Source organism: Janibacter limosus NBRC 16128 (assembly GCF_001570985.1).
GTDB lineage: Bacteria > Actinomycetota > Actinomycetes > Actinomycetales > Dermatophilaceae > Janibacter > Janibacter limosus.
This window is the reverse complement of the sequence record NZ_BCSS01000026.1, coordinates 1-48,923: the sequence shown is the minus strand read 5'-3', so window position 1 is coordinate 48,923 and position 48,923 is coordinate 1. Positions and strand designations below refer to the sequence as shown.

Below are 48,923 nucleotides of genomic sequence, written 5' to 3'. Positions count from 1 at the left end.
CCTGCTCCCCCGCGAGGTCGGTCTGCTCGTGCGGGGCGGGCGGATCCTCGACCCTCTCGACGAGTCCCCCGAGAGCGCCCGCACCCTGGATCTCGACGACGTCGACCGCGCCGCGACCGCCAGCGCCACCGAGGTCGTCGCGCTCGTCGACGAGCTGCTCGACCGGGTCGAGGACCTGCGCCCGCGCGTCCTGCGCAGCGGCGGCCTGGCCGTCCGCGACCTGCGCGCCCTCGCCGGTCGCGTCGACCTCGACGAGGCGAGCGCCGCCTTCCTCCTCGAGCTGGCCCTGGGCGCCGGCCTCCTCGACGACGACCACGCACTCGAGCCGACCTGGCGACTCACGACGGTCCTCGACGAGTGGCGCTCCCTGCCCCCTGCCGGCCGGTGGGCCGGCCTGACCGGCCCCTGGCTGCGGTCCCTGCGTGCCAGCGCGGTCCCGGCACCCGAGGACGGGGGCCGGGTCAACGCCCTGTCCGAGGGCATGGTGTGGCCGCCCGTGCGGGCGCTGCGTCGCGAGCTGCTCGACATCCTCGCGGCCCTGCCCGAGGGCACCTCCCCCGATGCCGCTGACGTGCTGGAGCGGCTGCGGCACCGGCGCCCCCGGCGCATGCCCCACGGCGCCGACGAGGCCGTCACCGCCCTGCTCAAGGAGGGCGAGCAGCTCGGGGTCACCGGACGCGGCGCCCTCGGCTCGGTCGGCCGGCTGCTGCTGACCGACGAGGTGGCGGCGAGCCACCTGCTCGAGACCTTCGTCCCCGAGCCGGTCGACCGACTGCTGCTGCAGGCCGATCTCACCGCGGTCGTGCCCGGCACCCCCGTCCCGGAGCTGGCGGCCCTCCTGCGCCGCAGCGCCCGGCTCGAGTCCCGCGGTGGCGCCAGCGTGCACCGCTTCACCGAGACCTCGCTGCGCTCGGCCCTGGACTCGGGGTGGAGCGCCGACGAGCTGCTCGAGTCACTCGCCCGCTTCAGCGCCAGCCCCGTCCCGCAGCCGCTCGACTACCTCGTGCGCGATGTCGCCCGACGCCACGGCCAGCTGCGCGTGGGCACCGCGGGCAGCTACCTGCGCAGCGACGACTCGACACACCTCGAGGCCCTGCTCACCCACCGCGACCTGAGCCACCTGCAGCTGCGTCAGCTCGCGCCGACCGTGCTCATCTCGCCCGTCGGGCCCACGGTGCTGCTGGAGTCCCTGCGCGAGGTCGGCGCCGCGCCGGCCCTCGAGGGATCCGGTGGCGTCGTCGCGACCAAGCCCGCTGCACCGCGCATCACGCCCCGCCGCGAGCGCCCGGTCACCGAGGTCGCGCCGGAGCCGTCGGCCGAGGTGCTCATCCGGCTGCGCGAGGGCGAGGCCCGCGCGGAGCTGCAGCGCAATGCCCCTGACGACGGTGCTCCGACGATCCCGGCACTGGACCCGGCGAGCAGCTCGGCGCTGCTGCGTGAGGCCGCCGCCGACCGGCTCCCCGTCTGGCTCGGGGTGACGGACGCCGTCGGTTCGACCCGGCGGGTGATCTTCCACCCGATGACGCTCGACGGCGGTCGGGTGATCGGCGAGGTCGACGGGCAGCCGCAGGTCTTCTCGCTGCACCGGATCACCGGCGTCGTCGTCGAGGGCTGAGGCTCCCCCCTTCGCCCCGTCAGGCCCCGGCGAGCGCCTTGACCACCCGGGACGGCGAGGGCTTGCCGAGCTGCTCGGCCATCCACACGCTCGTCTCGACGAGGGCGTCGAGGTCGACGCCGGTCTCCACGCCGGCGCCGTCGAGCATCCAGACGAGGTCCTCGGTCGCGAGGTTGCCGGTGGCCGACTTGGCATAGGGGCAGCCGCCCAGCCCCCCGGTGGAGGCGTCGACGACGCTCACCCCGGCACGCAGCGCGGTCAGGGTGTTGGCCAAGGCCTGCCCATAGGTGTCGTGGAAGTGCACACCGATCCGCTCCACGCCGATGTCACGCGTGCCGAGCTCGGTGAGCAGCGCCTCGACGTGCCCCGCGGTGCCCGTACCGATGGTGTCGCCGATCGACAGCTGGTCGCAGCCCAGGTCCATCAGCTCCGCGCACGCGTCGGCGACCTGACCCACGGGCACCGGCCCCTCCCACGGGTCGCCGAAGCACATCGAGACATAGGCGCGCACCCACAGGCCCGCGTCCTGTGCCCGCTTGACGACGGGCTTGAACATCTCGACGGACTCCTCGCGGGAGCGTCCGAGGTTCTTCTGCGCAAAGGTCTGCGTGGCGCTGCCGAAGATCGCGACCGCCCCGACACCCGCCTCGAGGGCCCGGTCCAGTCCACGCTCGTTGGGCACGAGCACGGGACGAAGGGGGCCGCGCCCCACCTCGCCGAGATCGGCCAGCAGCTCGGTGGCATCGGCCAGCTGCGGCACCCAGCGCGGCGAGACGAAGGAGGTCGTCTCGACGGTCTGCAGGCCGGCAGCGAGCAGTCGTCGCACGAACTGCGCCTTGACCTCGGTGGGGACCACGGCCTTTTCGTTCTGCAGGCCGTCACGCGCTCCGACCTCGTAGATCGTCACCCGTGGGGGCAGGTCGGTCATCGGCTCGCTCTGCGGCAGTGCACGGCTCATACAGCCACTATCTCGCATCACGTACCGTTGTCACGGGCCTGCCGCAGCAGGCCAGGGAGGACAGCACCACATGAGCAACGACCCGTACCCCAACGATCGGCCGGACCCGCGAGACGGCGAGCCCTACTCGTCGGACCCGTACTCGTCGGATCCCTATGTCCAGGGTGGTGGCTCGGCCCGGCCGCAGCCGCCCGCCTACGAGCCCGGACGCTCCGCCCCTCTCCCGGCGCCGATCCTCCCGGGCGCGCCCATGCCGCCTCCGTACCACTACGCAGCGGGACCGCAGACGGAGCCCAACACCTCGGCGATCGTCCTGATCGTCCTGTCCTCACTCACGCTCCTCACCGGCTACTGCTGCTACATCGGCATTCCCGGACTCGTCCTGGGCATCCTCGGCATCGTCAAGCAGTCGACCGACCCGGAGGGCGCGGCGAAGCTGACCAAGATCGGGTGGGTCACCTTCGCCGTCCTCACCCTCGTCACGGTGATCGTCGTCGTCGGTGTGGTCATCGCCATCGTCCTCTCGGAGAGCTGACATGGCCCTCGACGGCGCGCTCATCGTCCAGAGCGACAAGACCCTCCTGCTCGAGGTCGACCACGAGCGGTCCGCCGACGCGCGTCGGGCCATCGCCCCCTTCGCCGAGCTGGAGCGGGCTCCCGAGCACATCCACACCTACCGGGTGACTCCCCTCGGTCTGTGGAATGCGCGCGCCGCGGGCCACGACGCCGAGCAGGTCGTCAATGCCCTCATCACGCACTCGCGCTACCCGGTGCCGCAGGCCCTGCTCGTCGACATCGCCGAGACCATGGACCGCTATGGCCGACTCGTGCTGGAGAAGGACGGCGACCAGCTCGTCCTGCGCACCACCGACCGGGCCGTGCTCACCGAGGTCATGAGGCACAAGAAGATCACGCCGCTGCTCGGCGAGATGCTCTCTCCCGACGAGGTCGTCGTCCACCCCTCGGAGCGGGGCACCCTCAAGCAGGAGCTGCTCAAGGTCGGGTGGCCGGCGGAGGACCGCGCCGGCTATGTCGACGGCGAGGCGCACCCGATCGAGCTGCTGGAGGACGGCTGGTCCCTGCGGCCCTACCAGCAGCAGGCTGTCGACGGCTTCTGGGACGGCGGCTCCGGCGTCGTCGTCCTGCCCTGCGGCGCCGGCAAGACGCTCGTCGGGGCCGGTGCGATGGCCGCCGCCAAGGCGACCACCCTCATCCTCGTGACCAACACGGTCAGCGCGCGGCAGTGGAAGCAGGAGCTGCTCGAGCGCACCACCCTCACCGAGGAGGAGATCGGCGAGTACTCCGGTGCCCGCAAGGAGATCCGCCCGGTCACCATCGCGACCTATCAAGTCCTCACGCTCAAGCGCAAGGGGATCTACCCGCACCTCGACCTGCTCGATGCCCGCGACTGGGGCCTGGTCGTCTATGACGAGGTGCACCTGCTGCCGGCGCCGATCTTCCGGATGACCGCGGACCTGCAGGCTCGTCGCCGCCTCGGGCTGACGGCGACCCTGGTGCGCGAGGACGGCCGCGAGGCCGATGTCTTCTCCCTCATCGGCCCCAAGCGCTTCGACGCACCGTGGAAGGACATCGAGGCGCAGGGCTACATCGCGCCGGCTGACTGCGTCGAGGTCCGGGTGACCCTCAGCGACGCCGAGCGGATGGCCTATGCCACCGCCGACGCCGAGGACCGTTACCGGTTGGCGTCGTGCTCGCCCGTCAAGCTCGGGGTCGTCCGCACGATCGTCGACCAGCACCGGGGCGAGCCGACGCTCGTCATCGGTCAGTACCTCGACCAGCTCCACGAGCTCGCCGAGCAGCTGGACGCCGACCTCATCACGGGCGAGACCCCCGTCAAGCAGCGCCAGGAGCTCTTCGCCGACTTCCGCGAAGGCAGGTCCAGCCTCCTCGTCGTGTCCAAGGTGGCCAACTTCTCCGTCGACCTGCCCGAGGCGAGCGTCGCGATCCAGGTCAGTGGCACCTTCGGCTCACGCCAGGAGGAGGCCCAGCGTCTGGGCCGGGTGCTGCGGCCCAAGGAGGACGGGCGCACCGCGCACTTCTACACCGTCGTCACGCGCGACACCGTCGATGCGGAGTTCGCCTCACACCGGCAGCGCTTCCTCGCGGAGCAGGGGTACGCCTACCGGATCCTCGACGCCGACGACCTGTAGCCGGATCCCTCGGGTCAGAGGATCGAGTCGAGGAACCTGCGCGTGCGCTCGTGCGAGGGGTTGCCAAGGATCTGGTCCGGCGGCCCCTGCTCGAGGACATGGCCCGCGTCGAACATCATCACCTTGTGCGAGACATCGCGGGCGAACTTCATCTCGTGCGTGACGATGAGCATCGAGATGTCGGTGGATTCGGCGACATCGCGCAGCACCGCGAGCACATCACCGACGAGCTCGGGGTCGAGCGCCGAGGTGACCTCGTCGAGCAGCAGGATCTTGGGGTCCATCGCCAGGGCCCGGGCGATCGCGACGCGCTGCTTCTGACCACCTGACAGCCGGCTCGGGTGCTCGTCGGCACGGTCCTTCAGCCCCACCTGGTCGAGCAGTGCGAGGGCGCGCTCGCGCGCCTCCTCCTTGCCTCGCCCCAGCACGTGCACCGGCGCCTCGGTGACGTTGTCGATGACCGACATGTTGGGGAAGAGGTTGAAGTGCTGGAAGACCATGCCGATCTGCTTGCGCGTCTCGGCGACCTCCTTCTGCTTCAGCTGGACCCGCTTGTCACCGCGCCGGTCGTGGGTCAACGGCTTGCCGTCGATCCAGATGTAGCCCTCGGTGAGGTGCTCGAGGGTCATCACCAGACGCAGGATCGTCGTCTTGCCGGACCCGCTGGGCCCGATGAGTGTGACCCGCTCCCCCTGCGCGACGTCGAAGTTGAGATCGGACAGCACCGTGTGGTCACCGAACCTCTTGACGACGTCCTCGAAGCGGATGACGGGCGGCACTGCGGTCGAAGGGGGTGTCCCCCCGGTCGTGTCAGTAGACAAGGGCTTTTTCCAATCTGCGCACGGCCACCGCGGTGACCAGGCTGGCGACGAGGAAGATCAGGCCGGCGATCGTGAAGGCCTCGTTGTAGCGGAAGGTGTTGCCGCCGGCCTGCTGGGCGACGGTGACCATCTCCAGGACCGAGATCGCGAAGAGGTACGGGGTGTCCTTGAACATCGAGATCGCCCAGTTGCCGAGGGCCGGCAAGGTCGAGCGCAGGGCCTGCGGCAGGACGATGTCGCGCCACGTGCGTCCCTGCGGGAGGCTGAGCGCCCGGGCCGCCTCCCACTGCCCCTTGTCGACCGACCCGATGCCGGCGATGAAGGACTCGGCCATGTAGGTCGCGTAGTGGACGCCGATGACTGCCGTACCGACCCACAACATGCTCCAGTCGACCGGTACGAGGAACTTGGCGAAGACCAGCTGCACGATGAGGGGCGTCATCCGGATGACGTCCATGACCCACCGCACGGGTTTCGACAGGATCGCGGGAGCGACCTGGGTGAGGACGGCCAGGATCAAGCCCATGACCACGGCGACGATCGTGCCGACGACGGTGATGAGCAAGGTGGCCTTGACGAAGGCCTCGATGATCTCGGGCGCGAGGTCGCGAGCGGCCTCCCAGCTCCAGAACTCGTCGAAGGTGATGGCGGGCATCATCAGAGCGCCACCCCCGCACTCTCGTGGGTGCTGCCGGCGCCCAGTCCGAGCCGTCGACGGGCACGCTTCTCGAGCTGTCTGAGCCCGGAGGAGAAGACGAGCGCGAAGAGGTAGTAGACGATCAGGCCGACGCCGTAGGCGAAGATCGTCGTCGTGTCGAGACGTAGCTCATCGATCTCGTAGGCCAGGTCCTGCAGCCCGATGAAGAGCGCCACTGCAGTCCCCTTGATGAGCATGATCAGCAGGTTGTTGTAGCCGGAGAGCATGAGCACCCACGCCTGCGGCCAGATGATCCGGCGCATGCGCATCAGCGGTGACATGTTGAGCGCCGTGGCGCCCTCCCACTGCCCCTTGTCCACCGCGTTGATCGAGCCGCGCACGATCTCCGCACCGTAGGCGCCGTAGTTGAGTCCGAGCGCGAGGACCCCGGTCAGGACCGCGTCCATGCTCACCCCGAAGAGCGGCATGACGTAGTAGAGCCAGAAGAGCTGGACGACGAGCGAGGTCCCGCGGAAGAACTCGACGACGATCGTCGCCAGCCAGCGCAGCGGCGCCACCGGGCTGATGCTCAGCAGTCCGAGGACCACCGAGACGAGGAAGGCCACGAGGGCCCCGCCGAGGGTGAGCTGGAGCGTGACGAGCACGCCCTCGCCCAACCTCGGCAGGGCATCACGTAGTGCCTCGAGATTTTCGGTCACTTGGCGTCCGGGAGCTCACCCTTGCAGAGCTGCTCGGTCGTCAGGTCACCCTTGGGCCGCTCGGCGTCGGTGAAGCCGAACTCGCCGATGACGTCCGTGTAGGCCTTCTCGTCACCGGTGATCTTGGCGAGCTCCTTGTTGTAGGCATCGCGCAGGGTGTCGTCACCCTTCTTGAAGACCGTCGCGCCGGCCCCGACCTGCTCCTTGCCGTCGACGACCGCGACGAAGGAGTCGGTCACCTCGACCTTGACGTCGGGGTTGTTCTCGTCCATCGTCCGCAGCGAGATACCGGTGAGGGCGAAGACATCGCTGCTGCCGCGGGCGACCCCGTCCATGCCGTCCTGCGGCGACTTGACCTGGGTGGCCTTGATGTCGAGCGACTTCGCGTAGTCGGTCTCGATGGCGCCACTCATCGTCGAGAGCTTGGCGCCGGACTTCTTGACGTCGGCGAGGGTCTTGAGGTTCTTGGGGTTGCCCTCGGGAACCATGAGCGCCGTCGTGTAGAGGATCTCCGGGTCACCGAAGGAGGCCTCCTTGCAGCGGTCGGGCAGGATCGACATCCCCGCCGAGATGACGTCGAAGCGGCCAGCCTTCAACCCCGGGATGAGTGCATTCCACTCGGTCTTGACGCCCTTGACCTCGTCGATCCCCATCTCCTTGAAGATCTTCTTGTGCAAGGCGATCGTCGCGCCCGTGAGCTCGCCGTCCTTCTCGAAGGAATAGGGCTCCTCACCGGCGAACGCGACGGTGATCGTCCCCTTGTCCTTGAGCTCGGCGAGCTTGTCACCCGAGGCGTCGTCCGAGCCCGAGTCCCCACAGGCCGCCAGTGTCAGGGCCAGGGTCAGTGCAGCGGTACCGGCCAGAGTTCGCGTGTGTCGCACGGCAGTTCCTCCCAGCGGAGGATCTTCCCGGGGCGTTCCCAGTCCTCCGAATCACCCCCACCCGACCAAACACGAGGGGCCAAGGGGGCCAAGCGGACGGGCGATCCGCCCTTCGTTGTCACTCCGTGACCCAACGCGGAGACTCTCCTGACCCCGCAAACGTTCAGCAGACATCCAGACAACGGGCGCACACTCGATCGGGTGAGCACTCATGCAACCCCTACCGAGGCGAGCCCCTACCTCCTCGTCGTCGAGGACGAGCCCAACATCCGCGAGCTGCTGGCCACCTCCCTGCGCTTCGCGGGCTTCCAGGTCGAGGTGGCCGGCGACGGCGCCACGGCGCTCGACATCGTCCACCGTCTCGAGCCCGACCTCATCGTCCTGGACGTCATGCTCCCCGACATCGACGGCTTCGAGGTGGCCTCCACGCTGCGAGCGTCCGAGCGGCACCAGCCGATCCTCTTCCTCACGGCGCGGGACTCCCTCGACGACAAGATCAAGGGCCTGACCGTCGGTGGCGACGACTACGTGACCAAGCCCTTCTCCCTCGAGGAGGTCATCGCCCGCATCCGCGTCATCCTGCGCCGCACGCAGGATGTCCCCTCCGCGGAGGCAACCTTGCGCTTCGCCGACCTCGAGCTCGACGACGATGCGCACGAGGTCCGCCGGGCGGGCCGCTCGATCGACGTCTCGCCCACGGAGTTCAAGCTCCTGCGCTACCTCATGCTCAACCCCAACCGAGTGCTGTCCAAGGCGCAGATCCTCGACCACGTCTGGGACTACGACTTCCGCGGCGAGATGGGCATCGTCGAGTCCTACATCTCCTACCTGCGGCGCAAGATCGACACCGAGGGCCTCCCGACGCTGATCCACACCAAGCGCGGCTTCGGCTACGTGTTGCGCCTGCCCCCGGAATGAGCCGGCCATGAGCATGGAGCGGGTGACCACGCCCGTCGTCCGCAAGCTCGAGGCGATGCCGCTCACCTGGCGGCTCATCGTCATCCTGCTCACCCTCCTGCTCGCGGCCCTCATGGCCACCTCCCTGACGACGGCCTGGCTCGTCCAGCGTGACCTCAAGGCCAATGTCGACGACCAGCTGCGGGCGGTGGCCATCCCGATCGCCGAGGACGACTCGGCGGTGACCGTCGGCGGCGACAACGGCGACATCTACAGCCATGAGACGCGCGCAGACCCGACCAACTACTTCTTCGTGCGGCAGCCATCCGACGGGACCGCCTGGCAGTACCGCTTCCCCACCGGCGAGACCACCCGGCCCGATGTCCCTGTCCTGACGCTCGACGATCCCCGCGTCCGCAGCGGCCAGCCCTTCACCGTGGAGTCCCTCGACGGCCGGACCCGGTGGCGCTTCATCGCTGGCCACTACACGACACCGGACAACTCCACCTTCGCCGTCGGCATGCCGATGACCGGGGTCAACAAGATCGTCAAGCGCTTCGCGATCGTCACCACGGTGGTCGGGCTGACCGCCCTGGTCACCTGTGGGGTGCTGGGGTGGTTCGCGACCCGGCGAGCCTTCCGACCCCTTCGCCGCATCGAGGACACCGCCGCCGGCATCGCGGCGGGAGACCTCAGCCGTCGCGTCCCGGTCCGCTACAGCCACGACGAGGTCGCGAGCCTCAGCGACTCGCTCAACGCCATGCTCGGCCAGGTCGAGCGCAGCTTCGCCCTCCAAGAAGCCTCCGAGACCAAGATGCGCCAGTTCGTCGCGGACGCCAGCCACGAGCTGCGCACCCCACTGGCGACCGTGCGCGGGTACGCCGAGCTCTACCGGCAGGGGGCCGTGCAGGGACCGGACCAGACCGCCCAGGCCATGGACCGGATCGAGGGTGAGGCCTCTCGCATGGGCGTGCTCGTCGACGACCTGCTGCTGCTCGCCCGGCTCGACGACCAGCGGCCGCTCGAGCTCGCCGAGGTCGACCTGGTGGTGATCGCCGCAGAGACGGTGCACGACGCTCGGGCCCGTGCCCCCCACCGTCACATCCAGCTCGTCGGGCTCGATGCCGAGCTCGCCCCCGTGGTCCTGCTCGGCGATGACAGCCGCCTGCGCCAGGTCCTCAGCAACCTCATCGGCAATGCCCTCATGCACACCGCTGACGACGTGCTCGTGGAGGTGCGCACGGGGCAGGTCGGCGACCGCGCCGTCATCGAGGTCCGTGACCACGGCGCGGGGATCGCCCCTGACGTGGCCGAGCGGGTCTTCGAGCGCTTCTACCGCGTGGACAAGGCGCGCTCGCGCGCCCGTGGCGGCAGCGGGCTCGGCCTGGCGATCGTCACGGCCATCGTCGCCCAGCACCACGGCGAGGTCCGCGTGCTCGACACCCCCGGCGGTGGCGCGACCTTCCGGGTGGAGCTGCCCGGATCGGTCCCCGTGCGACCCGACCGGGTCTGAGCCGGGCACAGCGAACCCACAGGCAAAACCAAGCCGGGGCCGAAGTTGCAGGAGCAGGGTGGATCCAACAGCCTCGACAAGGAGCCTTCTGATGGACCACCCCACCGCACCGATCCCACCGCACGCACCACGTGGCGAGGGCGGTCCGACCCCGACGACCTCCTACGCCGAGGCACTCACCGCTCCGCCACCGCCCAGGCTGCACCGCCACCGTGGTCGCCGCGTCGGCGAGCTGGCCGCGGTCGGCATCCTCTCCGCAGCCCTGGCCACCGGCGGCACCTGGGGTGTCATCTCCCTCACCGACCAGGGCCCCGGTGAGACACCGCCGGTAGCCACCGGTTCGTCCGTCGGCGGTGACGGCGTCGCGAGCGTCGTCCCGGTGAGCAGCGCCTCCAAGACCAACCCCGACTGGAACGCCGTGACCGCAGCCGTCTCCCCGAGCGTCGTCGCGATCACGGTCAAGAGCGGCAGCTCCGGTGGAGAGGGCTCAGGCGTCATCATCGACGGCTCAGGCCATGTCCTCACCAACCACCACGTCGTGAGCGGCGCCGGCGACGACGCACAGATCACCGTCACCCTCGCTGACGGGTCGACCTACGCGGCCACGGTTGCCGGCGAGGACGCATCGACCGACCTCGCGGTCGTCACGATCACCGACCCGCCGCAGGGCCTGCGGCCAATCACCATGGGCTCCTCCCAGGGACTCACGGTGGGTGATCCCGTCATGGCCGTCGGCAACCCGCTCGGTCTGGCAGGCACGGTCACGACGGGCATCGTCAGTGCGCTCAACCGCCCGGTGACGACGAGCGCCAGCGAGAGCGGCGGCCAGGACCCCTTCGCCCAGCAGCAGGCCTCGCCCGTCGTCACCTCCGCCATCCAGACCTCGGCCGCGGTCAACCCCGGCAACTCCGGAGGGGCACTCGTCGACGCGGCGGGACGTCTCGTGGGGATCAACTCCTCGATCGCGACGCTCGGCGGCTCCGGTGGCCAGTCCGGGAGCATCGGCATCGGCTTCGCCATCCCCGTCGACGAGGCCCAGTGGATCGCTGAACAGCTGATCGAGGACGGCAGCGCGGAGCACGCCCTGCTCGGGGTGACGCCGGTCGACGGCAGCGCCAAGGTGGGGTCGGCGACCCGCTCTGGCGCCCAGGTCCGCTCCGTCTCCGACGGGAGCGCCGCTGACAAGGCCGGACTGCGCGAGGGCGACCTCATCGTGGGAGTCGACGACACCGGCATCAACTCGGCCGAGTCCCTGGTGGGCATGATCCACGCCCAGCGCATCGGGTCGACCGTCTCGTTGTCCGTCATCCGTGATGGTCAGGAGCAGACGATCAAGGCCACCCTCGGCACCGCGCCGTCCGCCCAGGGCTGACCAACGTCGGGCGGGCTCAGGAGACTCACAGGTCGATGCCAGCAGGGTCCAAGTCTGGTGGTGCAGGATCTACATCAGGAGCACAGGACAAGGAAGCAACGGTCGCTCGATCGTCTCCTCCCCGACGCAGGCACCGACTTCCTCTGGCTCCCACAGGGGTGCTACCCCCGCCTTTGGGTGTGGCGTCTGAAGGCGGCGCTGAGTAGCCGAACTCATGCCCCCGGTGTGCTGACACAGCACACTGGGGGCATGAGCATGTCAGACCCCACCCTCGCGAGGTTGCGCGCCATCGAAGACGACTTCGCCGACGCCATGTCGCGCATGTACGGCGTCGGCAACGAGCTGGCACGCCTGCGGGCCCACCTGGCCACAGAGTCCACCGAAGCGGAGCAGTTGCTCGAGGCCGGTCCCGAGCACTGGACTCCCGTGGCACCGCCGGTGGTCGCGCCCGTCGCCGGCGCTCCCGGGCCCTCATCGGACCAGCCCTCCCCGCCTCCGACCGCCCCGGGCCATGTCATGCCCCCACCGGCGCCCGCCACGATGGCGCCCACCTCCCCTCCGCCCACCACGCCGGTGGCACCGTTGCCACCCAGCGAGCCGTGGTGGCAACGCGACGGGCTCGTCGCCAAGGTGCTGGCCGTCGTCGGCACCGCGATCACCCTCATCGGCGTCGCCTTCCTCCTCGCCCTGGCCATCCAGATGGGCTTCTTCGGCCCCTTGGCCCGTGTCGTGAGCGGAGCGCTGCTCGCCCTCGGCCTCGTCGGTGCCGCGGTCATCGTCCACCGTCGCCCCTCCGGCACCATCGGTGCTCTCGGCCTGGCCGCCACCGGCATCGCGACCGGCTACCTCGACGTCCTGGCCGTGACCCGCATCTACGAGTGGGTGCCGCTGGCCGTCGGCATGGTCCTCGCCGGGCTCATCGCCCTCGGCGGTGTCCTCCTCGCCCGGGCCTGGGACAGTCAGCTCCTCGCGGTCATCGCCGTCCTCGGTGTGGCCTTCCTGGCCCCCTTCGTCGGTCTCGAGCACGGCCTGCTGACCGGAGGCTTCCTCCTCGTCCTCGCCGCCGCCACCTGGCCGGCGCAGATCGACCGACAGTGGTGGGTGCTGGAGCTGGCACGCGTCGTGCCCACGGCCCTCTTCCTCGCAGGTCTCTCCATCGCCCACGAGCGCACGGGCATCGCTGCACTGCTCGGCGTGCTCTTCGCGATCCTCGTGCTCGGCACCAGCCTCGCCGGCGCCCGGGTCGCCCGCCTGCCCCAGCAGCTCGGCATCCTCGTCCCGGTCGCGGTCCTCCCGGTCGGGCTCGCGGCGCTCGCCGTCGATGATCGCTGGAGCGGCGTCGGCCTCCTCGTGGTGATGACCTGCTTGCTCGTGCTCGTCGCAGGTCTGGCCGACCAGACGGCCGACACCCCGCTGCAGCACCGGCTCACCGAGATCTCTCTCGCGAGCGCCGGTCTCGCCTCCCTGTGCGCCGCCCTGCGGGCCGGCGACGGCCAGGACTGGACCCCGGTCCTGGGTGTGGGCCTCTGCCTCGTGTGGGCCCTGGCTGCCCTGGCCCTGCAGCACCGCACCACACTCGTGGTGGCGCTGGGCCTGGGCGTCCTCGGCACGCTCGGCGGGATGACACTGCTGCCGCACGTCCTCCTGCGCAGCCTCTCCGACGATGTCGCGGCTCGCCACCTCCTCGCGGCGCTCGGCCTGGCCGTGCTCTACCTCGTCCTCGCCCGAGCGGTCACGACGACGCTCCCCGCCCTGGTCCCCGTCCTGCCTCGTGCCCTCACCTCACTCAGCGTGCTCTGGGTCGGTGGCAGCGTCGTCCTGCTCATCACGCTCGTCGGGCAGCTCGTCGACGACCCACGCGGCGGCTTCACCGCCGGTCAGGCCGGCGCGACCGTCGTGTGGATGGCGATCGCCGCCGTCCTCCTGCTGCGGGGTCTGCGCGGCTCCTCCTTCGCCGTGCCCGCGGGTCTCGCCCTGGCTGCCGTGAGCGTCGGCAAGCTGTTGCTCTTCGACCTCTCCTTCCTCGGTGGCCTCGCCCGGGTGCTCAGCTTCATCGTCGCGGGACTGTTGCTCCTCGGCATGGGCGCCGGCTATGCCCAGGCACTGGAGCGCACCCGTCGCGAGTCCCGGCCGCTCCCCGAGCCGGGCCCTGTGGACAACTCGGAGCACGCGGCCGCGGGTCCTCCTAGCGTGTGAGGGAGCCGGGCCGTAGGCGTCCGGACCACGAGCACAAAGGGGAACCACCATGGCCACTTTCACCGTCGACACCGCGCAGGTCGCCAGCAGCGCGTCCGATGTCGCCCGGATCTCCGAGGACGTCGAGACCACCGTGGCGAGCATGATGAGCCGCCTGCTCTCCCTGCAGAACGACTGGCAGGGGGATGCCTCGACGTCCTTCCAGGACCTCATCAACGACTGGCGCGCGACCCAGCGCACGGTCAAGGAGAGCCTCGACGAGATCGGGCGGGCGCTCAATGACGCGAGTCAGACCTATGACACCTCGGAGACCTCGGTCAAGAGCTCGATGCGTCCGGGGCGCTGACGACGTGATGAGGGGCGAGGACCATGACTCGGTCCTCGCCCCTCACCAACGCCACCGGTTCACTCCGTGGAGATCGCCTGCAGGACATCCATGCGCGCGGCTCGCCGGGCCGGTAGCAGGGCCGCCAGCACCCCGATGATCCCGGCGAGGACCACGAAGACGACCATCTGCAGCCACGGGATCGCCAGCTCGGTGATGCCGTCCTCGACCAGCGAGCGCTGGATCGCCACGCCGGCGATGACCCCTAGGACGATGCCCAGCACCGCGCCGAGGAGGGCGATGGTCACCGACTCGAGAGTGATCATCCGGCGCAGCTGGGCCCGGGACAGGCCCACCGCTCTCAGCAGACCGACCTCGCGGGTGCGCTCCATGACGGACAGCCCGAGGGTGTTGACGATGCCGAGCACGGCAATCACGATCGCCAGTCCGAGCAGGGCATAGATCAGGTAGAGGATCTGGTTGATGCTCGCCCGCTGCTCGTCGGCATAGCCCTGCTGGTCCTTGAGGGTGACGAGCGGCTGCTTGTCGACGACCTTTTCGATCCCGGACTGGACGCTCGCCTTGTCGGCACCACTGTCGACGAAGATGAAGGCCCAGTTGTCAGCGGCTGCCCCACCCATCGCATCGACGGTCTCGACCGACATCAGCACGTCGGGCGAGCCGATCGCCTGGATCTCGTCGTAGAAGCCCACGACCGTGAGCTCCTTCGTCGAGGAGCCCATCGCCACCTCGACCGTGCTGCCCACCTCTCGTCCACCCTCGTGCTTGGTCGAGAGCATCACCGAGTCGGCGTCGAGGTCAGCCGTCCCCGATGTCGGCTCGATCTGCTCGACCTCGGGGAAGCTGCTCGGGTCGATCGCGGTGACGAAGAGGCGTCCGCCGTCCACCTGGGCGCTGACGAAGCGCACCGGGGAGACCTCGCGCACCCCGTCGACCTCGGCGACCTGCGTGGCCACCGTGGAGGAGAAGGGTTGCCCGACCGCGTTGCTCAGGATGTAGTCAGCGCGGAAGGTCTCCTCGATCTGCTTGTCGATGCTGGCGGTCGCACTCGACGCGACCACGCCCATGAGCGCCACGAGCGTCATGCCGATCATCAGCGCCGAGGCCGTCGCGGCGGTGCGTCCCGGGTTGCGCACCGAGTTTTGCTCAGCCATCCGTCCGACGCTGCCGAAGAGCTTGCGATAGGCCCAGCCGAGCCCGCTGATCAACGGACGTCCGACGAAGGGGGCGAGGAAGGCCGTCCCGAGGACGAGCCCGACGATGCCTGCACCGATCCACCACAGCTCGCGCGAGTCGACGAGGAAGAGACCGACGAGGAAGGCCACGGCGCCCCCGACGAGCACGGCGACCTCGAGCGCCCGCCGGATTGGGTGATGCCCGATCCCGGTGTCGATCGAGTCGCGCATCGCGGCGACGGGCGGGACCGAGCCTGCCCGGCGGGCCGGCACCCAGGCTGCGAGCATCGTGATGATGATGCCCACCGCGTAGGCAGCGATCACCGTGCGCGGGCTGAAGACGAGGCCGCTGCCGGACAGGTCGAGGCCGATGGTCGCAAAGAGCCTCTGGATGCCCAGTGCGAGCAGCACCCCCAGCAGGAGTCCGAGGGTGGCACCGACGACGCCGACGATGAAGGCCTCGATCAGCACCGACCGCACGACCTGGCGCTTGGACGCACCGATCGCCCGCAGCAGGGCCAGCTCGCGGCCGCGCTGGGCGACGAGGATGCTGAAGGTGTTGATGATCAGGAAGGACCCGACAAAGAGGGCGATGCCGGCGAAGACGAGCAAGAAGGTCGTGATGAAACCCAACGCCTGCTGGACGTCATCCTGGTTTTCGTCCGCGAGGCCCTGGCCGGTCCAGACCGTAAACCCCTCCGGCGCGAGCGGCTCCGCCTGGCTGCGCAGCTCCTCCTGGCTCACGCCGTCCTTGGCGGTGACCCACACGGAGGAGTACTCGTCCTTGCCGTCCATGAAGTACTTCTGCATCGTCGCGGTGTCGAAGACGGAGATCGACGCGCCGGCCATGCCCCCTTCGCCGAAGGTCATCGTGCCGACGAGCTCGGCCGTGATCTCCGGGACCTTGCCGGTCGTGACGAGGGGGATCTCGTCCCCGACCACGTAGCCGGCGCGCTCCGCGGTCTTGGTGTCGATGACGACCTCACCGGTGCGCTCGGGGGCGCGCCCGTCGACGATCGCGAGCGGCTTCTCCCCCAGCTGGTTGGGGGCGTCGTTGTAGTTGAAGGCCAGTGCGGGTGCGCCCTGACCACCGACGACCTTGCCGTTGCTTCCGACGACGAAGACGCCGAAGGCGTCGACGCTCCCGTCGGCCCGTGCGGCACCGGGCAGGCCAGCCATCTCGTCGATCACCGTCGACGAGATGCGTGCGCCCCCGGACCCGCCGAAGTCATCGGTCTGCTCGGCCTGGACGACGACGTCACCGACGGTGCCGTCCATGATCCCGTCGAAGGTGCGTCCGAGGGTGTCGGTGAAGATGAGCGACCCAGCGACGAAGGCCGTCCCGAGGACGATCGCCAACGCGCTCATGAGCAGGCGCGCCTTGCGCGCCAGCAGACTCTTGAGAGTGGCCTTGAGCATCAGTGAGCCCCGTTGCTCAGGGCGACCATCCGCTCCAGGACGCTCTCGCGCTCCGGCTCCCACAGCTCGTCGACGATGCGGCCGTCGGCGAGGAACAGCACGCGATCGGTGTGACTCGCGGCCACCGGGTCGTGGGTGACCATGACGATGGTCTGGTCGAACTCGTCCACGCTGCGCCGCAGGAAGCCCAGCACCTCGGCGCCCGACGTGGAGTCGAGGTTGCCGGTCGGCTCGTCGGCGAAGATGATCGACGGCTTGGACACCAGCGCCCGCGCGCAGGCGACGCGCTGCTGCTGCCCACCGGACAGCTCGTTGGGCCGGTGGCGCAGGCGGTCGCGCAGCCCGACGGTGTCGATGACGAGGTCGAACCACTCAGGGTCCGCCGTCCGTCCGGCGATGGCGAGCGGCAGGAGGATGTTTTCCTCCGCAGTGAGGGTCGGGATGAGGTTGAAGGCCTGGAAGATGAAGCCGATCCGATCGCGACGCAGCCGCGTGAGGTCCTTTTCCTTCAGCGCGGTGATGTCGGTGTCACCGATGAGGGCGCGCCCCCCGGTCACGGAGTCCAACCCGGCGAGGCAGTGCATGAGCGTCGACTTGCCGGAGCCCGAGGGTCCCATGATCGCCGTGAACTGCCCTGCGCCGATGTCGAGGTCGATGCCGGCGAGGGCAGCCACGCTGGCCTCACCCTTGCCGTACACCTTGCGCAGCTCGTGCGTGCTGGCGGCAACCTGCGTGCCCATGGTCCCTGCTCCCGTTGTCGTGTGCGACGTGTCGCCGACAAATCTAGAGCCGCAGGTGGGGTCCGGTCACTGGGGTATCCCCCCTGAGCCGACGGCGGGTCCGCCCGAGCGGGACGAAGGGGGCTCCCCTCAGATCTCGACGGTGGAGACGACCCGCAGACGCGGGTGGGCGTCATCGCCGTCCACGACGTCACCGGTGACCCACTTGAGGGTGAGGTGCCCGTCGTGCACCTCGGCGACCGCGAGGTTGTTGTCGAACCACGGTCCTTGCGTCAGCTGCCACGGGTAGCGCAGGTGCGGGACCCCCTTCGTCCTCACGGCGAGCCGGCGCATCGGCCGGACCAGTCCCTTGGCCATCTGCGACATGAGCACGCGGATCCCCCGCGGCATCGGGTTGCGGATCGGGCTGCACACGGCCTGCACGATCCGGCTGCGCGCACCATGAGACGCGGGATCACTCACCTCCGCGACATAGGAGTGGTGCACATCGCCGGAGAGGAAGGTGACGGTGGCCGGCGGGTGGCCACGCTCTCCGCGGGCGACGGCCATGACCAGCTCGAAGACCTCGACGAATCCGGACTGGAAGGCACCCCAGTGCTCGAGGTCGACGATCTGGCGCAGCGCCTCGGTCCCTCGACGCACCAGCCCGGACCTGTGCGGGCTGGCGAGGGACTCACTGATCGCCTCGGCGTCGTGGAGGCCCGGCGGGAGGAGGAAGGGGACGGAGGTCCCGATGAACAGGTGGTCCAGGTCGCCGGTCATCTGGTCGGCGAGCCACGCGAGCTCGTCATCGTCGAGCATGGAGCGCCGGTCGGGCTCGAGCACCCGCGCGGCGCGCGAGTCGAGCATGATCAGTCGCGATCCTCCGAGGGCGCGGGTGTAGCTCCACCGGTAGGTCTCGGGGTGACGATCGACCCGATCGGACAGGCTCCGCAGCGGCTGGGTGAGATCGACCTCGCCGGGGGCGGCTCCGTCGAGGAGCTGCCAGATCTCGTCCTGGGCGAGCTCCTCGGGTGCGAGGTTGCCGATGTGCTGGTGGACCCAGTAGCTCGTCAGCCCGGCGATGAGGCGCTCGTGCCACCACGAGGTCTGGTTGATCTCCTGGTGCCAGCTCCACGACGTGTTCCAGTCATCGCGGATGTCGTGGTCGTCGAAGATCATCGCGCTCGGCACGACCGAGAGCACCCAACGGATCGCCGGGTCGCTCCACGCCAGCTCATAGAGGTGGGAGTACTCCGCGTAGTCCTTGATCTCCTCGCCCGGCGGCTCGTCGAGGCTGCGGCGAGAGGCGATGAACTCGCGCATCTGCGGGCTGGTCTCGTCTGCGTAGACCTGGTCGCCGAGCATGGCGATCGCATCGGGTCGGCGAAACTCCCCCTTGGCGATCGCCAGGGCCACGGTCCGCAGCGCGTCGACGCCATGACTGTCGTGGTGCTCGGCGTCGTGCGGGACGCTCGTGCGGCAGGAACCGAAGGCCAGGAGGGGCGGCCGCTCGTGGTCGAGGGTCGCGATGGTCGAGGCGGGGAAGGGGGAGTCGGCGAGCGGCCACACGTGCTCGGCGCCGACGTGCACGGAGTACTCGTAGGTGCGGCCCGGGGCCAGCCCGTCCAGCAGGACCAGGGCGTAGTGGTGGTCCTCCACGACGAAGCTCGCTGCGTGCCACTCGCGGCCGTCGGCAGCGACGGTGACCTTTGCGGGGCCCGCCGTCTCCACCCAGATCGAGGCGTCGTGCTCGCCGACGAAGCGCAGGAGGGGGCCGAGGACGAGCGGGGATGAAGCGGTCATCGCTCCATCCTCACCCTCGTGTCTGGGAGTCGTCCGGCCGGGTCCCGGGAGCATCCGGGCCCCGGCCGGGGGCGAGGCCGCTCGGGGTCAGTCGCGGCGGCGGCGCAGGAGGCACAGCAGGAGCGCCAGCGCGCCCACGCCTGCCGCGATCTGGGGGCCGTAGGCCTTGAGCAGCACCGGGAGCGCCGTTGCCCCCAGGTCGATCGCGTCTGCGGAACCGGAGCTGCTCGGCGCCGACCGGGTGGTGGCCGGAGCCGTGACCGCCGGAGGCGCCGTGGGCGCCGCGGCGGGTGCCGACGTACTCGTCTCCGTCTCCTGAGCAACCTCCGGCGTGGCCACCGCCGGGGGCTGCGCCTCCGCCTCTGCGGGCGCAGCGAGCCGCCCCGCGAGGCAGTCGACGAACTGTCCGAGGAGCTTGTCCGAGACGTCCTGCATGACGCCACGACCGAACTGCGCCGGCTTGCCGGTGACATTGAGGTCGGTGACCACCTCGACCTGCGTGCTCGACGCCCCGAGCTCGGTCATGGTGGCGACGACATCTGCACCCGCGGTGCCATTGCCTCGCTTGTCCTTGCCCAGGGCCTTGATCGCCATGCGGTGGGCCGAGGCATCCTTGTCGACGAACTCACCGCTGCCCTTGTAGACGAGGGCGATCGGGCCGAGCTTGACCTTGACCGTGCCCTCGAAGGAGGTCTCGTCGGCGCTGGTCACCTGGGCGCCGGGGAAGCACCCGGCCACGGACTCGATGTCGCCCAGTGCCTCCCACGTCTGCTCGATGCCGGCCGGCACGGTGAAGGTGTGGGTCAGCTGCATGTCAGTCCTCTCGTCCGGCGGCCGCGAGGACCGCACGTCTCGTCAGCACCGTGGCCAGGTGCTTGCGGTAGTCGGCGTCACCGTTGAGGTCCGACGGTGGGTCGGTCCCCTCGCCAGCCAGGTCGCATGCCACCCGCACGCCCTCTGCCGTGGGTGAGGTCCCGACGAGCGCAGCCTCCACGGCGCTGGCCCGGACCGCTGTCGATCCCATGTTGGTCAGACCGATGCGTGCCTCCGCGATCGAGCCGCCCTCCATCCTGACCTGAGCGGCCACCGCGACGATGGGCCACTGGTGAGCGACCCGGACGAACTTCTCGTAATGGGACCCCCACCCGTCATAGGCGGGGACCCGGATGGCGGTGAGCAGCTCGTCCTCGCCGACAGCGGTGTCGAACAGCCCTTCGAAGAAGTCGGCCGCCGCGACGACCCGCTCCCCCGACGAGCCGGTGATGACCAGCTCGGCGTCCATCGCCAGGATCGGCGCTCCGCAGTCACCCGCGGGGTCGGCGTGCACGAGGGCCCCACCGAGGGTCCCGCGGTGACGGATCTGCGGGTCCGCGACCTCGCTGATCGCCTGGTGCAGGAGCGTGCACCGGGTGCGCACGCGATCGTCGGCCAGGATCTCGTGGTACGGGGTCATCGCACCGATGGTGATGCTCGCGCCGTCGTCGCTGATGCCGCGCAGCGACGGGATCCGACCGATGTCGATGACCATCTCCGGAGCGTTGAGCCGCATCCGCAGCACCGGCAGCAGGGACTGCCCGCCAGCGAGCACCTTGGCCTCGTCACCGTGCTCGGCGAGGAGCCCGAGGGCTTCTTCGACCGAGGTCGGGGCCGCATAGTCGAACTTCGCCGGGATCATCGCCCTGCTCCTTCTGCATCGGTACCGGCTGACCCGCCGGTGGGCCCGTCCGCACCCGCCGTGCGATCGGTCTGTCCCTGCGTGCCCGTCACCTCGTCGAAGTGAGGGGCGGCCGCGCCCGTCGTGCTCTCGCCCTCGGAGCCGGAGCGGATCGCCTGCCAGACCCGCTCCGGGGTGCAGGGCATCTGCACGTCGTCGACGCCGAAGATCCGCAGCGCGTCGACCACGCCGTTGACGATGCACGGCGTGGAGGCGATCGTGCCCGCCTCGCCGACGCCCTTGGTCCCCAGCGTGTTGGTCGTCGCGAGGGTCGTGGTCGTGGCGGTGTCGAAGCTGATGGTGTCGGCCGCCGTCGGCACGAGGTAGTCGACGAAGCTGCCGCTGACGAGAGTGCCCGCGTCGTCGTAGACGGCCTCCTCCCACAAGGCCTGGGCGATGCCCTGGACGAGACCGCCGTGGATCTGTCCCTCGACGATCAGCGGGTTGACCACCTGCCCCACGTCGTCGACGCAGGTGTACTTGCGCAGGGTCACCTGCCCGGTCTCGGTGTCGATCTCCACGGCACACAGGTGGGTGCCGTGGGGGTAGTTGAAGTTGACCGGGTCATAGGTCGCGTCGGCGTCGATACCCGGCTCGATGTCGTCCGGGTAGTCGTGGGAGGCGAAGGCTGCCGAGGCGATCTCGGCGATGCCCACGGACTGGTCCGTGCCCGTGACCCCGAAGCGACCGTCGGTGAACTCCAGGTCGTCGGGGTTGGCCTCGAGCATGTGTGCCGCGTAGCGACGCGCCTTGTCGATGACCTTGTCCACCGCCTTGACCACGGCCTCTCCACCGACGACCAGCGAGCGCGAGCCGTAGGTGTCGAGGCCCTTGTGCGAGATCTGCGTGTCGCCGTGCAGGATCTCGACATTGTCGAAGGGGACACCGAGCCGGTCGGCGACGATCTGGCTGAAGGCCGTCTCGTGCCCCTGTCCGTGGGCGCTCACGCCGACGACGACCTCGACCGAGCCGGTGGCGAGCATCCGGACGCTGGCGTGCTCCCACCCGCCAGCGCCGTAGTCCAGGCTGCCGAGCACCCGGCTGGGTGCCAGGCCGCACATCTCGGTGAAGGTCGAGACCCCGATGCCGAGCTGCACGGGGTCCTTGCTCTCGCGCCGCTGGCGCTGCTCCTCGCGCAGCTCGTCGTAACCGAACATCTCCTTGGCCATCGCGGTCGCGGCCTCGTAGTTGCCGGAGTCGTACTCCAGACCGGCGACGGAGGTGAAGGGGAATTCCTCGTGCGTGATCCAGTTGCGCTCGCGGACGACCAAGGGGTCCTCGCCGAGCTCGTTGGCCAGCTCGTCCATCATCCGCTCGATGCCGAAGGTCGCCTCGGGACGCCCGGCGCCGCGGTAGGCATCGGTCCAGGCCTTGTTGGTCAGGACCGACTGCATCGAGAAGTGGTAGGCCGGGAACTTGTAGATGGCGTTGAACATGAAGGCGCCCAGGACAGGCACCCCGCCGCCGATCAGGGCCACGTAGGAGCCCAGGTCGGCGAGCAGGTCGACCTTGAGACCGGTGACGTGCCCCTCCTTGTCGGCCGCGAGCGTGAGCCGCTGCCACTGGTCGCGCCCGTGGTGGGCGGCCATGAGCGACTCGGAGCGGGTCTCGGTGTACTTCACGGGCTTGCCCAGCTGCCGGGCCACCCACCAGGCGAGCCACTCCTCCGGGGTCACCTGCAGCTTGCCGCCGAACCCGCCGCCGACGTCAGGGGCGATGACCCGGATCTTGGACTCCGGGACGCCGGTCGTCGCCGCGAGGGCGAAACGCACGATGTGCGGGATCTGGGTCGCCGTCCACATGGTCAGCTGCTCGCCGGTCGGATCGACGACGACCGAGCGCGGCTCCATGAAGGCGGGGATCAGCCGCTGCTGGCGGTACTCACGCTCGATGAGGACGCCGTCCTCGCGAGCCTTGGCGATGGCTTCCTCGACATCGCCCCCGGTCCCCGCCTCGGCGGAGTCGAAGACCCACAGCGCCGACTTGTTGGTGCCCAGGTCGGGGTGCGCCAGGACCGTGTCCTGGGCGGCCTCCTTGAGGTCGAGGGCAGCGGGCAGCTCCTCGTAGTCGACGTCGACCAGCTCGGCGGCGTCACGCGCCTCGGCTGCGCTGCGGGCGACGATGACGGCGACGATCTCGCCGGCGAAGGTCACCCGGTCGGTCGGCATCGGCGGGTGCACCGGGGTCACCTGGTCCGGGGACAACGGCCAGGCGTTGATCAGGACGCCGACCGACTCGTCGAGGTCGGCCCCGGAGTAGACGGCGACGACATTGGTCGAGGCCTTGGCCTCGCTCGTGTCGACGGCGGTGATCCTCGCGTGGGCGAAGGGGCTGCGCACCATGGCCATGTGCAGCATGCCCGGCAGGACGATGTTGTCGGTCCAGCGGGTGCGACCGGTGATCAGCCGCTGGTCCTCCTTGCGGCGGCGGTCGCGTCCGATCTCGCGGACGGGCTGCTCGCTGGTCTGCTCGACGGTCTCGGCGGTCATCGGGTGCCGCCCGCGGTCTCGGAGCTGCCTGCCGCGGTCTGCACGGCTCGCACGATGTTGTGGTACCCGGTGCAGCGACAGAGGTTGCCCTCGAGACCCAGGCGGATCTCCTCCTCGCTCGGGTCGGGGTTGTCCCGCAGCAGGTCGACCGACTGCATGATCATGCCCGGGGTGCAGTACCCGCACTGCAGCGCGTGGCACTCGTGGAAGGCGGCCTGCACGGGGTGCAGCTCGCCGTCGGTGGCCAGTCCCTCGATGGTGGTCACCTCGCACCCGTCGGCCTGGACGGCCAAGATGTTGCAGGACTTGACGCTCCTGCCGTCGAGGTGGACGGTGCAGGCCCCGCAGTTGGAGGTGTCACAACCGACCACCGTGCCGGTCTTGCCGAGGCTCTCGCGCAGGTACTGCACGAGGAGCATGCGGGGTTCAACGTCATCAGCGACTCTTGCGCCGTCGACGACGAGCTCGATCTTGGCCATGGGGCTCTCCTGAGGTCGATCACGACAGTGTGATCTGGCTCATGCTAGCGAGTGCCCTCGGCCGGGTCACCCCCTTGACATCAGCCCTCGAGGGCGTGGTGGATCCGGCCCTCTCGAGCGGCCAGCCGCTCGCCCGTGCCGCCCCAGCGGTCCGCGACGAACTCGGCGGCGATGCTGATCGCGGTCTCCTCCGGCGTCCGGGCGCCCAGATCGAGCCCGATCGGGCTGCGCAGCCGCGCCAGCTCCGTCGAGGTCACCCCGACCTCGCGCAGCCGCTCCTCGCGGTCCTCGTGCGTGCGACGTGAGCCCATCGCTCCGACATAACCCACCTCGGGCAGACGCAGCGCGACCTCGAGGAGCGGCACATCGAACTTGGGGTCGTGCGTCAGCACCGTGATGACCGTGCGCCCGTCGACCCGGCCGGCCTCCTGCTCAACGGCCAGGTACCGGTGCGGCCAGTCGACGACGACCTCGTCCGCCGCCGGGAAGCGGCTGTGGGTCGCGAAGACGGGGCGGGCATCGCACACGGTGACGCGGTACCCGAGGAAGGCCCCCACCTTGGCCACCGCCGCCGCGAAGTCGATGGCCCCGAAGACGAGCATCCGCGGTGGGGGCGCGAAGGCCCAGATGAAGACCCGCATGCCCTCGCCGCGACGCTCGCCATCGGCTCCGTAGCCGAGCGTGGCGTTGTGGCCGGCTGAGAGCTGCCCGAGCGCGTCGTCGCGCACTGCGGCGTCGGCGCGCGGTGACCCGAGGGACCCGTGCAGCTCCTCGTCGGGTCGGATGATCATCCGGCGGCCCAGCCACTGGGCGTCGGGGTGCTCGATGACCGTCGCGACGGCCACCGGCCGCCCGGCCTCGATGTCGGCGGCGACCTCGCCGAGCTCGGGGAAGGTCTCGCGGCTCATCTGCTCGACCCACACGTCGAGGATCCCGCCGCAGGTCAGCCCGACCGACATGGCGTCGTCGTCGGAGATCCCGTACCTCTGGAATGCGGGGGTGCCGGACTCCAGCACCTCCTGCGCCTGCTCGTAGACCGCGCCCTCGACGCAGCCACCGGAGACCGAGCCCACGGCGGTGCCGTCCGGGCCGACCAGCATCGAGGCGCCGGGCGGGCGAGGAGCGGATCGGAAGGTCGCGACGACCGTCCCCACCCCGACGGAGTGTCCCTGCTCCCACCACTGCAGCAGCTCCGGCAGCACCTCACGCATCGGCGATCACCTCCAGCAACTCCTCGAACGCACGCAACGAGTGACCGGCGACGAAGGCGTCCACGTGCGGCAGCGCAGCAACGATGCCGGTCTGTACCGGACGATACCCCGCCTTGCCGCGGTGCGGGTTGGCCCAGACGACGCGGTGGGCCAGTCGGTGCAACCGGGCCAGCTGCACCGCCAGCTCGCTGCCGTCGCCGCGCTCCCAGCCGTCGCTGATGATGACGACCACGGCGCCACGCGGGAGGTGCCTGGTGCCGACTCGTGAGAGGAAGACCCGCAGCACCTCTCCGAGCCGGGTCCCGCCTGACCAGTCCGGCACCTGCTCCCCCGCTCGTACGAGCGCCCGCTCGGGGTCGCGGCTGCGCAGGGCATCGGTGATGCGGGTCAGTCGGGTGCCCAGGGTGAAGATCTCGACGGGGGTCGGCGACCCGGCACCCGCGGGGCCGCGAGCGTGCGCCAGGACGTGCGCCAGACGCAGCAGGGCGTCGGCGTATGGGCGCATCGACCCCGACACGTCGACGAGCACCACGACCCGGCGGGCCCGCAGGCCGCGACGTCGATGGTCGATCCGGCTCGGCTCACCCATCTGCCGCAACATCGATCGCATGGTCCGATGGACATCGATCTCGCCGCGCCGCCACGGGGTGCGCCGAGTGCTCCGCCGCACGGGCAGCTGCGCCCGCAGACCGGCGATGAGCGAGTCCAGCAGAGCCTTGTCCGCGGGGTCGAGGGTGGCCACGTCACGGTGCCGCAGGATCTCCTGGTCGCTGGCCGCGACGTGCACGGACTCGCTGCTCCCTTCGCCCGGACCCGGATCACTGTCGTCCACGGGCAAGGGGGAGATGGTCGTACGGTCCTGCTCGCGGGCGTGCGGTCGAGCACGCACGGCGGTCTGCCCGAACCACTCCGCGAAGACCTGCTCGAAGCGCAGCAGGTCCTCCGGGCCGGCGCACAGCGTGGCCCGACCCGCCCGGCGCACGCCCTCGCGGTCGTCCGCCCCCACGATCGCCGCGGCCTCGAGGAAGGCGGTGGAGCGGTCATGCGTGACGCCCACGCCGGCCGCGCGCACCGCGTGCGCCAGCCCGAGGAGGACCTCGTCGACCTCGCGGGGCGGGCTGGACGAGGTCGCGGTCATCTCGCGAGCACCCGGTCCAGGGCGTCGCGGACGCGGTCGGAGTCCTCCCGGTACTTGATGACCGTGCCCAGGGTGCGAGCCGCGGTCTGCAGGTCGAGCTCCTGGGCCCCCAGACGCTGCAGCGCAGCCACCCAGTCGAGTGTCTCGGCGACGCCCGGCGGCTTGACGAGGTCCAGAGCCCGTAGATGCTGCACGGCGCCGACCACCTGAGCGGCGAGCGTCTGCGTCACCTCGGGGATCCGGCTGCGGACGATTGCCACCTCGCGCTCCAGACCCGGGTGGTCGATCCAGTGGTAGAGGCAGCGCCGCTTGAGGGCGTCGTGCAGCTCACGGGTCCGGTTGGACGTGAGGACGACCATGGGGGGCACGGGAGCACTGATCGTCCCGAGCTCGGGGATGCTCACGGTCCACGACGAGAGCACCTCGAGCAGGAAGGCCTCGAACTCGTCGTCGGCGCGGTCGATCTCGTCGATGAGCAGGACCGCCGGGCTGTGTCGCAGCGCGCGCAGCACCGGCCGCTCGAGGAGGAAGCGCTCGTCGAAGAGCGACCGCTCGGCCTCGTCGGGAAGGAGCTCCCCCTTCGTCGTCAACGTCTCCAGGGTGCGCAGATGCAAGATCTGCCGCGGGAAGTCCCAGTCGTAGAGGGCCTGCGAGGCGTCGATCCCCTCGTAGCACTGCAGGCGGATGAGGGGCACGCCCTCCAGCTCGGCGAGCGCCTGCGCCAACGCCGTCTTGCCCGTGCCCGGTGCGCCCTCGAGCAGCAGCGGGCGCTGCATCTCCCGGGCGAGATGGGTGACCGTTGCCAGATCCTCGTCGGCGAGGTAGCCCGTGGCACCCAGCCGATCCGCCAGCTCTTGAGGTGACGTCATGCAGGGAGGCTACGCCGAAGGGCGGCTCCCCCATCGGGGGAACCGCCCTTCGTCAGGAACTGCGTGCAGCGACGGGACTCAGAAGCCCATGCCGCCCATGCCGCCCATCTCGTCGCCACCGGGCATGGCCGCAGAGGCCTTTTCCGGCTTGTCGGCGATGACGGCCTCGGTGGTGAGGAAGAGCGCCGCGATGGACGCGGCGTTCTGCAGCGCGCTGCGGGTCACCTTGGCGGGGTCGATGATGCCTTCGGCGATCATGTCGACGTACTCGCCGGTGGCCGCGTTGAGACCCTCGCCCGCGGGGAGGTTCTCGACCTTTTCGGTCACGACGCCGCCGTTGAGGCCGGCGTTGGTCGCGATCTGCTTCAGCGGAGCAGAGGCCGCGACGCGCACGATGTTGGCGCCGGTGGCCTCGTCACCCTCGAGCGAGAGCTTCTCGAAGGCCACCTTGGTCGCCTGCAGCAGCGCGACGCCACCACCGGCGACGATGCCCTCCTCGACGGCAGCCTTCGCATTGCGGACAGCGTCCTCGATGCGGTGCTTGCGCTCCTTGAGCTCGACCTCGGTGGCCGCACCCGCGCGGATGACGGCGACGCCGCCGGCGAGCTTGGCGAGGCGCTCCTGGAGCTTCTCGCGGTCGTAGTCCGAGTCGCTGTTCTCGATCTCGGCCTTGATCTGGTTGACCCGACCAGCGATCTGGTCCTGGTCGCCAGCGCCCTCGACGATGGTCGTCTCGTCCTTGGTGACGACGACCTTGCGAGCGCGACCCAGCAGGTCGAGCTCGGCGGTCTCGAGCGAGAGGCCGACCTCCTCGGAGATGACCTGGCCACCGGTGAGGATGGCGATGTCGGCGAGCATGGCCTTGCGGCGGTCACCGAAGCCCGGAGCCTTGACGGCGACGGACTTGAAGGTGCCCTTGAGCTTGTTGACGACCAGCGTCGACAGTGCCTCGCCCTCGAGGTCCTCGGCGATGATCAGCAGCGGCTTGCCGGCCTGCATGACCTTCTCGAGGACGGGGAGCAGGTCCTTGATGGAACCGATCTTGGAGTTGGCGATGAGGACATAGGGGTCCTCGAGCACGGTCTCCATGCGCTCGGTGTCGGTCACGAAGTACCCGGAGATGTAGCCCTTGTCGAAGCGCATGCCCTCGGTGAGCTCGAGCTCGAGACCGAAGGTGTTGCTCTCCTCGACGGTGATGACACCTTCCTTGCCGACCTTGTCCATCGCCTCGGCGATCTTGGCGCCGATCTCGGGGTCAGCAGCAGAGATGGAGGCCGTGGCCGCGATCTGCTCCTTGGTCTCGATCTCCACGGCCATCGAGAGCAGCTCGTCGGAGACCGCGTTGACGGCCTTCTCGATGCCACGCTTGAGGGCCATCGGGTTGGCGCCGGCGGCGACATTGCGCAGGCCCTCGCGCACGAGCGCCTGGGCGAGCACGGTGGCCGTCGTCGTGCCGTCTCCGGCGACGTCGTCGGTCTTCTTCGCAACTTCCTTGACGAGCTCGGCCCCGATCTTTTCGTACGGGTCGTCGAGCTCGATCTCCTTGGCGATGGACACGCCGTCATTGGTGATCGTGGGTGCGCCCCACTTCTTCTCCAGGACGACATTGCGGCCCTTGGGGCCAAGGGTGACCTTGACGGCGTCGGCGAGGGTGTTCATTCCCCGCTCGAGGCCGCGACGGGCCTCCTCGTCAAAAGCAATGAGCTTTGCCATTCGGGTGGTCCTCCACGCGAATCGAAGGGTCATGACCGGGGGCGCCCGCGACGGACGGAGAGCGACCACCCGGCTCACGTCACCGTGCGATCGCACCCCTCACCTGACCGGTCAAGGATTATCACTCTCACGGGGAGAGTGCTAACGCCATTATTGGCACTCTCGGTGGTCGAGTGCAAACGCGTCAGGTCCGCGGGTGGAGGTCCTCGAAGGTGGCCCGCATCTCGCCGTCGGCATCCGAGGAGAGCGGATCGTCGAGGTCGGCGACGAAGACTGCGACGAGCTCACGCGCTGGGTTGCCCTCGATCTCGGCGAGCAGCCCGCGCCAGACACCGAGGTTGGCGTGCTCGAGCTGGGTGCAGGCCTCGGCAGGGGCCAGACCCTCGACGGCCGCGGCCAGCTGGCCCGGCGACACCGCGAGGGTGCCGGTCGAGCCGTCGTGCCGGAGCACCGTGGCGAGGATCGCGGCGGCCAGCCCGTGGCTGCCACCGGGCGCATTGACGTGCGGCCACTGCCAGCTGGGGTCGCTGGTCGCCGAGCTGATGCCCACCGCCCAGGCGACCGGCTGCTGCCAGCCGTCGATCCGCCCGGTCAGGTGGGCCTTGATCGCGGCGAGGCCGGTGGGAGTGCTCCAGTCCATGTCAACCATGGGTCCACCATGCCAAGACGCGGGGCGGCTCCGGTACCCCCTGCGCACCGGAGCCACCCTGCGGGCTCCCTCGTGCGAAGAGACGTGGACACCGATCATTCGGTTCGGCACCTGCTCGTTCCGTGATCAACCCGTGATCAGGAGCCAGTGCGGCCTCAGACCTCGATGCCGAGGCGGCGGGCGCTGCGGGTGCGCTGGCGCTGGTCGCGCAGGCGGCGCAGCCGCTTGATGAGCATCGGGTCCTCGGAGAGCGCGGCCGGGTTGTTGATCAGGCCGTTGAGCACTTGGTAGTAGCGCGTGGAGCTCATGTCGAAGAGCTCCTTGATGGCCTGCTCCTTGGAACCGGCGTACTTCCACCACTGACGCTCGAAGGCGAGGATCTCGCGGTCGCGGTCCGTGAGCGGGACCGAGGGGGTCGGCTGGCTGGACTGGTTGGCGAGGTTCACGCGTCGCACTGTACCGGCGTAATCACATGCTTGTCATTCCCCCGGCGTGTCGGCTGGACAGGTGCGACGAAGGGAGTCACTCACGCCCCCTTCGCCACATCCGTCACAGCGGCGACCGCTCGGCGCACCGCCCGCCCACAATGGTCAGGAAAGACACTCATCACCTGCGTCATGGCAGTGGGGATGCTCGCCGCTGGCGCGGGAGCGGCATCGGCCGGCGAAGTCACCGGCAACGGCAAGGTCACCCCGGCACCGCAGCACGCGAGCTCGCTGTGCGTCTTCTCCGGGCAGGACACCCCCGACGAGATCGAGGGACCCGGTCCGGACGGGAACGGCGACGACTGGCTCGGTCACGGCGTGCAGAACTACGGCCAGTTCGTCTCCCACGGGCTCAAGGCCAGGCTCGGTGACGAGCGGCCCGGCGTCCTGTGCCGGGGCAACCTGGTCTTCGAGTGACAGACGCGTGGGCCCCCGCCCGGCGCCGGGGGCCCACGCGTGTCGACGCTCGCTCAGCCCATCGAGTCGAGGATCGCGCTGATGTCCTGGGTTGTCGTCTGCGGGTTGACGATCGCGAAGCGGGCCAGCGTCTCGCCTTCGTGGGTGGTGGGCACGATGAAGGCGAACTCCTCGTCGAGGATCCGGTCGGACCACGCGGCGTAGTCGGCAGCCTGCCAGCCCTTGCGCCGGAAGACGACGACGGACAGGAAGCGCTCCCCGACGAGCTCGAGGTCGTCGCGCCGATGGATCTCGGCCTCGGCGAAGGCGGCGACGTCGAGGGTCATCTCGACGGCCTTGGTGTAGGCCTGCGTGCCGTGGGTGGCGAGGGAGAACCAGAAGGGCAGCCCGCGCGCCCGGCGGGTCAGGCCCACGGAGTAGTCGGTGGGGTTCCAGTCCGGCGTCTCGGTGAGCACGTCGAGGTACCCGGCCCGCTGGGTGTGGGCGTTGCGGGCCGCTGCGGGGTCGCGGTAGATCAGCGCGCAGCAGTCGAAGGGGGCGAAGAGCCACTTGTGCGGGTCGACGATGAAGGAGTCGCAGTGCTCGATGCCGGCGTAGAGGTGGCGCACCGAGGGTGCGGCCAGGCCGGCGCCGCCGTAGGCGCCGTCGACGTGGAACCAGATGCCGAGCTCGCGGCAGACCTCGGCCACGGAGGTCAGGTCGTCGATGATGCCGAAGTTGGTCGTGCCGGCTGTCGCAACGACCGCGAAGTAGGTCTCCGGGCCATTGGCCAGGAGGACCTCGCGCAGTCGTTCGCCCGTCAGCCGCCCGCGGTCGTCGGGCTCGACCGTCGTCAGCTCCGCGTCCATGACATCGCAGGCGGACTGGATCGACGAGTGCGCGCCACGCGTGGTCGCCACGCGGAAGGGTCGCTGCCCGGGGGACGCCGTGCGGCGGGCCTCGGTACGCGCCGCGACGAGCGCCGAGAGGTTGCCGATCGTCCCACCGGGGACGAAGACCCCGCCTGACGACTCGGGCAGGCCGACGAGGTCGGAGATCCAGCGCAGCGCCTGGTTCTCCGCATAGACGGCGCCGGAGCCCTCGAGCCAGGACCCCGCGTAGATCGAGCTCGCGCCGACGACCAGGTCGAACATCGCGGCCGCCTCGGTGGGCGCACACGGGATGAAGGAGAGGTAGCGCGGGTGGTCGACGGACAGGCAGGCGGGGGCGAGGACCTCGGCGAAGAGATCCATCGCCCGGTGCCCACCCATGCCCTCGGCGGTGATCGTCTGCCCGGCCTGCTCCTGCAGCTGCGTCGGCGTCAGGGGTCGATCGAGCGGCACCGGGTCGAGCTCCAGACGCTCCTTGGAGTAGTCGAGGACGATCTGGGCCAGCTCCGCCAGGGAGGTGTTGTCATCAGCGAATCCATGCACGATCGAGCACTCTAGGGGCCCCGGCCGGAGAGGACCCGCCACAGCACGTCGTAGGTTGGTCCGGTGCCCACCCAGCCCCTGACCGATCTGGTCCATCCGTCGTGGGCGCAGGCGCTCCAACCGGTGGCCCCCACGATCGCCGCGATGGGCGACTTCCTGCGTCAGGAGGTCGCCGAGGGGCGGGGCTACCTGCCGGCGGGCGAGCACGTCCTGCGGGCCTTCACCATCCCCGTGGACGAGGTGCGGGTCCTCGTCGTCGGGCAGGACCCCTATCCCACGCCGGGCCATGCGATCGGCCTGTCCTTCGCCGTGGCCCCCGACGTGCGCCCGCTGCCGCGGTCCCTGCTCAACATCCACCGGGAGCTCGTCGACGACATCGGTGCGCCCACCCCGACCAACGGCGACCTCACCCCGTGGGCGCAGCAGGGCGTCATGCTGCTCAACCGTTGCCTGACCGTCCGCCCCGGCGCCCCCGACAGCCACCGCGGCAAGGGGTGGGAGAGCGTGACCGACCAGGCGATCGAGGTCCTCGCCTCGCGCGGCGGCCCGCTTGTCGCGATCCTCTGGGGCCGCAAGGCCCGCGACCTCGCCCCGGCTCTCGGTGACGTCCCCCGCGTCGAGAGCGCCCACCCCTCACCCCTGTCCGCCCGCAACGGGTTCTTCGGCTCGCGCCCCTTCAGCGCCGCCAACGAGCTGCTCACCCGCCAGGGCGCCGACCCCATCGACTGGAGACTCCCGTGACCGAGACCGTCCACCCCTGGCGCCGCTACATCGCGATCGGCGACTCCTTCACCGAAGGCATGTCCGACGCCGACCCCCGCACCGAGGGCCGCTACCTCGGGTGGGCCGACCGGCTCGCCGCCGAGCTGTCGACCCACGCCCCTCAGGGCGAGTTCCACTACGCCAACCTCGCCGTCCGCGGCCGCAAGCTCGACGACGTCATCGGCCCGCAGATCGATGCCGCCCTCGCCGCGGGACCCGACCTCGTCTCGATCGTCGGTGGCGGCAACGACATCCTGCGCCCGCGCGTCGACCTCGACGAGATTGCCGACCGCCTCGAGCAGGCCGTCGCGCGCGTCCGCGCCACGGGCGCCGACGTCCTCATGGCCACGCCGGCGGACCCGGTCGACGCGGGGCTGCTGTCCTCCCTTCGCTCCCGGCACGCGGTGCACTCGGCCAATGTCTTCTCCATCGCCCAGCGCCAGGGCGCGCACGTGCTCAACCTGTGGGGCATGCGCGCCCTGCGTGACTGGCGACTGTGGGCGACCGACCGCATCCACCTGAGCACCGAGGGCCACCGGAGGGTGGCGCAGGAGGCGCTCACCGCCCTGGCCCAGCCGGTGAGCGATCCCGAGTGGCGCACCCCGCTGGAGACGGCCCCCGCCCTCGCGCGCCGCCAGCAGGCCGCGGAGACCGCACGCTGGGCCCGCTCCTACGCCGCACCATGGGTGCACCGTCGGCTCACCGGGCGCTCGTCCGGCGACTCGGTGACGGCCAAGATCGCTGCGCCCACCCCCTTCGGCCCGCAGGACCTGCCCGAGGCTTGAGCCGGAGCGAGCCGCAGGTGCGACTGCTAGCCTTCTGAAATGGCGCAGATGCGAGTTTCAGACGCGGCGGAGTTGCTCGCGGTCTCCCCGGACACGGTCCGGCGCTGGATCGATGGCGGTCGCCTCGCCGCGACGAAGGGGGCGGGTCCCGTCCTCGTCGACGGCGCCGATCTCGCCCGCCTCGCCCAGGAGATCGCCCACCCGGCCCCAGTCGGACCCGTCACCGATGAGTCCGCCCGCAACCGGATGCGCGGCATCGTCACCGAGGTCCTGCGCGACGGGGTCATGGCGCAGGTGAGCCTGCAGGCGGGGCCCTTCCGCGTGGTCTCCCTGATGTCCCGCGAGGCCGCCGACGAGCTGGGCCTCGAGCCGGGCGTCGTCGCCGTGGCCTCGATCAAGTCCACCAATGTCGTCATCGGCACCCCGGGCAGCGCGACATGAGGCGCGCCCTCGCGACGACCTCGGTCACCGCCCTCGCACTGGCACTGTCCGCCTGCGGGTCGGGCCCGGACTCCGGCGACGGCGGGTCCACCACCCTGCGCGTCGCGGCGGCAGCGTCGCTCACCACGGCCTTCGAGGAGATCGCCCCCGCCTTCGAGGCCGAGCACGAGGGCGTCGAGGTCGAGCTGCAGTTCGCCGGTTCCTCGGACCTCGCCTCGCAGATCACCAACGGTGCGCAGCTCGACGTCTTCGCCTCAGCCGACGAGGCCACCATGGACACGGTCGCCGACGCGGTCCGGGGCGAGCCGGCGACCTTTGCCACCAACACCCTCACGATCATCACCGAGCCGGGCAACCCGCAGAAGATCACCGGCCTGGCGGACCTCGAGAGGTCCGACCTGGCCGTCGTCGTCTGCGCCCCGCAGGTCCCGTGCGGAGCCGCGACCCAGACGCTGATGGACCAGCAGGGCGTCACCCTGGACCCGGCGAGTGAGGAGTCCAAGGTGACCGATGTGCTCACCAAGGTCACCACGGGCGAGGCCGACGCCGGGCTCGTCTACGTCACGGACGCGACCGGAGCCGGGGACACGGTCGCGACCGTCGAGACCGCGGGCGCCGACCAGGTCGTCAACGCCTACCCGATCGCTGCTCTCAAGGACTCGGCCGCCACGGACGACGCGCAGGCCTTCGTCGACTACGTCACCGGCCCGGAGGGGCAGCAGGTCCTCGAGGCCCAGGGCTTCGGCGCCCCGTGAGACCCCCGCTCTGGCTGTGGCTCCCCGCGGCGGGGGCCATCCTCGTCGTCGTCGTCCCGCTCCTCGGGCTGATCTCCTCGGTCGACGTCGGCAGCCTCTGGCCGCTGCTGACCTCCGAGGCCTCGGTGACCGCGCTCCTGCTGTCGCTGCGCACCTCGGTCATCGCGACGGCGCTGTGCATCCTCCTCGGCGCCCCGCTCGCCCTGCTCCTGGCCCGCGGCAGCTGGCGCGGGCAGTCGGCCCTGCGGGCACTCGTGCTCGTCCCCCTCGTGCTGCCACCGGTCGTCGGTGGCCTGGCGCTGCTCACCACCTTTGGTCGGCGCGGTCTGCTCGGTGAGCACCTCGTCGCGGCGGGCCTGTCGATCTCCTACTCGACCACCGCGGTCGTCCTCGCGCAGACCTTCGTCGCGCTCCCCTTCCTCGTCCTGTCGCTGGAGGGGGCCGTCCGCGGGCTCGACCAGCGCCACGAGGAGGCGGCTGCCACGCTCGGGGCCAGTCCGTGGCGGCGCCTGACCCGCGTCACCCTGCCTCTCGTGGCGCCCGGCCTGCTGTCAGGATCGGTGCTCGCCTTCGCCCGGGCACTCGGGGAGTTCGGTGCGACGCTCACCTTCGCCGGGTCCGCGCAGGGTCGTACCCGCACGCTCCCGCTCGAGATCTATCTGCAGCGCGAGGTCGACCCGGACGCCGCGATCGCGTTGTCCCTCGTGCTCGTCGTCCTCGCCACGGTGATCGTCGGGTCGGTCTACGCGCGCACCACGCGGGCCGCCGCATGAGCCTGCAGGTGCGTGCCCGATGGGCCGAGCGGAGCCTGGACGTCGATCTCGACCTCTCCCCCGGCCGGCACGCGATCACCGGCCCCAACGGCGCCGGCAAGTCCTCACTGCTCTCGATCGTCGCCGGCCTGGCCCGGGCCGACTCCAGCCGGGTCGTCCTCGACGGACGCCCGCTCGACGACCTGCCGCCGCACCGGCGAGGCGTGGTCCTGATGTCGCAGGCCGGGCAGCTCTTTCCCCACCTGAGCGCGCGCGACAACGTCGCCTTCGGGCCGCGGAGCCATGGCCTGGGGCGCAGGGGGTCGCGCGCCGCCGCCGACCACTGGCTGGGCATCGTGGGCATGAGCGAGTTCGCCGACCGCCGACCCTCCCAGCTGTCCGGCGGGCAGGCCGCGCGCGTCGCCCTCGCTCGGGCGCTGGCGGCCGAGCCGGCCGCGCTGCTCCTGGACGAGCCGCTCGCGGCTCTGGATGTCGAGGCGACCCCTGCGATGCGGGCGGTGCTCTCTCGGGTGACCCACGAGCGCGAGGACCTGATCGTCCTGCTCGTCACCCACGACGTCCTCGACGTCCTCACCGTCGCCGACGGCCCGACCGACACGCTCACCGTGCTCGGTGAGCGGGTCGAGCACGGTCCGGTCCGTCAGGTGCTCGAGCACCCGCGCAGCGACTTCACGGCCGGGCTCGCAGGGGTCAACCTGCTGCGGGCGGAGGCCGTGCCGGGGGGCGGTGCGGTGGCATCCCTGCGAGGCGCCCACGCGGAGATCGCGACCGGCCCGCACGAGGTGACCGGGCCCTGCTGGGTGACCTTCGCGCCCGACGCGGTCTCGCTGCACCGCGACCACCCGGAGGGGTCACCACGCAATGTCTGGCAGGGGCGGGTCTCCCGGGTCGAGGCGCACGCCGGGCGGGTGCGCGTCTGGCTGGAGACCCCCTTCGCCATGAGCGCTGAGGTGACGCCCGCAGCGTTGGCGGCGCTCCCCCTGCGGCCCGGCGACGGTGTGTGGGTGTCGGTCAAGGCGAGCCAGGTGCGCGTCCACCCGGCCGGGGTCAGCTGAGACGGCCGTCCCGGAAGTCGCGGAAGGCCGCCGTGGACTCACCGTCGAGGCGCACGATCGACTGTCCCGACTGCATGCCCGTCGGGCCCTTGGCCACGGCGTGGCCGACCTTGGTCGGGCTGACCCGGTAGAAGGACGCGCTGAAGAGGAGCATCTCCTCCGCTGACAGGTCGCTGCTCGCGTGCTTGTCGATGACCGTGAGGGCCCTGGGCACCACGCTGGGCCCCGCGACCTTGGCCTGCACCGCGGCCGCCGCGAGGAGCAGGCCCTGGTTGCGGGAGCGATCGAAGTCGCCACCGGGCAGCGTCTTGCGCTCACGGGCCCAGGCCAGGGCGTTGTCCCCGGAGAGACGGTGACGTCCCTTGCCGATCGTGCCGCCGTCGAGGTGGGAGTTGAGCGCCTTGGGCGCGACGAAGTCCAGCCCGCCGAGCTCGTCGACCATCGCGGAGAAGCCCTTCATGCTCGTCACGACGTAGCCGTCGACGTCGATGCCGCTGATGCTCTCGACCGACGCGGCCTGGCCGTCCGGTCCGGCGAAGACCATCGAGGAGTTGAGCTTGCCGTGGCCGTGGCCGGGGATCGGCACCCACAGGTCGCGGGCGAAGCCCATCAGCCCCGCGCCGCCCGAGCCGTCGACACCGAGCAGCTGGATCGCGTCGGCCCGGGAGCGCTCCACGTCCTCACCGGGACGGGCATCGGAGCCGAGGACGAGGACGTGGCGGCTGCCCCCGAGATCGACCTTGCCTGCGCTGCCGAGGCTGGGCCACCAGCCACCGACGACCTTCCACGCAGTCTTGCCCTTGGGTCGCACGGCGAGGGTGACGTCATCGTCGGCGGTGACGACGGCGACCTTGGCCCCGCGCCACGTGCCGAGCTTCGCCGTCCCGTCCAGCTCGTGGTCCCCGTACTTCTTGGCCACGGCCGTGGTCAGCGCGGCGGGCGCCCCCGAGACGGTGGCCGTGCTCGTGGTCGACGACGAGCTGGCTGACGACGACGGGGAGGACGACGTGGCCGTGCCCTCCCCTTCGTCCGGGGTCGCGGTGCAGGCGGCGAGCGCCAGCGTGATCGCTGTGGTGGTCGCGGCGGTGCGGATGGCGAAGGGAGGTCTCACCCCTCCACCGTAGGTGCGGGTCAGTCGTCCTGCTCGAGGGTGGCCTTGCCCGTGGTGACGTCGACGAGGACGTCGGTGTCGTCACCGGAGACGTCGATGCTGATCTTCCAGAAGTGCGTGCCGCCCTCCTCCTCGAGCTCTGCCTCGTCAAAGGTGCCGTCGACCTTCTCCAGCGCAGCCTCGATGGCCTGCGGAAGGTCGATCTTGGCCGCCTTGAGGCCGGCGCGGTCGTCGTCATCGAGGTCGTCCTCGTCACCGGCGGTCGCCGTGCCGTCCTTGGCGACATCGACCTCGACGCTCTTGGCCCCCTTCGCGACGTCGATCTCCCAGGCGCCGTCGTCGTCCTGGTCGTCGACCTCGTAGGCGGTGCCTCCGCCCTCCTTCTCCGCGGCGGCGATGGCAGCCAGCACCGGGTCGCTGGCCGGGCTGGCGGAGGACGTCGTCGACGTGCTGGACGCGGAGCCCGACGGGGTGGAGGAGCCGGACGAGGCGGTCGACGACGCGGACGGTGTGTCGCCGGAGCGTTGGGTGCGGGACTCTGCGGGGCCGGCCGGGTCGTCGGCGTTGCCGCAGGCGGTCAGCCCGAGCAGGGCTGCGGACATGAGGGCGAGGAGGGCGCTGCGTGAGGTCTTCATGCCCCTAGTCCTACCCACTTCCCCTGCGAATCACCATGCAGATCGGCCTTTTTGAAGAAACCCTCACGCAGTCCTCACCGGTCCCTCATCCGACAGCTCTTCCCGAGGGTCATGACGCGCGCCCCGTCGGGCTCGTAGAGTGCTCGGCATGCCAGCAACCAGGCTCATGCCCACCGAGATCGGCGACGACCTCATCGAGCTCACCCGATCGATCTGCGACAAGTCCCTGCGACCGCAGGTCGACGAGGTCGAGGCGCGCGCCGCGACGGAGGAGGTCTTCCCCCGCGAGGTCTTCCGCACCCTCGGCCGCGCCGGTCTGCTGTCGCTGCCCTACCCGGAGGAGCTCGGCGGGGGAGGCCAGCCCTACGAGGTCTACCTGCAGGTCGTCGAGGAGATCGCCTCCGCATGGGGAGCTGTCGGGGTCGGTGTCTCGGTGCACTCCCTCACGGCCTACGCCGTGCACACCTTCGGCACGCCCGAGCAGCAGGAGGCGCTGCTGCCGGACATGCTGTCCGGGGAGACGCTCGGCGCCTATGCCCTCTCCGAGCCGCTGGCCGGCTCGGACATCGCGGCGATGACCACCCGCGCGACGCAGGACGGCGAGGGCTGGCGCATCCGGGGTCGCAAGGCATGGATCTCGCACGCCGGCCACGCCGACTACTACACGACCTTCGCCCGGACCAGCGATGACGGCGGCCGTGGGGTCAGCTGCTTCGTCGTGCCGGGCAACACTGCGGGACTCTCCTACGGCGCACCGGAGAAGAAGATGGGCCTGCACGGGGACACCGTGCGTGAGGTGATCTACGACGACGTGGCCGTCTCCGGAGACCGGCAGATCGGAGACCTGGGGCGTGGCGTGCCGATGGCTCTCGCGGGCCTCGACGCTGGTCGTCTGGGCATCGCCGCCGTCGCCACCGGGCTGGCCCAGGCCGCGCTCGATGTCGCGGCGAAGTACGCCAACGAACGTGAGCAGTTCGGCCGGACGATCGCGAGCAACCAGGGCCTGGCCTTCCTACTGGCCGACATGGAGGCTGCGGTCACCAGCGCCAGGGCGACCTATCTCCACGCTGCCCGGCTGCGGGACGCGGGCCGCCCCTATGGCAAGGAGGCCGCGGTCGCCAAGCTCATCGCGACCGACGCCTCCATGCAGGTGACGACCGACGCGATCCAGGTGCTCGGCGGCGCGGGGTACACGCAGGACTTCCCGGTGGAGCGCTACTTCCGTGAGGCCAAGGTGACGCAGATCTTCGAGGGGACCAACCAGATCCAGCGACTGGTGATCTCGCGCCACCTGCTCGCTGGCCTCTGACCCCCTCCGTCAGTCCTCGTGGTCCCGGGAGATCCCGGGCAGCAGCGCGTCGCCGTCACGCAGCGCCTCCATGGCACCGGGGCTGCGCGACACCCGCTCGAGGCTGCGCTGGCGGTAGCGCAGGATCATCCACGCGCCGAAGCCCCACATGAGGAACTGCACGCTCATCGCGATCCGGAAGTCATTGAGCGTGTAGGTCTCCGGGCCGCCGGGTGCCAGTCGGTCGAGGACGAGGCCGATGAGGGCCATCGTCACCAGCGACGCGACGAAGCCACCCATGTTGACCACACCGGACGCCCGCCCGTAGCGCTCGCTGCGGTGGAAGCTGCGGGCCAGGTCGAAGGCGATCATCGAGCCCGGGCCACCGACCGCGGTGACCGCGACGAGGATGACGAGCAGCCACAGCGGGGACGGGCCCGGCATGACCAGCACGATCGCCCAGACGAGGGCGATCGCGCCGACGACACTCAGCGCCATGACGGAGCGGTAGTAGGGGTGGCGGCCGGTCCATCGACCGATGGTCGGCCCGGCGATGAGCGCGACGAAGGTCATCAGGGTGAGCAGTGTGGACGCCTGTGTCGGGCTCAGCCCCTGCCCCGAGACGAGGAAGGGGTAGCCCCACAGGAGCGCGAAGACGGTCGGCGCGAACTGGGCGGTGAAGTGCACCGAGAGGCCCAGCCGGGTGCCCGGGTCGCGCCAGACCTCGGTGAGGCTCTCGCGAAGGGCGCGGATCTTGATCCGCTCGACGGCGCCCCTCTCGTAGGGCGAGTCCTTGATGAGCAGGACCACGCCGATGAGCAGGAAGAGGCCCAGCGAGGCGGCGATCGTGTAGGTGCGGGTCCAGCCCCAGCTGTGCAGGGCCGCGCTCAGCGGGACGGCCGCGGCGACCGCGCCCATCTGCCCGATCATCCCGGTGACCTGGGTGATGACCGGCGCCTGACGCACGAGGAACCACAGGGCGACCAGTCGCAGCAGCGAGGTGAAGACCATCGCGTCGCCGGCACCGATGAGAGCGCGGGCCGCGAGACCGCTCTGGAAGCTCTCGGCGTAGGAGAACCACAGCTGGCCCGCCGTCATGCAGACCAGGCCGCTGGCGATGAGGGCCTTGGAGCCGAAGCGGTCGAGGAGCACCCCGACGGGGACCTGCATGCCCGCGTAGACGGCCAGCTGCAGCACGGTGAAGGTGGCCAGCTGGCTGGCGTTGATGCCGAACCGGTCGGCGGCGAGGAGTCCCGCGACGCCCAGCGAGGTGCGGTGGAAGACGGCGAGGACATAGACCGCCAGTCCCATGCCCCAGATGGCATAGGCGCGGCGGCGTCCGATGTTGTGCAGCTGGACGGTCCCGGTCACTGGATAGATGATACGAATCGCTGCAGGGAACAGACAATCCTCGTTCCGCGCAACGGACCGACGACTCCATACCCCCGGCCCGCTGCCCTGGGTGGCGCGCTATCTTTCGGCCATGCCCAGCCTCACGAGTGTCATCACCGCGTCGGTCGCGACCGCCGCCGTCGGCGTCGCAGGCGTGTCCGGGCTCGTCGTGATCGGAGTCACGGCAGGCGACCAGGCGACGGTGGTCAAGATCGTCGACGGCGACACCATCGACGTGCGCTATGACGGCGCGGAGCACCGCGTGCGCTTGCTCAACATCGACACCCCCGAGATGGGCGGCAAGACGAAAGACGCCGAGTGTCTCGCGCCCGAGGCGAAACGCTATGTGCAGGAGCGGATCCCGGTCGGGTCGGGCGTCCGACTCATGTGGGACCGCGACCACGACGACTCATATGGGCGCCAGCTACGTGGAGTGTTCAGCGACGGCCTCGTCAACGCTGACATCGTTCGCAACGGCTTGGCCGTCCCGATGCACATCGACCCCAATGAGAGGTACAAAGACGACATCGACGAGGCCTTCGCAGAAGCATCGGCCAGCAAGCGGGGATTCTTCGATCCCTCACAGGAGTGCGCCGTCGCCGCCCGGACCGAGCGGGTGGACGCTGCGACCGCGGCAGGCGACATGACGACCGCGCGTGGAGAGGCCGCGGCCCTGCTCATCCTGCTCGACGACCCCGACAGCTTTGCCGCTCGGGCCTTGGGTCCCTCCAGCCGGGCCGAGGCCATGACGCACCTCAAAAGCGTCTTCCACAGGCCGGCCACGTCGACAGCGAAGAAGACGACGAAGCCACGGCGTCCGAAGACGCGGACCTCGACCCCTGACCACTCCAGGGCGCCCAAGCCCTCGCGCAAGCCGAAACCGAAGCCCGCGCCGACTGCCACGGTGACCACCACGACCCCACTCACCACGCCAACGCCAGCCCCGTCGCGGACCCAGGCACCACCCCCTCCGGCCCGCACGACGCCACCGCCCCCTTCGTCGACATACACGCCACCCCCGCCGCCGCGATCGACGAGCACCCCAGCGCCGCCACCCCCCGCCAGCACCCGTCCCAACAACGCCGCCCCGTGCCGGAGCTACGCCCCGGGCGGCAAGACCTTCACGTACATCGACTGCGACACCCGGCAGCCGCTGTGAGCACCCCGTCCGGCGGCGCCCAGCGCCTCGCCACCGAGGGTGGTGAGTACACGGTCGTCCGCGCCACCCGTGATGACGTGCGGGACATCGTGGGCCTGCTGCGCGACGACGAGATCGGGGCGGGCCGCGAAGGCGTCGACCTCGCCCCGTACCTCGCCGCCTTCGACGAGGTCGACGCCGACCCGCAGCAGCTCTTGGCGATCGTCCGGGACGAAGGGGGCGCTGCCGCCGGCACCCTGCAACTCACCTTCGTCCCCGGCCTGTCACGCGGGGGCGCGAAGCGCCTGATCGTCGAGGGGGTGCGCGTCCACTCGCGCACGCGCGGCAGCGGCCTGGGCGCGGCGCTCATGGAGTGGGCCCACGGGCAGGGCCGTTCGCGCGGGGTGACGCTCGTGCAGCTGACGAGCGACAAGCGTCGAGGCGATGCGCACCGCTTCTACGAGCGACTGGGCTACGAGGCCACCCACGAGGGCTTCAAGCTCGAGCTCTGATCTTTTGTGTCGCCACCTTGACACAACCGGCGGCCAGGAGGACGCTTCACTTGTCCCAACCATCTGACACATAGGTGCAGCCATGAGCACGGCCCTCATCCTCCCCTTCGTCCTGTCCGTCGGGTTGCTCGTGGCCGTCGTCGCCGCCCTGCTCACCCGTCGACGCACCTCGACCGTCGGCATCAACGAGCACGTCGACCTCCTGAGCTACGCGCGCCGAGCCCGCACCTGGCGCCTCGCGTCCCTGGCGCTGGCCGTCGTGGCCTGCCTGGCCATCCCGACGCTGGGGGTCGGCGGGACGGACGCCGCCCCGGCGGTCGTCCCGGCACTGGCGGGGACTCTGGTCGTCGCGGTCATCGGCGTGGGCGAGGCGACCTTCCGTCGACCGATGACGATCACCCGCAGCGCCGTCCTGCGACCGCGCCGCGTCGGCGACCTCGTGCCGTGGGGATGGCTCACGTCCGCCGCGGCGGCGCTCGCCGGGCTCGCCGCGACCCTCGGCATCGGCACGCTGTACGGCAGTCCCGACGACCTGGGCCGCGCGGGGCGGGCGATCAGCGTGGTGTGCGACGGAGCGACCCTCACCCGCACCCCATGGCCGGGGAGCCACTACGGAGTGCCCATCGCGTTCGCGACCATCGTCAGCGTCGTGCTCGCCGTGATCGCGTGCGGGGTCATCGCCCGCCGACCGAGCCCGGCCGCCGAGAGCACCGAGGTCGACACCGCGCTGCGCCGCTGGTCGATCGCCGGCGTCCTGCAGACGCTCACCCTCGTGGCGTGCGTGACGCTCGTGCCGGTGCTGCTCCTCATGACACTGGGCGCCCGTGCCTCCGACTGCGCCCCCGGCGGGTACGGACTCCTCGCCCAGCTTTCGCTCCTGGGCGCGGTCGCGGCGGGCATCCTCGGCATCGCCGCCTGTGCGGGGTTGTGCACCGGGCCCGGGGTGAAGGTCGACGACATCCCGCCACCGTCGCGCGGTGACGCCACCGCCGTGGGGGTGCCGCTGTGAGCACGGCCGTGACGATCGACCTCGTCGACCCGACCCCGCCCTATGAGCAGGTGCGTCGCCAGCTGACGACATTCATCGAGACGGGACAGCTGCAGCCGGGCGACCGGCTCCCTTCGGTCCGGCAGCTCGCGAGCGATCTCGGTCTGGCCGCAGGCACCGTCGCCCGGGCGTACAAGGAGCTCGAGGGGTCCGGGCTCGTCACGACACGCCGCGGCGCAGGCACCCGCGTCGCACCACGGCCGGAGTCGGCGAGCCCAGCCGCGGTCACGCTCCTCGAGGATGCCGCTGAGTCCTACCTCGCGCGCGCCGCCACCCTGGGTGCGACGCCCGAGCAGGCGGCCCTGGCCTTGGAGCGGGTGACCAAGCGGCGCTGACCCGAGTCAGGTCCAGCGGGCCAGGAGGTACTGCACGCCGAAGGGGGCCTCCTCGGACACGAGATCGCCCCGCAGACCCGGTGCCGCGGCCGCGAGCACCTGCAGCGCCGGTCGGCCGCGCATCCACAGCCGGTCACAGGTCGCGGGGTCGAGCGCCGCGAGCGCCGGGGTGTCCCCTGCTGCCAGCGCGTCAGCCAGCTCCAGCGCGAAGGGGGTGGCGTCCGGCTGCAGGTGTCCCGGCGCCTTGTCGGTGAGCGTCGCGGGACCGTCGGCAACGCACACGAGCAGCGTCGAGGGGCCGTCACGCAGCTCGTGACCCAGCCGGGCGCACTCCTGCGGCGTCGCGTCGGCCGCGATCGAGTGCAGGACCAGTTCGCCCCCTCCAGAGGGGGCGAACATCCGACCGATCTCGACGTCCGCGGGCAGACCACCCTCCGGGACGACCCCCGTGGTGAATCGGGCAGCGCCGGATGGCGCATCCGTCGGCCAGGTCCGGGTCGATTGCCCCGCGCCGATCACGACGACTCGGGCGCCCCCCTTCGTCACGGCGCTGGTGTCAGCGACGAGCTGGCGGGCCCGCTCACGCAGGTCGCCCAGCGGGTCGTCGGCACCCCCGATCCCGGGCAGGAGTGCCGGGGCAGCCGGGACGACGACAGCGGCGATCACACTCATGCCAGACCTCGGATCGTGCGGGCCGGCGGACGTTCGCCGCGCAGCGTGGCCACCATGTCGAGGACCTGCCGCGTCTCGTCGACCTCGTGCACCCGGTAGATCCGCGCCCCGAGCCACGCGGACACGGCGGTCGTGGCGAGGGTGCCGATGAGTCGCTGGTCGACGGGCTTGTCGAGGGTCTCGCCGACGAAGTCCTTGTTGGACAGGGAGACCAGCACCGGCCAACCGGTGTCGACCATCTCGTCGAGGCGGCGGGTGACCTCGAGGGTGTGGTGGGTGTTCTTGCCGAAGTCGTGGGCCGGGTCGATGACGATCGACTCCCGCGCGATGCCGGCCGTGAGCGCCCGCTCGGCGTACCCGAGGACGCCGTCGAGGACCTCGGTCATGATGTCCCGCTCGAAGCCGGTGCGGAAGGGGCGGGTGCGCGGCTCCACGCCACCGGTGTGCGTGCAGATGATGGCCACGTCGTGCCGGGCCGCCACGTCGACGAGCGTCGGGTCAGCGCCACCCCAGGCGTCGTTGAGCACGTCCGCGCCTGCGGCACAGACGGCTTCGCCGACCTCCGCCCGCCACGTGTCGACGGAGATGACGAGCTGCGGGTGGGCCGCGCGCACGCGAGCGACGAGCCCGACGACGCGGTCGATCTCCTCGGCGATGTCGACCTCGCCCCCGGGGGCTGCCTTGACGCCACCGATGTCGACGATGTCCGCGCCCTGCTCGACGACGAGGTCGACGCGCTCCATCGCCTTGTCCTCGGCGAAGGTCGCTCCCTTGTCGTAGAACGAGTCGGGCGTGCGGTTGACGATCGCCATGACGAGCCTGGCGTCGTCGGCGAAGGCGTGTCGGCCGAGCCTCATGAGACTCCCTCGGAGTAGCCGGTCTGGGTCATGGCCGGGGGCCGCTGGACGAGCGGGACCGGCCGGGTGCGCCAGCCGCCGTCACGGGTGAACTGCTGCAGCTCGTCGGCGACGACGTCGAGGTCCTGCGGCTCGCCGTCCCGGCGGGCGTACACGACGGCGAGCAGCTCCGCGGCCATGACCGCGAGGTCGTGGTCCTTTTGGTGGTGGTGGGCTCGGGCACCGAGGTCGACCTGGGCGATCGCCCCGAGCCCGAGCCTGCGGTGGGTGTCGATGAGGGAGGCGATCTCGACGCCGTAGCCGGTGGGCACGGTGAGCGACTCCATGAGGGCCCGCCGGGCCGCCCACTCGCCGGCGAGCGGCTGGACGACGCCCGCCAGGTCAGGCCACCACAGGTCGAGCACCGGGCGCGCGACGAGCTCGGTGACCCGGCCGCCTTCGGTGCTCGGGGACTGGCCGGGCACATCGAGGACGCGGTCGTACCAGCCCTTGACGAGCACCGTGGCGGGGTCGACGGTCAGCGCGCCGACGAGGCCGGTGACGAAGTGCGGCCCCCACTCGGTGAGGTCGGCATCGACGAAGACGAGCAGCTCGCCCGAGGTGACGAAGAGGGACTTCCACAGCGCCTCCCCCTTGCCGGGGTGGCTGCCGAGGTGCGGTGCGATCTCGTCGGACCGGTGGACCGTGGCACCCGCGTCAGCGGCGATGGCCGACGTGTCATCACTGGAGTCGGAGTCGACGACGACGAGCTCACTGACGAGCGGCACCCGCTCGACGAGCTCGCGGCGCAGGCCGCTGACGACGTCCCCGACGGTCGCGGCCTCGTTGCGGGCCGGGATGACGACGGTGACCCGCTCCCCCTTCGCCTCGAGACGCTCGACGAGGTCTGCGGCGTCGAAGTCCCCATGGACGTGGCTGTGCCTGGCGAGCCATTCACGGGTCGGAGCGCGCATGCAAGGGGACCTCTCGACGAGACGGGGACCGCGACGGCCCCTGCCCATCGTAGGCAGGCATCATGGGGGCCATGCGTCGACTCCTCGCACTGGCACTGCTGCCACTCCTCCTCGTGGCGACCGCCTGCTCGGATCCCGGCTCGGCCCTGTCCCGCGCCGAGAGCACGGGGATCCTCAATGTCGGCGTCGTCAACAACCCACCTCTGACCGTCCCCGCTGACAGCGGCGACGTGACGGGTCCGGCCGCGGACATGATCACCGGCTACGCCGACTCCATCGACGCCCACCCGAGCTGGCAGGTCGGCGAGCTGGAAGCGCTGGCGGCCGCGGTGGACCGCGGCGAGGTCGACGTGATCATCGGTGCCGGCAGCCCGACGAAGGGGGTCACCGCCACCTCCTCGTCCGCGACCGGCGGCGTCGTGCTCGTGGGTGAGCAGGAGCAGCCGCTGAAGGACTCGATCAACGCGTGGCTGGCCAACCAGGGCTGAGTCCGGTCAGGCGCGGGCGCCCTGCGACACACGTTGGGGTGAGATCTCCAGCAGAGTGGCGGCATCCCGCACCGTCAGCCCCTCATCCAGGACGTCGGCCACGGCTCGAGACAGCTGACGGGTCGCGGACTCACGCAGGAGCTCGGACTCACGACGAAGACGGATCGCCTCGTCGACGTCCTTTTGGACGTCCGGACGAAGAGTCGCTCGCAAGGTCACCTCCACATCGCCGGCATCGATACCGGTCATGGTCGCCACGGCATCTGCGGCCATGGCCGCTGCCTGATCCAGAGGCTTCCCCTGGGTGAAGACGCCGGGCACCACGGGGACGTGAACCGCCCACCAGCCCCCGGAGCGCACGACCTGCGCGGTCACCTTCACTGTCCGACTCCCATCTGCTTCAGGACCGCTCTCGCCGTGCGCTCGTTGATCTCGCTGTGGCGAGGACTCACCGTCGTCCGCACGCCGATGCTCACCTTGGTGTGGCTACCGCCCTCACGGGTCACCAGTTCGACACCTTGTCGCTTCGCTTGCGCGCGCAGCGCCTTGAGTACGTCCCTGCGCCTCATCACGACATGTCCAGTCAGGTCGACAGATCAAGACAAGAGGACTAGACAGCAACCCGCCCCTCTCCGACGAACATGGAGCCGTGCCGCTATTGGGCCACGAGGCAGGCCACCGGCGTGGACAATTGCAGATGAAGCCAGAGGCTTGTGGACGGGCGCCGCGTTGGCTGGGCGCGATCCATGTCAGCTCAGTGAAGAGATGCCGGGTGGTCAGATCCAGGTCCGCCAGCGCGGTGCTTGGAGTGGGCCCGCGGTCGATGGCCCACGCACGACGGCGTGGACCGTGGCAGCCGCCTCTCGCAGGGCCGTCATGGCATCACGAACTGCGCCCCAGTGGAGACGATGTCCTCGACGACCGCCACCTGGCGTCCGACCACCTCGGCGCCTCGGCCGACCCGGCGCAGCAGCTGCGGGCCGGACTCGAAGAGTTGCTTGTCGAAGTAGTCCCCAGCAATCCGGCCGCAGCGCAGCTTGAGGGTGCCGGTCAGGTGACACGTGGCGTCGATGTCGCGGGCAAGCTCAGACAGAGAGTCGGCCACCCTCGCATCGTGCCAGCGCCGCGTCAGTTGGTTTCGAGGCTGCGTCGCTGGCGCTCCTCGCACCTCAGCCATCGTGAAGAGCTGGCGAAGGGACTTGAACCCTCAACCCCCTGTTTCCCTCTGGCACTTTTCGGCCTGATGCTCTTGGGCTGCTTCTCCCCCGGCTTTCCGGGCTTCTCGGCGTGCGCTCGGTGCTTCGGCTCGGGCTGGCTGGGGAGATCTCGGGACCAAAGTGGAGGTGAAAGTGGAGGGCTGGCCGGATCTAGCCGCCGACCCTGTAGCGGAGCAGAGGAGCCTGCCGGAGTGGCCGGGTCAAGGGTGGACGGAGTCCATCACGCAGTGACGCGGAGCGCCCTTGATGTGGTCCGGAGGTGGGCGGAGAGTGAAGCGGAGGGTCGGAGGCGTGAGGGTGACGTGATCGCACGGCTGCGTGTCCACCCATCTGCACTTCTGGACCACCCACCGTGCTCACGTCGTTGCTGCGAGCCGGCAGGGCGATCTGGGTTGCAGTTCCGTCGACCTTTCGGTGGCGCTATGTCCCGGACAGGACCTGGACTAACTGGTCCACTGTGGGAGAACCCTGCACACCGTCTGGTGTCCGATACAGCCGGCACGAGAGTCCCACTGGCGCGTCTGGTTCGGCGAAGCGGTCCTGACCGTCGACAAGGATCGACGGCGAGCCGCGAAAGCTCCACTCGTCAGCTTGCTCCGGTGTGGTCACCAGGATCTTCTCTACGTCGACGTGGACGCCCAGGGCTTCAAGCGCCTCACCGAGGCGGCCGTCGGCCAGCTCCCAGTGCGGGCAGCCATCGAAGTAGAGGAGTTGGACGCGCATGCCGCCACTTTAGGTGCCACGCGACGGCAGTGACGTAGCCGTCTTGGCGAAGGGAGCGACGCTCGGGATGAGGTCCTGGCCGTCGCTCCCTTTGTTGTGCCGGTGGGGTCGAGGTCCGCCGCCGCGCCCGGAACGGCCGCAGGCCGCACGCCCGGCACGGCG

Annotated in this window: 50 protein-coding genes; 21 read left to right on the top strand and 29 right to left on the bottom strand. The window is 70.4% G+C overall.

The window, feature by feature from the left end:
• On the top strand, positions 1-1,615 hold a 1,615-nt coding region (locus JLI01S_RS10845; protein WP_068264363.1), incomplete at its 5' end, for a helicase-associated domain-containing protein.
• Between the two features lie 19 nt (positions 1,616-1,634).
• Here the strand turns inward: JLI01S_RS10845 and JLI01S_RS10840 are convergent.
• Complete coding sequence (locus JLI01S_RS10840) at positions 1,635-2,573, bottom strand: hydroxymethylglutaryl-CoA lyase (protein WP_068264359.1); 939 nt, start codon at positions 2,571-2,573, stop codon at positions 1,635-1,637.
• Positions 2,574-2,643: 70 nt separating this feature from the next.
• Between JLI01S_RS10840 and JLI01S_RS10835 the strand changes: the two genes are divergently transcribed.
• Both JLI01S_RS10835 and JLI01S_RS10830 read left to right on the top strand, forming a co-directional pair.
• Positions 2,644-3,108, top strand: a complete 465-nt coding sequence (locus JLI01S_RS10835; protein WP_068264357.1) for a hypothetical protein — start codon at positions 2,644-2,646, stop codon at positions 3,106-3,108.
• A gap of 1 nt (position 3,109) precedes the next feature.
• Positions 3,110-4,744, top strand: a complete 1,635-nt coding sequence (locus JLI01S_RS10830; RefSeq protein ID WP_068264355.1) for a DNA repair helicase XPB — start codon at positions 3,110-3,112, stop codon at positions 4,742-4,744.
• Positions 4,745-4,758: 14 nt separating this feature from the next.
• Here the strand turns inward: JLI01S_RS10830 and ehuA are convergent, their stop codons facing one another.
• Genes ehuA through ehuB form a run of 4 tightly spaced genes read right to left on the bottom strand, consistent with a single transcriptional unit; the run spans position 4,759 to position 7,802 of the window.
• Positions 4,759-5,565 carry an ectoine/hydroxyectoine ABC transporter ATP-binding protein EhuA gene (gene ehuA, locus JLI01S_RS10825; RefSeq protein WP_084349366.1) on the bottom strand — a complete coding sequence of 269 codons (807 nt, stop codon included), beginning with the start codon at positions 5,563-5,565 and terminating at the stop codon, positions 4,759-4,761.
• Positions 5,555-6,223 carry an amino acid ABC transporter permease gene (locus JLI01S_RS10820; protein ID WP_068264349.1) on the bottom strand — a complete coding sequence of 223 codons (669 nt, stop codon included), beginning with the start codon at positions 6,221-6,223 and terminating at the stop codon, positions 5,555-5,557. Before JLI01S_RS10820 ends, ehuA begins: the two co-directional genes overlap by 11 nt.
• The gene (ehuC, locus tag JLI01S_RS10815; protein ID WP_068264348.1) at positions 6,223-6,921 is read right to left on the bottom strand and encodes an ectoine/hydroxyectoine ABC transporter permease subunit EhuC; all 699 of its coding nucleotides are present in this window, start codon (positions 6,919-6,921) and stop codon (positions 6,223-6,225) included. The genes JLI01S_RS10820 and ehuC overlap by 1 nt, the downstream gene beginning before the upstream one ends.
• On the bottom strand, positions 6,918-7,802 hold the full coding sequence (gene ehuB, locus JLI01S_RS10810; protein WP_068264346.1) for an ectoine/hydroxyectoine ABC transporter substrate-binding protein EhuB: 885 nt from the start codon (positions 7,800-7,802) through the stop codon (positions 6,918-6,920). The genes ehuC and ehuB overlap by 4 nt, the downstream gene beginning before the upstream one ends.
• 201 nt (positions 7,803-8,003) lie before the next feature.
• On the opposite strand from ehuB, the gene JLI01S_RS10805 reads away from it, so the two are divergent.
• The 5 genes from JLI01S_RS10805 (at position 8,004) to JLI01S_RS10785 (ending at position 14,126) form a co-directional block, all read left to right on the top strand.
• A complete protein-coding gene (locus tag JLI01S_RS10805) occupies positions 8,004-8,720 on the top strand; it encodes a response regulator transcription factor (RefSeq protein ID WP_068264344.1) in 717 nt (238 codons plus the stop codon).
• A gap of 7 nt (positions 8,721-8,727) precedes the next feature.
• Positions 8,728-10,212 carry a sensor histidine kinase gene (locus tag JLI01S_RS10800; RefSeq protein ID WP_068264342.1) on the top strand — a complete coding sequence of 495 codons (1,485 nt, stop codon included), beginning with the start codon at positions 8,728-8,730 and terminating at the stop codon, positions 10,210-10,212.
• Between the two features lie 91 nt (positions 10,213-10,303).
• The gene (locus tag JLI01S_RS10795; protein WP_245634589.1) at positions 10,304-11,584 is read left to right on the top strand and encodes a S1C family serine protease; all 1,281 of its coding nucleotides are present in this window, start codon (positions 10,304-10,306) and stop codon (positions 11,582-11,584) included.
• Between the two features lie 249 nt (positions 11,585-11,833).
• Complete coding sequence (locus tag JLI01S_RS10790) at positions 11,834-13,780, top strand: DUF2339 domain-containing protein (RefSeq protein WP_157074921.1); 1,947 nt, start codon at positions 11,834-11,836, stop codon at positions 13,778-13,780.
• 49 nt (positions 13,781-13,829) lie between these two features.
• Positions 13,830-14,126, top strand: coding sequence for a WXG100 family type VII secretion target (locus JLI01S_RS10785; protein ID WP_068264338.1), 297 nt, complete (start codon positions 13,830-13,832; stop codon positions 14,124-14,126).
• A 59-nt stretch (positions 14,127-14,185) separates the two neighbouring features.
• Here JLI01S_RS10785 and JLI01S_RS10780 read toward each other — a convergent pair whose 3' ends face one another.
• The 13 genes from JLI01S_RS10780 to JLI01S_RS10720 form a co-directional block, all read right to left on the bottom strand.
• Entirely contained in the window at positions 14,186-16,720 is a 2,535-nt protein-coding gene (locus JLI01S_RS10780; RefSeq protein WP_068264336.1) for an ABC transporter permease, read from the bottom strand.
• On the bottom strand, positions 16,720-17,460 hold the full coding sequence (locus tag JLI01S_RS10775; protein WP_068264334.1) for an ABC transporter ATP-binding protein: 741 nt from the start codon (positions 17,458-17,460) through the stop codon (positions 16,720-16,722). The genes JLI01S_RS10780 and JLI01S_RS10775 overlap by 1 nt, the downstream gene beginning before the upstream one ends.
• A gap of 129 nt (positions 17,461-17,589) precedes the next feature.
• Positions 17,590-19,245, bottom strand: a complete 1,656-nt coding sequence (locus JLI01S_RS10770; RefSeq protein WP_068264332.1) for an alkaline phosphatase D family protein — start codon at positions 19,243-19,245, stop codon at positions 17,590-17,592.
• 87 nt (positions 19,246-19,332) lie between these two features.
• The gene (locus tag JLI01S_RS10765) at positions 19,333-20,058 is read right to left on the bottom strand and encodes an SRPBCC family protein (protein WP_068264328.1); all 726 of its coding nucleotides are present in this window, start codon (positions 20,056-20,058) and stop codon (positions 19,333-19,335) included.
• A gap of 1 nt (position 20,059) precedes the next feature.
• Positions 20,060-20,920: an FAD binding domain-containing protein gene (locus JLI01S_RS10760; protein ID WP_068264327.1), complete on the bottom strand. Its 861-nt coding sequence runs from the start codon at positions 20,918-20,920 to the stop codon at positions 20,060-20,062.
• Positions 20,917-23,448, bottom strand: a complete 2,532-nt coding sequence (locus JLI01S_RS10755) for a xanthine dehydrogenase family protein molybdopterin-binding subunit (RefSeq protein WP_068264325.1) — start codon at positions 23,446-23,448, stop codon at positions 20,917-20,919. The genes JLI01S_RS10760 and JLI01S_RS10755 overlap by 4 nt, the downstream gene beginning before the upstream one ends.
• Positions 23,445-23,927: a (2Fe-2S)-binding protein gene (locus tag JLI01S_RS10750; RefSeq protein ID WP_068264323.1), complete on the bottom strand. Its 483-nt coding sequence runs from the start codon at positions 23,925-23,927 to the stop codon at positions 23,445-23,447. The genes JLI01S_RS10755 and JLI01S_RS10750 overlap by 4 nt, the downstream gene beginning before the upstream one ends.
• 80 nt (positions 23,928-24,007) lie before the next feature.
• Entirely contained in the window at positions 24,008-25,138 is a 1,131-nt protein-coding gene (locus JLI01S_RS10745) for an XdhC family protein (RefSeq protein ID WP_068264322.1), read from the bottom strand.
• On the bottom strand, positions 25,131-26,276 hold the full coding sequence (locus tag JLI01S_RS10740) for a vWA domain-containing protein (RefSeq protein ID WP_068264317.1): 1,146 nt from the start codon (positions 26,274-26,276) through the stop codon (positions 25,131-25,133). Before JLI01S_RS10740 ends, JLI01S_RS10745 begins: the two co-directional genes overlap by 8 nt.
• Positions 26,273-27,145 (bottom strand): AAA family ATPase, encoded by an 873-nt coding sequence (locus JLI01S_RS10735; RefSeq protein ID WP_068264315.1) that lies wholly within the window; start codon positions 27,143-27,145, stop codon positions 26,273-26,275. The genes JLI01S_RS10740 and JLI01S_RS10735 overlap by 4 nt, the downstream gene beginning before the upstream one ends.
• A 78-nt stretch (positions 27,146-27,223) precedes the next feature.
• Positions 27,224-28,858 (bottom strand): chaperonin GroEL, encoded by a 1,635-nt coding sequence (gene groL / locus JLI01S_RS10730; protein ID WP_068264313.1) that lies wholly within the window; start codon positions 28,856-28,858, stop codon positions 27,224-27,226.
• Between the two features lie 184 nt (positions 28,859-29,042).
• Positions 29,043-29,507, bottom strand: a complete 465-nt coding sequence (locus tag JLI01S_RS10725; RefSeq protein ID WP_068264309.1) for a hypothetical protein — start codon at positions 29,505-29,507, stop codon at positions 29,043-29,045.
• A 155-nt stretch (positions 29,508-29,662) separates the two neighbouring features.
• Positions 29,663-29,962, bottom strand: a complete 300-nt coding sequence (locus JLI01S_RS10720) for a DUF3263 domain-containing protein (protein ID WP_157074920.1) — start codon at positions 29,960-29,962, stop codon at positions 29,663-29,665.
• 162 nt (positions 29,963-30,124) lie between these two features.
• Here JLI01S_RS10720 and JLI01S_RS10715 point away from each other — a divergent pair, with 162 nt between their 5' ends.
• A complete protein-coding gene (locus tag JLI01S_RS10715; RefSeq protein WP_068264305.1) occupies positions 30,125-30,409 on the top strand; it encodes a hypothetical protein in 285 nt (94 codons plus the stop codon).
• Between the two features lie 53 nt (positions 30,410-30,462).
• On the opposite strand, the gene JLI01S_RS10710 is transcribed toward JLI01S_RS10715, so the two are convergent.
• Positions 30,463-31,821 carry a pyridoxal phosphate-dependent decarboxylase family protein gene (locus JLI01S_RS10710; protein ID WP_068264303.1) on the bottom strand — a complete coding sequence of 453 codons (1,359 nt, stop codon included), beginning with the start codon at positions 31,819-31,821 and terminating at the stop codon, positions 30,463-30,465.
• Positions 31,822-31,884: 63 nt separating this feature from the next.
• Here JLI01S_RS10710 and JLI01S_RS10705 point away from each other — a divergent pair, with 63 nt between their 5' ends.
• The 6 genes from JLI01S_RS10705 to JLI01S_RS10680 are packed head-to-tail and all read left to right on the top strand — an operon-like array spanning position 31,885 to position 36,392.
• Positions 31,885-32,562, top strand: a complete 678-nt coding sequence (locus JLI01S_RS10705) for a uracil-DNA glycosylase (RefSeq protein WP_157074919.1) — start codon at positions 31,885-31,887, stop codon at positions 32,560-32,562.
• Complete coding sequence (locus tag JLI01S_RS10700; protein ID WP_281177462.1) at positions 32,559-33,368, top strand: SGNH/GDSL hydrolase family protein; 810 nt, start codon at positions 32,559-32,561, stop codon at positions 33,366-33,368. The genes JLI01S_RS10705 and JLI01S_RS10700 overlap by 4 nt, the downstream gene beginning before the upstream one ends.
• Before the next feature lie 39 nt (positions 33,369-33,407).
• Positions 33,408-33,809 (top strand): TOBE domain-containing protein, encoded by a 402-nt coding sequence (locus tag JLI01S_RS10695; protein WP_068264300.1) that lies wholly within the window; start codon positions 33,408-33,410, stop codon positions 33,807-33,809.
• On the top strand, positions 33,806-34,564 hold the full coding sequence (modA, locus tag JLI01S_RS10690) for a molybdate ABC transporter substrate-binding protein (RefSeq protein WP_068264299.1): 759 nt from the start codon (positions 33,806-33,808) through the stop codon (positions 34,562-34,564). Before JLI01S_RS10695 ends, modA begins: the two co-directional genes overlap by 4 nt.
• Positions 34,561-35,337, top strand: coding sequence for an ABC transporter permease (locus JLI01S_RS10685; protein WP_068264297.1), 777 nt, complete (start codon positions 34,561-34,563; stop codon positions 35,335-35,337). The genes modA and JLI01S_RS10685 overlap by 4 nt, the downstream gene beginning before the upstream one ends.
• Entirely contained in the window at positions 35,334-36,392 is a 1,059-nt protein-coding gene (locus JLI01S_RS10680; RefSeq protein ID WP_068264295.1) for a sulfate/molybdate ABC transporter ATP-binding protein, read from the top strand. Before JLI01S_RS10685 ends, JLI01S_RS10680 begins: the two co-directional genes overlap by 4 nt.
• On the opposite strand, the gene JLI01S_RS10675 is transcribed toward JLI01S_RS10680, so the two are convergent.
• Both JLI01S_RS10675 and JLI01S_RS10665 read right to left on the bottom strand, forming a co-directional pair.
• Positions 36,385-37,503, bottom strand: coding sequence for an LCP family protein (locus JLI01S_RS10675; protein ID WP_157074918.1), 1,119 nt, complete (start codon positions 37,501-37,503; stop codon positions 36,385-36,387). The genes JLI01S_RS10680 and JLI01S_RS10675 overlap by 8 nt on opposite strands.
• Positions 37,504-37,523: 20 nt before the next feature.
• On the bottom strand, positions 37,524-38,138 hold the full coding sequence (locus JLI01S_RS10665) for a PepSY domain-containing protein (protein ID WP_068264286.1): 615 nt from the start codon (positions 38,136-38,138) through the stop codon (positions 37,524-37,526).
• Between the two features lie 148 nt (positions 38,139-38,286).
• Between JLI01S_RS10665 and JLI01S_RS10660 the strand changes: the two genes are divergently transcribed.
• Positions 38,287-39,447 (top strand): acyl-CoA dehydrogenase family protein, encoded by a 1,161-nt coding sequence (locus tag JLI01S_RS10660; protein WP_068264369.1) that lies wholly within the window; start codon positions 38,287-38,289, stop codon positions 39,445-39,447.
• Positions 39,448-39,456: 9 nt separating this feature from the next.
• Here the strand turns inward: JLI01S_RS10660 and JLI01S_RS10655 are convergent, their stop codons facing one another.
• Positions 39,457-40,797 (bottom strand): MFS transporter, encoded by a 1,341-nt coding sequence (locus tag JLI01S_RS10655; protein WP_084349364.1) that lies wholly within the window; start codon positions 40,795-40,797, stop codon positions 39,457-39,459.
• A gap of 112 nt (positions 40,798-40,909) precedes the next feature.
• Here JLI01S_RS10655 and JLI01S_RS10650 point away from each other — a divergent pair, with 112 nt between their 5' ends.
• The 4 genes from JLI01S_RS10650 (at position 40,910) to JLI01S_RS10635 (ending at position 43,851) form a co-directional block, all read left to right on the top strand.
• Positions 40,910-41,977, top strand: coding sequence for a thermonuclease family protein (locus JLI01S_RS10650; RefSeq protein ID WP_169797317.1), 1,068 nt, complete (start codon positions 40,910-40,912; stop codon positions 41,975-41,977).
• Entirely contained in the window at positions 41,974-42,468 is a 495-nt protein-coding gene (locus tag JLI01S_RS10645; RefSeq protein WP_068264283.1) for a GNAT family N-acetyltransferase, read from the top strand. The genes JLI01S_RS10650 and JLI01S_RS10645 overlap by 4 nt, the downstream gene beginning before the upstream one ends.
• Positions 42,469-42,550: 82 nt before the next feature.
• The gene (locus JLI01S_RS10640) at positions 42,551-43,477 is read left to right on the top strand and encodes a hypothetical protein (RefSeq protein WP_068264282.1); all 927 of its coding nucleotides are present in this window, start codon (positions 42,551-42,553) and stop codon (positions 43,475-43,477) included.
• Positions 43,474-43,851, top strand: coding sequence for a GntR family transcriptional regulator (locus JLI01S_RS10635; RefSeq protein WP_068264280.1), 378 nt, complete (start codon positions 43,474-43,476; stop codon positions 43,849-43,851). The genes JLI01S_RS10640 and JLI01S_RS10635 overlap by 4 nt, the downstream gene beginning before the upstream one ends.
• A 6-nt stretch (positions 43,852-43,857) precedes the next feature.
• Here the strand turns inward: JLI01S_RS10635 and JLI01S_RS10630 are convergent, their stop codons facing one another.
• Genes JLI01S_RS10630 through JLI01S_RS10620 form a run of 3 tightly spaced genes read right to left on the bottom strand, consistent with a single transcriptional unit; the run spans position 43,858 to position 46,333 of the window.
• Complete coding sequence (locus tag JLI01S_RS10630) at positions 43,858-44,523, bottom strand: class III extradiol ring-cleavage dioxygenase family protein (RefSeq protein ID WP_157074917.1); 666 nt, start codon at positions 44,521-44,523, stop codon at positions 43,858-43,860.
• The gene (gene folP, locus JLI01S_RS10625) at positions 44,520-45,380 is read right to left on the bottom strand and encodes a dihydropteroate synthase (protein ID WP_068264277.1); all 861 of its coding nucleotides are present in this window, start codon (positions 45,378-45,380) and stop codon (positions 44,520-44,522) included. The genes JLI01S_RS10630 and folP overlap by 4 nt, the downstream gene beginning before the upstream one ends.
• A complete protein-coding gene (locus JLI01S_RS10620) occupies positions 45,377-46,333 on the bottom strand; it encodes a glucosyl-3-phosphoglycerate synthase (protein ID WP_068264275.1) in 957 nt (318 codons plus the stop codon). Before JLI01S_RS10620 ends, folP begins: the two co-directional genes overlap by 4 nt.
• Positions 46,334-46,404: 71 nt before the next feature.
• On the opposite strand from JLI01S_RS10620, the gene JLI01S_RS10615 reads away from it, so the two are divergent.
• Positions 46,405-46,821 (top strand): transporter substrate-binding domain-containing protein, encoded by a 417-nt coding sequence (locus JLI01S_RS10615; protein WP_157074916.1) that lies wholly within the window; start codon positions 46,405-46,407, stop codon positions 46,819-46,821.
• A gap of 6 nt (positions 46,822-46,827) precedes the next feature.
• On the opposite strand, the gene JLI01S_RS10610 is transcribed toward JLI01S_RS10615, so the two are convergent.
• The 4 genes from JLI01S_RS10610 to JLI01S_RS10595 form a co-directional block, all read right to left on the bottom strand.
• A complete protein-coding gene (locus JLI01S_RS10610; protein WP_218005500.1) occupies positions 46,828-47,196 on the bottom strand; it encodes a hypothetical protein in 369 nt (122 codons plus the stop codon).
• Between the two features lie 2 nt (positions 47,197-47,198).
• Positions 47,199-47,390: a type II toxin-antitoxin system HicA family toxin gene (locus tag JLI01S_RS17665; protein WP_068264365.1), complete on the bottom strand. Its 192-nt coding sequence runs from the start codon at positions 47,388-47,390 to the stop codon at positions 47,199-47,201.
• Positions 47,391-47,695: 305 nt separating this feature from the next.
• The gene (locus tag JLI01S_RS10600) at positions 47,696-47,926 is read right to left on the bottom strand and encodes a hypothetical protein (protein ID WP_068264269.1); all 231 of its coding nucleotides are present in this window, start codon (positions 47,924-47,926) and stop codon (positions 47,696-47,698) included.
• 532 nt (positions 47,927-48,458) lie between these two features.
• Positions 48,459-48,761 (bottom strand): DF family (seleno)protein, encoded by a 303-nt coding sequence (locus tag JLI01S_RS10595; RefSeq protein WP_068264267.1) that lies wholly within the window; start codon positions 48,759-48,761, stop codon positions 48,459-48,461.
• Positions 48,762-48,923: the final 162 nt, after the last annotated feature.

Coding starts and splice junctions, on each gene's coding strand:
- JLI01S_RS10840 (WP_068264359.1), bottom strand. CDS start 2,573: ATGAGCCGTGCACTGCCGCAGAGCGAGCCGATGACCGACCTGCCCCCA.
- JLI01S_RS10835 (WP_068264357.1), top strand. CDS start 2,644: ATGAGCAACGACCCGTACCCCAACGATCGGCCGGACCCGCGAGACGGC.
- JLI01S_RS10830 (WP_068264355.1), top strand. CDS start 3,110: ATGGCCCTCGACGGCGCGCTCATCGTCCAGAGCGACAAGACCCTCCTG.
- JLI01S_RS10820 (WP_068264349.1), bottom strand. CDS start 6,223: ATGATGCCCGCCATCACCTTCGACGAGTTCTGGAGCTGGGAGGCCGCT.
- JLI01S_RS10800 (WP_068264342.1), top strand. CDS start 8,728: ATGAGCATGGAGCGGGTGACCACGCCCGTCGTCCGCAAGCTCGAGGCG.
- JLI01S_RS10795 (WP_245634589.1), top strand. CDS start 10,304: ATGGACCACCCCACCGCACCGATCCCACCGCACGCACCACGTGGCGAG.
- JLI01S_RS10790 (WP_157074921.1), top strand. CDS start 11,834: ATGAGCATGTCAGACCCCACCCTCGCGAGGTTGCGCGCCATCGAAGAC.
- JLI01S_RS10785 (WP_068264338.1), top strand. CDS start 13,830: ATGGCCACTTTCACCGTCGACACCGCGCAGGTCGCCAGCAGCGCGTCC.
- JLI01S_RS10780 (WP_068264336.1), bottom strand. CDS start 16,720: ATGCTCAAGGCCACTCTCAAGAGTCTGCTGGCGCGCAAGGCGCGCCTG.
- JLI01S_RS10775 (WP_068264334.1), bottom strand. CDS start 17,460: ATGGGCACGCAGGTTGCCGCCAGCACGCACGAGCTGCGCAAGGTGTAC.
- JLI01S_RS10770 (WP_068264332.1), bottom strand. CDS start 19,245: ATGACCGCTTCATCCCCGCTCGTCCTCGGCCCCCTCCTGCGCTTCGTC.
- JLI01S_RS10765 (WP_068264328.1), bottom strand. CDS start 20,058: ATGCAGCTGACCCACACCTTCACCGTGCCGGCCGGCATCGAGCAGACG.
- JLI01S_RS10760 (WP_068264327.1), bottom strand. CDS start 20,920: ATGATCCCGGCGAAGTTCGACTATGCGGCCCCGACCTCGGTCGAAGAA.
- JLI01S_RS10755 (WP_068264325.1), bottom strand. CDS start 23,448: ATGACCGCCGAGACCGTCGAGCAGACCAGCGAGCAGCCCGTCCGCGAG.
- JLI01S_RS10750 (WP_068264323.1), bottom strand. CDS start 23,927: ATGGCCAAGATCGAGCTCGTCGTCGACGGCGCAAGAGTCGCTGATGAC.
- JLI01S_RS10745 (WP_068264322.1), bottom strand. CDS start 25,138: ATGCGTGAGGTGCTGCCGGAGCTGCTGCAGTGGTGGGAGCAGGGACAC.
- JLI01S_RS10740 (WP_068264317.1), bottom strand. CDS start 26,276: ATGACCGCGACCTCGTCCAGCCCGCCCCGCGAGGTCGACGAGGTCCTC.
- JLI01S_RS10735 (WP_068264315.1), bottom strand. CDS start 27,145: ATGACGTCACCTCAAGAGCTGGCGGATCGGCTGGGTGCCACGGGCTAC.
- groL (WP_068264313.1), bottom strand. CDS start 28,858: ATGGCAAAGCTCATTGCTTTTGACGAGGAGGCCCGTCGCGGCCTCGAG.
- JLI01S_RS10725 (WP_068264309.1), bottom strand. CDS start 29,507: ATGGTTGACATGGACTGGAGCACTCCCACCGGCCTCGCCGCGATCAAG.
- JLI01S_RS10715 (WP_068264305.1), top strand. CDS start 30,125: ATGGCAGTGGGGATGCTCGCCGCTGGCGCGGGAGCGGCATCGGCCGGC.
- JLI01S_RS10695 (WP_068264300.1), top strand. CDS start 33,408: ATGGCGCAGATGCGAGTTTCAGACGCGGCGGAGTTGCTCGCGGTCTCC.
- modA (WP_068264299.1), top strand. CDS start 33,806: ATGAGGCGCGCCCTCGCGACGACCTCGGTCACCGCCCTCGCACTGGCA.
- JLI01S_RS10680 (WP_068264295.1), top strand. CDS start 35,334: ATGAGCCTGCAGGTGCGTGCCCGATGGGCCGAGCGGAGCCTGGACGTC.
- JLI01S_RS10665 (WP_068264286.1), bottom strand. CDS start 38,138: ATGAAGACCTCACGCAGCGCCCTCCTCGCCCTCATGTCCGCAGCCCTG.
- JLI01S_RS10660 (WP_068264369.1), top strand. CDS start 38,287: ATGCCAGCAACCAGGCTCATGCCCACCGAGATCGGCGACGACCTCATC.
- JLI01S_RS10650 (WP_169797317.1), top strand. CDS start 40,910: ATGCCCAGCCTCACGAGTGTCATCACCGCGTCGGTCGCGACCGCCGCC.
- JLI01S_RS10640 (WP_068264282.1), top strand. CDS start 42,551: ATGAGCACGGCCCTCATCCTCCCCTTCGTCCTGTCCGTCGGGTTGCTC.
- JLI01S_RS10630 (WP_157074917.1), bottom strand. CDS start 44,523: ATGAGTGTGATCGCCGCTGTCGTCGTCCCGGCTGCCCCGGCACTCCTG.
- folP (WP_068264277.1), bottom strand. CDS start 45,380: ATGAGGCTCGGCCGACACGCCTTCGCCGACGACGCCAGGCTCGTCATG.
- JLI01S_RS10620 (WP_068264275.1), bottom strand. CDS start 46,333: ATGCGCGCTCCGACCCGTGAATGGCTCGCCAGGCACAGCCACGTCCAT.
- JLI01S_RS10615 (WP_157074916.1), top strand. CDS start 46,405: ATGCGTCGACTCCTCGCACTGGCACTGCTGCCACTCCTCCTCGTGGCG.
- JLI01S_RS17665 (WP_068264365.1), bottom strand. CDS start 47,390: ATGAGGCGCAGGGACGTACTCAAGGCGCTGCGCGCGCAAGCGAAGCGA.
- JLI01S_RS10595 (WP_068264267.1), bottom strand. CDS start 48,761: ATGCGCGTCCAACTCCTCTACTTCGATGGCTGCCCGCACTGGGAGCTG.